Annotated in this window: 46 protein-coding genes and 1 pseudogene (1 of these 47 cut by a window edge); 23 read left to right on the top strand and 24 right to left on the bottom strand. The window is 60.0% G+C overall.

What is annotated here, in order from left to right:
- Positions 1 to 16: 16 nt before the first annotated feature.
- Entirely contained in the window at positions 17 to 904 is an 888-nt protein-coding gene (locus BLU63_RS13145) for an acyltransferase (protein ID WP_083375611.1), read from the top strand.
- Position 905: 1 nt separating this feature from the next.
- Here BLU63_RS13145 and BLU63_RS13140 read toward each other — a convergent pair whose 3' ends face one another.
- Entirely contained in the window at positions 906 to 1460 is a 555-nt protein-coding gene (locus BLU63_RS13140) for a DUF2780 domain-containing protein (protein WP_077747279.1), read from the bottom strand.
- 321 nt (positions 1461 to 1781) lie between these two features.
- Between BLU63_RS13140 and BLU63_RS13135 the strand changes: the two genes are divergently transcribed.
- The 3 genes from BLU63_RS13135 (at position 1782) to BLU63_RS13125 (ending at position 4279) form a co-directional block, all read left to right on the top strand.
- Positions 1782 to 1994, top strand: a complete 213-nt coding sequence (locus BLU63_RS13135) for a cold-shock protein (RefSeq protein WP_083375610.1) — start codon at positions 1782 to 1784, stop codon at positions 1992 to 1994.
- A gap of 344 nt (positions 1995 to 2338) precedes the next feature.
- The gene (locus tag BLU63_RS13130) at positions 2339 to 3640 is read left to right on the top strand and encodes an ISL3-like element IS1411 family transposase (RefSeq protein WP_011920678.1); all 1302 of its coding nucleotides are present in this window, start codon (positions 2339 to 2341) and stop codon (positions 3638 to 3640) included.
- 54 nt (positions 3641 to 3694) lie between these two features.
- Positions 3695 to 4279, top strand: coding sequence for a DUF3757 domain-containing protein (locus BLU63_RS13125; protein ID WP_144443446.1), 585 nt, complete (start codon positions 3695 to 3697; stop codon positions 4277 to 4279).
- A gap of 65 nt (positions 4280 to 4344) precedes the next feature.
- Here the strand turns inward: BLU63_RS13125 and fdhA are convergent, their stop codons facing one another.
- The 8 genes from fdhA to BLU63_RS13085 form a co-directional block, all read right to left on the bottom strand.
- Positions 4345 to 5544 carry a formaldehyde dehydrogenase, glutathione-independent gene (fdhA, locus tag BLU63_RS13120; RefSeq protein WP_077747277.1) on the bottom strand — a complete coding sequence of 400 codons (1200 nt, stop codon included), beginning with the start codon at positions 5542 to 5544 and terminating at the stop codon, positions 4345 to 4347.
- Between the two features lie 203 nt (positions 5545 to 5747).
- Positions 5748 to 6605 (bottom strand): formyltetrahydrofolate deformylase, encoded by an 858-nt coding sequence (purU, locus tag BLU63_RS13115; RefSeq protein ID WP_010467046.1) that lies wholly within the window; start codon positions 6603 to 6605, stop codon positions 5748 to 5750.
- A 147-nt stretch (positions 6606 to 6752) separates the two neighbouring features.
- Positions 6753 to 7385: a sarcosine oxidase subunit gamma gene (locus BLU63_RS13110; protein WP_077747276.1), complete on the bottom strand. Its 633-nt coding sequence runs from the start codon at positions 7383 to 7385 to the stop codon at positions 6753 to 6755.
- Positions 7386 to 7534: 149 nt separating this feature from the next.
- Positions 7535 to 10552 (bottom strand): sarcosine oxidase subunit alpha, encoded by a 3018-nt coding sequence (locus BLU63_RS13105; RefSeq protein WP_077747275.1) that lies wholly within the window; start codon positions 10550 to 10552, stop codon positions 7535 to 7537.
- Complete coding sequence (locus tag BLU63_RS13100; protein WP_010467039.1) at positions 10549 to 10878, bottom strand: sarcosine oxidase subunit delta; 330 nt, start codon at positions 10876 to 10878, stop codon at positions 10549 to 10551. The genes BLU63_RS13105 and BLU63_RS13100 overlap by 4 nt, the downstream gene beginning before the upstream one ends.
- A gap of 14 nt (positions 10879 to 10892) precedes the next feature.
- Positions 10893 to 12143, bottom strand: coding sequence for a sarcosine oxidase subunit beta (locus BLU63_RS13095; protein WP_007947735.1), 1251 nt, complete (start codon positions 12141 to 12143; stop codon positions 10893 to 10895).
- A 23-nt stretch (positions 12144 to 12166) separates the two neighbouring features.
- The gene (gene glyA, locus BLU63_RS13090; RefSeq protein ID WP_010467035.1) at positions 12167 to 13420 is read right to left on the bottom strand and encodes a serine hydroxymethyltransferase; all 1254 of its coding nucleotides are present in this window, start codon (positions 13418 to 13420) and stop codon (positions 12167 to 12169) included.
- 284 nt (positions 13421 to 13704) lie between these two features.
- Positions 13705 to 14421 carry a TraX family protein gene (locus tag BLU63_RS13085; RefSeq protein WP_083375608.1) on the bottom strand — a complete coding sequence of 239 codons (717 nt, stop codon included), beginning with the start codon at positions 14419 to 14421 and terminating at the stop codon, positions 13705 to 13707.
- A 133-nt stretch (positions 14422 to 14554) separates the two neighbouring features.
- Between BLU63_RS13085 and BLU63_RS13080 the strand changes: the two genes are divergently transcribed.
- On the top strand, positions 14555 to 15595 hold the full coding sequence (locus BLU63_RS13080; protein ID WP_010467030.1) for a threonine aldolase family protein: 1041 nt from the start codon (positions 14555 to 14557) through the stop codon (positions 15593 to 15595).
- 264 nt (positions 15596 to 15859) lie between these two features.
- A complete protein-coding gene (locus tag BLU63_RS13070; protein ID WP_083375606.1) occupies positions 15860 to 16684 on the top strand; it encodes an SDR family oxidoreductase in 825 nt (274 codons plus the stop codon).
- 137 nt (positions 16685 to 16821) lie between these two features.
- On the opposite strand, the gene gbcB is transcribed toward BLU63_RS13070, so the two are convergent.
- Positions 16822 to 17922, bottom strand: a complete 1101-nt coding sequence (gene gbcB, locus BLU63_RS13060; RefSeq protein ID WP_010467027.1) for a glycine-betaine demethylase subunit GbcB — start codon at positions 17920 to 17922, stop codon at positions 16822 to 16824.
- Between the two features lie 283 nt (positions 17923 to 18205).
- Between gbcB and gbcA the strand changes: the two genes are divergently transcribed.
- The gene (gene gbcA, locus BLU63_RS13050; protein ID WP_010467026.1) at positions 18206 to 19501 is read left to right on the top strand and encodes a glycine-betaine demethylase subunit GbcA; all 1296 of its coding nucleotides are present in this window, start codon (positions 18206 to 18208) and stop codon (positions 19499 to 19501) included.
- Positions 19502 to 19608: 107 nt separating this feature from the next.
- Here gbcA and BLU63_RS13045 read toward each other — a convergent pair whose 3' ends face one another.
- From BLU63_RS13045 to BLU63_RS13000, 10 genes are all read right to left on the bottom strand, one after another.
- Complete coding sequence (locus tag BLU63_RS13045; protein ID WP_083375605.1) at positions 19609 to 20853, bottom strand: metallophosphoesterase family protein; 1245 nt, start codon at positions 20851 to 20853, stop codon at positions 19609 to 19611.
- 27 nt (positions 20854 to 20880) lie between these two features.
- The gene (locus tag BLU63_RS13040; protein ID WP_083375604.1) at positions 20881 to 22749 is read right to left on the bottom strand and encodes a c-type cytochrome; all 1869 of its coding nucleotides are present in this window, start codon (positions 22747 to 22749) and stop codon (positions 20881 to 20883) included.
- A 159-nt stretch (positions 22750 to 22908) separates the two neighbouring features.
- Positions 22909 to 26361, bottom strand: a complete 3453-nt coding sequence (locus BLU63_RS13035; RefSeq protein WP_083375603.1) for a GMC family oxidoreductase N-terminal domain-containing protein — start codon at positions 26359 to 26361, stop codon at positions 22909 to 22911.
- A 1025-nt stretch (positions 26362 to 27386) separates the two neighbouring features.
- Positions 27387 to 27953 (bottom strand): GNAT family N-acetyltransferase, encoded by a 567-nt coding sequence (locus BLU63_RS13030; RefSeq protein ID WP_083375602.1) that lies wholly within the window; start codon positions 27951 to 27953, stop codon positions 27387 to 27389.
- Between the two features lie 84 nt (positions 27954 to 28037).
- Positions 28038 to 28808: an electron transfer flavoprotein subunit beta gene (gene etfB, locus BLU63_RS13025; protein ID WP_010467008.1), complete on the bottom strand. Its 771-nt coding sequence runs from the start codon at positions 28806 to 28808 to the stop codon at positions 28038 to 28040.
- Between the two features lie 15 nt (positions 28809 to 28823).
- On the bottom strand, positions 28824 to 30044 hold the full coding sequence (gene etfA / locus BLU63_RS13020; RefSeq protein WP_083375601.1) for an electron transfer flavoprotein subunit alpha: 1221 nt from the start codon (positions 30042 to 30044) through the stop codon (positions 28824 to 28826).
- Positions 30044 to 31993 carry a dimethylglycine demethylation protein DgcB gene (gene dgcB, locus BLU63_RS13015; RefSeq protein WP_010467006.1) on the bottom strand — a complete coding sequence of 650 codons (1950 nt, stop codon included), beginning with the start codon at positions 31991 to 31993 and terminating at the stop codon, positions 30044 to 30046. The genes etfA and dgcB overlap by 1 nt, the downstream gene beginning before the upstream one ends.
- A gap of 111 nt (positions 31994 to 32104) precedes the next feature.
- Positions 32105 to 34165: a dimethylglycine demethylation protein DgcA gene (gene dgcA, locus BLU63_RS13010; protein ID WP_008151900.1), complete on the bottom strand. Its 2061-nt coding sequence runs from the start codon at positions 34163 to 34165 to the stop codon at positions 32105 to 32107.
- Positions 34166 to 34180: 15 nt separating this feature from the next.
- A complete protein-coding gene (locus tag BLU63_RS13005) occupies positions 34181 to 34711 on the bottom strand; it encodes a DUF5943 domain-containing protein (protein ID WP_008033249.1) in 531 nt (176 codons plus the stop codon).
- Between the two features lie 79 nt (positions 34712 to 34790).
- Positions 34791 to 35768, bottom strand: coding sequence for a dipeptidase (locus BLU63_RS13000; RefSeq protein ID WP_007907542.1), 978 nt, complete (start codon positions 35766 to 35768; stop codon positions 34791 to 34793).
- Positions 35769 to 36004: 236 nt separating this feature from the next.
- Between BLU63_RS13000 and BLU63_RS12990 the strand changes: the two genes are divergently transcribed.
- The 3 genes and pseudogenes from BLU63_RS12990 to BLU63_RS12980 all read left to right on the top strand — a co-directional run bounded on the left by BLU63_RS12990 (position 36005) and on the right by BLU63_RS12980 (position 37096).
- Entirely contained in the window at positions 36005 to 36406 is a 402-nt protein-coding gene (locus tag BLU63_RS12990) for a lysozyme inhibitor LprI family protein (protein WP_010467005.1), read from the top strand.
- Positions 36407 to 36416: 10 nt separating this feature from the next.
- Positions 36417 to 36647: pseudogene (locus tag BLU63_RS12985) on the top strand (helix-turn-helix domain-containing protein); the annotation flags it as partial.
- A gap of 32 nt (positions 36648 to 36679) precedes the next feature.
- Positions 36680 to 37096 (top strand): DUF3010 family protein, encoded by a 417-nt coding sequence (locus BLU63_RS12980; RefSeq protein WP_027926650.1) that lies wholly within the window; start codon positions 36680 to 36682, stop codon positions 37094 to 37096.
- A gap of 139 nt (positions 37097 to 37235) precedes the next feature.
- On the opposite strand, the gene BLU63_RS12975 is transcribed toward BLU63_RS12980, so the two are convergent.
- Positions 37236 to 38195 carry a GlxA family transcriptional regulator gene (locus tag BLU63_RS12975; RefSeq protein WP_010467001.1) on the bottom strand — a complete coding sequence of 320 codons (960 nt, stop codon included), beginning with the start codon at positions 38193 to 38195 and terminating at the stop codon, positions 37236 to 37238.
- A gap of 209 nt (positions 38196 to 38404) precedes the next feature.
- Here BLU63_RS12975 and BLU63_RS12970 point away from each other — a divergent pair, with 209 nt between their 5' ends.
- The 6 genes from BLU63_RS12970 to BLU63_RS12940 all read left to right on the top strand — a co-directional run bounded on the left by BLU63_RS12970 (position 38405) and on the right by BLU63_RS12940 (position 43841).
- Positions 38405 to 39349: a choline ABC transporter substrate-binding protein gene (locus BLU63_RS12970; protein WP_010467000.1), complete on the top strand. Its 945-nt coding sequence runs from the start codon at positions 38405 to 38407 to the stop codon at positions 39347 to 39349.
- 75 nt (positions 39350 to 39424) lie between these two features.
- Entirely contained in the window at positions 39425 to 40312 is an 888-nt protein-coding gene (locus BLU63_RS12965) for a BKACE family enzyme (protein WP_008151915.1), read from the top strand.
- A gap of 142 nt (positions 40313 to 40454) precedes the next feature.
- On the top strand, positions 40455 to 41420 hold the full coding sequence (locus BLU63_RS12960; protein ID WP_010466999.1) for an L-carnitine dehydrogenase: 966 nt from the start codon (positions 40455 to 40457) through the stop codon (positions 41418 to 41420).
- A gap of 134 nt (positions 41421 to 41554) precedes the next feature.
- Complete coding sequence (locus tag BLU63_RS12955) at positions 41555 to 42031, top strand: thioesterase family protein (RefSeq protein ID WP_083375599.1); 477 nt, start codon at positions 41555 to 41557, stop codon at positions 42029 to 42031.
- 14 nt (positions 42032 to 42045) lie between these two features.
- On the top strand, positions 42046 to 43206 hold the full coding sequence (locus BLU63_RS12950) for a gamma-butyrobetaine dioxygenase (protein WP_010466996.1): 1161 nt from the start codon (positions 42046 to 42048) through the stop codon (positions 43204 to 43206).
- Between the two features lie 371 nt (positions 43207 to 43577).
- Positions 43578 to 43841 carry a hypothetical protein gene (locus BLU63_RS12940; protein WP_010466994.1) on the top strand — a complete coding sequence of 88 codons (264 nt, stop codon included), beginning with the start codon at positions 43578 to 43580 and terminating at the stop codon, positions 43839 to 43841.
- A gap of 131 nt (positions 43842 to 43972) precedes the next feature.
- Here BLU63_RS12940 and gbdR read toward each other — a convergent pair whose 3' ends face one another.
- Together gbdR and BLU63_RS12925 are read right to left on the bottom strand one after the other, a co-directional pair.
- Positions 43973 to 45076 (bottom strand): choline metabolism transcriptional regulator GbdR, encoded by a 1104-nt coding sequence (gene gbdR / locus BLU63_RS12930; RefSeq protein ID WP_010466992.1) that lies wholly within the window; start codon positions 45074 to 45076, stop codon positions 43973 to 43975.
- Between the two features lie 609 nt (positions 45077 to 45685).
- Positions 45686 to 47062 (bottom strand): L-serine ammonia-lyase, encoded by a 1377-nt coding sequence (locus tag BLU63_RS12925; protein WP_010466990.1) that lies wholly within the window; start codon positions 47060 to 47062, stop codon positions 45686 to 45688.
- Positions 47063 to 47498: 436 nt separating this feature from the next.
- Between BLU63_RS12925 and BLU63_RS12920 the strand changes: the two genes are divergently transcribed.
- From BLU63_RS12920 to choV, 3 genes are all read left to right on the top strand, one after another.
- On the top strand, positions 47499 to 48449 hold the full coding sequence (locus BLU63_RS12920) for a choline ABC transporter substrate-binding protein (RefSeq protein WP_010466989.1): 951 nt from the start codon (positions 47499 to 47501) through the stop codon (positions 48447 to 48449).
- 77 nt (positions 48450 to 48526) lie between these two features.
- Positions 48527 to 49372 carry a choline ABC transporter permease subunit gene (gene choW, locus BLU63_RS12915; protein ID WP_010466987.1) on the top strand — a complete coding sequence of 282 codons (846 nt, stop codon included), beginning with the start codon at positions 48527 to 48529 and terminating at the stop codon, positions 49370 to 49372.
- Positions 49369 to 50547: a choline ABC transporter ATP-binding protein gene (gene choV, locus BLU63_RS12910; protein ID WP_010466986.1), complete on the top strand. Its 1179-nt coding sequence runs from the start codon at positions 49369 to 49371 to the stop codon at positions 50545 to 50547. Before choW ends, choV begins: the two co-directional genes overlap by 4 nt.
- A gap of 254 nt (positions 50548 to 50801) precedes the next feature.
- On the opposite strand, the gene BLU63_RS12905 is transcribed toward choV, so the two are convergent.
- Complete coding sequence (locus tag BLU63_RS12905; protein ID WP_224795543.1) at positions 50802 to 52751, bottom strand: BCCT family transporter; 1950 nt, start codon at positions 52749 to 52751, stop codon at positions 50802 to 50804.
- Positions 52752 to 53129: 378 nt separating this feature from the next.
- Between BLU63_RS12905 and betI the strand changes: the two genes are divergently transcribed.
- From betI to BLU63_RS12885, 4 genes are all read left to right on the top strand, one after another.
- Entirely contained in the window at positions 53130 to 53723 is a 594-nt protein-coding gene (betI, locus tag BLU63_RS12900; protein WP_010466984.1) for a transcriptional regulator BetI, read from the top strand.
- Between the two features lie 110 nt (positions 53724 to 53833).
- Positions 53834 to 55306, top strand: coding sequence for a betaine-aldehyde dehydrogenase (gene betB, locus BLU63_RS12895; protein ID WP_010466983.1), 1473 nt, complete (start codon positions 53834 to 53836; stop codon positions 55304 to 55306).
- A 131-nt stretch (positions 55307 to 55437) separates the two neighbouring features.
- Complete coding sequence (gene betA, locus BLU63_RS12890; RefSeq protein ID WP_077747261.1) at positions 55438 to 57141, top strand: choline dehydrogenase; 1704 nt, start codon at positions 55438 to 55440, stop codon at positions 57139 to 57141.
- A gap of 260 nt (positions 57142 to 57401) precedes the next feature.
- Positions 57402 to 57671, top strand: the beginning of a protein-coding gene (locus tag BLU63_RS12885; RefSeq protein ID WP_083375596.1) for a TldD/PmbA family protein. Its footprint extends 1173 nt past the window's final position; the window shows 270 of its 1443 coding nt (coding positions 1-270); its start codon is at positions 57402 to 57404; its stop codon lies off the right edge, out of view.

The following is a 57671-nucleotide window of genomic DNA, read 5'->3' as shown; positions in this document are numbered from 1 at the left end:
CTTTCAAGAGTTACTTATGCGCCGCCTGCTCACCGGCTGTTTAGTTACCCTGCTGCTGTTGCTCAACACCCTGGTCCTGATCGGGCCGCTGATGGTGTTTGCGCTGCTCAAACTGGTCTTGCCTGGTCGCTATCGCGACTACGCCTCATGGGCGGTGATGTGGATCGCCGAGACCTGGGCCGAGATCGACAAGCTGATCTTCAAGTGGTGCATCCCGACCCAGTGGGACATTCGTGGTGGCGAGGGTCTGCGCGTCGATACCTCATACCTGGTGATCAGCAACCATCAATCCTGGGTCGATATCCCGGCGTTGATCCAGGCCCTGAACCGCCGCACGCCGTTCTTCAAGTTCTTCCTCAAGAAGGAACTGATCTGGGTGCCATTCCTGGGCCTGGCGTGGTGGGCCCTGGATTACCCGTTCATGAAGCGCTACACCAAGTCATTCCTGGCCAAGCACCCTGAGCTGGCCGGCAAGGATCTGGAAATCACTAAAGCGGCGTGCGAGTTGTACAAGCGTCAGCCGGTGACCGTGGTCAATTACCTGGAAGGCACCCGATACACCGCAGCGAAAAGCACTCAGCAGCAGTCACCCTTCACTCACCTGCTCAAGCCCAAGGCCGGCGGCGTGGCGTTTGTCCTGGCGGCAATGGGCGAACAGCTGGATGCCGTGCTTGATGTGACGGTGGTGTATCCGCAGCAGCAGATTCCGGGGTTTTGGGACTTGCTCAGCGGCAACGTGCCGAGGGTCATCATCGACATCAAGACCCGAGAGCTCGACCCGGCATTGTGGCAAGGCGATTACGAAAACGATCCGGTGTTTCGCGAAACGGTCCAGAACTGGGTCAACCAACTCTGGATCGAGAAGGATCAACGCATCGACGCGTTGCGCGCCGAGCGCCGTTGAATCAACTGCCGGTGCCGGCGCCCCAGATCCCGCCCAGGCTTTCCAGCAACGAGCCACCAACGCCCTGCTGACCGAGGTATTGCAACAGCACCGGGGCAAACTGGCCGATCATGCCGCTGTCCATGCCCAACGCGCTGAAAGCGTTGTTCAGATCGTTGGTGTTCTTCACGGCACCCAAGGCATTGTCCAGACCGGCCGCCTTGCCGGAAGACCCAAGCAGGCCGGCCAGCGCACCCAGCTCACCGCCGCCGGACAACTTGTCGATACCCGGAACGCTTTTGGCCAGTTCCGAGTAATCGGTCGAGCTCAACTGATTCTTCGCCAGCCCCAGCATCGCCCCAGTCCCGCCGACGGCCTGTTGAGGTGTCACGTTCAATTCGCTGAGCGCGCTCAACAATCCGGCCGTTTCTGACGTTGGCGCAGCCGCTGCGGCAGCATTACCCCCCTGCATGCTCGAAGCCGCTTTGGTCACATCGTCCAGGCTGAAACCGGCGAAGACCGGGCTGGCCGCGAGGGTCATCAGCGAAGCCAGTGCTAAACCGCGTGAAATCTTCATCCAGACATCCTCTTGCGCCGTGAGAGCCACCCGTGTGTGGGCGGGAAAACTGCCGATTTGACCGGGGTTTGGGGGGTGTTGTTCCTTGCTGGCGCAGGCATTTTTTGCCTTTGGAAGTGCATAGCATGAGATAGACCAGTTAATTGACTGCTATAAGAAACAACCTGACTACATCAAACCGGTATAAAAATCTGTCATATCTGACAGTTGCGACCGTTTCGCAGCACAAACTAAGCTGAGTTTGTAACAACAGCAATCGGGAGTGAGTTATTAAATAGCAGCTCGCACCTCTTCGTTTTCGATCTGGTAGGAAGCATTAATATGGCTGACAGAGAAACAGGTATAGTTAAATGGTTTAACGATGAAAAGGGCTTTGGATTTATCACTCCAGATAGTGGAGGAGCGGAACTTTTCGTACACTTCAAAGCAATTGAATCAGACGGCTTTAAAAGTTTGAAAGAGGGACAAGCAGTATCTTACGTTTCAGAAAAAGGGCAAAAAGGTCAACAGGCTGCGCAGGTTCGCACCGAATAAATAAACAATGACCAAAGTCGTTGAAGACTCGACCAGGCCTGCTTCCACCTAGTGGTTAGGGCAGGCCATTCTTATCGGAGACACGGCGATGAGGCGAAAAACAGAAAAGTTCGATACTACAGTCATTAACGAACCTACTTCGTCGCCATCGAAAAGTTTGGAACATATAGAACTGGAGACTCAACCAATTATCTTTTGCATCAACCCGGGCGACCGTCATCCAAAGGTCGGCGATAAGGGGCTCTTCGCATTTAAGGGTGTAGAAAAAATCTGACCGGCTGGAAAAGGAGTCGAGGATCTTAGAAAATGTAAGCTCTCACACCAACAAAAACTAAGCCCCCGACGTGAACAATCTTACCTTTTCTAGCCCTGATCTTTCCAGCTTTTGCCAACTGAATAACCTCGGCCTGACTGCCACTGGACAACATCTTTGTGCAGAGCGCGCCGTCATCGAATGTCGTTTAACCAAAGCACCCGAGCCATGCCCCAAGTGCGGGGCTGCTGGTGTTTCACGCGGTACTGTCGATAGGCATCTTGCTCACACACCTTACGGACAACGACCAACCAGATTGCTGCTGCGTATCCGTCGCTGGCGTTGTGCTTGCGGCTGTTTCTGGCATGAAGATACAAACAGTGCAGCACCTCCACGTTCAAAGCTTTCATATGGGGCGATACGCTGGGCATTAGCTGCCATCGTGCTGGATCATCTGTCGGTATCTCGTGTTGCGAGCCAGCTTGATGTTGCATGGCACACCGCTAATAATGCCATTATCAACGAAGGACGGCGCCTGCTTTTTAATGACTCGACACGTTTTGACGGTGTGACCGTGCTGGGCGTGGATGAGCATGTTTGGCGACATACACGCTGTGGTGACAAGTACGTCACCATCGTGGTTGACCTTACGCCCGTGCGTAACAAAAACGGGCCGGCCCGCTTGCTCGATGTGCTGGAAGGCCGCTCCAAACAAGCCTTTAAGCAATGGCTACAGAGTCGCCCCAAATCGTGGCGTGACCAGATCGAAAGCATTGCCATGGACGGTTTTACGGGGTTTAAATCTGCAGCGCAAGAAGCCCTGCCTCAAGCCCAAACCGTGCTGGATCCTTTCCATGTCGTGCGCTGGGCAAGCAACATGCTGGATGAATGCCGCCGGCGTGTGCAACACGACATCCTGGGCCGCAGAGGGCGTAAAAATGACCCGCTCTACAAAAGCCGTCGAACGCTACTGACTCGGATCAGCTACCTGTCTGACGCCAACAAAAAGCAACTGTTCCAGCTGTTTGCAGATGAGCACCACCTCGAAGTGGATTGCACCTGGAGCATGTACCAACGGGTGGTCAGCGCCTACAACGAGCCGGATCGAAAACGTGGTAAAAAACTCATGGAAGAGGTCATAAATATCATTACAGCCAGCGACTTGCCCAAAGCGCTCATCGAGGTGAAAGGCTTGGGGGAAACGCTGAAAAAATACGCTGAGAGCATCCTTGCCTACTTCGACCGGCCAGGAACCAGCAACGGTCCAACAGAAGCTATCAACGGGCGACTTGAGCACTTACGAGGTACCGCCTTGGGCTTTAGAAATTTAACCAATTACATAGCCAGGTGCTTGCTGAAGTCAGGAGGGTTTAGAAATCAGCTACACCCTTAAATGCGAAGAGCCCGATAAGGTGACGTATGACCTAGTCCAAGGCGATAACGGACAGTGGTACGCAAAGAACATCATAGTGGTAAGCGACAAAAAGCCTCATTAAATCTATTTAGTTTTGACCGTAAGTCCAGCTTCTCTTTTGCGTACATACCAACTGAAGCTATTGTTTTTCTTCACTTACGGCAATTAGCTGGCAATAGGTATCAACGCGAGTGTTTATTACGGACAAACAAACGGGGGTTAGACACCATGCAGACAAAGATTATTGCCAGCGTTTTAGCAATCCTGACCGTGAGTAACTATACCTACGCAGATACTTGCCCTGAACCCTCATCTATTTACAAAACAAAAAGTGGCTTTGAAGCCAAGGACAAATCCGGCCATATCTGGAAAGGAGAAGATCCGGGACAACCGGTCGATGTTAAGACTCTGGTTTTTGAAGATGCGGCGTATATCACTGAAGACGAAACCGAAAACGGGCCAGTGAAAGTCAGTCAGTTGAGTTGCCGCTACCAAAATCTGGCCTTGTTTCTAGACAATGTAGTCAACTGGAAAGCCGCGGCGCCTGCGAATTGGGACGAATCGAATCGCTGTTATTCTAAACCCAACAATGACTGCTCATTCTCTTTGAGCAATTAGGTGTCACCGGACAGCCATAAAAAAGGGCGACATCTCTGTCGCCCTTCTCCCGTCTTGCGTAACGCTTACGCCGCACTGAACAACTTATGCGGATCAATCACAAACTTCTTCGGCACGCCCGCATCGAACTCGCCATAACCGCGTGGCGCGTCATCAAGGCTGATGACTTCCACGCCAACGATGTCGGCAATGTGAATGCGGTCCCACATGATCGCCTGCATCAGCTGGCGGTTGTACTTCATCACGGGCGTCTGGCCGGTGTGGAAGCTGTGGGATTTGGCCCAGCCCAGGCCGAAGCGGATGCTGAGGCTGCCCATTTTTGCGGCAGCATCGACGGCACCTGGATCTTCGGTCACGTACAGGCCCGGGATACCGATTTTGCCGGCAACCCGTACCACGCCCATCAGCGAGTTGAGCACGGTGGCCGGGGCCTCGTGTTTCACGCCGTCATGGCCGTGGCCGCGCGCTTCGAAGCCTACGGCGTCGACGGCGCAATCCACTTCTGGCTCGCCCAGCAGTGCAGCGATTTGTTCGTGCAGCGGGGTGTCCAGGGACAGGTCGGCGATTTCGAAACCCTGGGCCTTGGCGTGTGCCAGGCGGACGGTGTTGACGTCACCAACAATCACCACCGCCGCGCCCAGCAGGCGGGCGGACGCGGCAGCGGCCAGACCGACAGGGCCGGCGCCAGCGATGTACACGGTGCTGCCTGGGCCAACGCCAGCGGTGACTGCGCCGTGGTAACCGGTCGGCAGGATGTCGGAGAGGCAGGTCAGGTCGCGGATTTTTTCCATCGCGCGATCACGATCAGGCAGTTTCAACAGGTTGAAGTCGGCATACGGCACCATCGCGTACTCAGCCTGGCCGCCGGTCCAGTCGCCCATGTCGACATAACCGTAAGCACCGCCCGGACGCGCCGGGTTAACGCTCAGGCAAACACCGGTATGCATTTCCTTGCAGGAACGGCAGCGCCCGCAAGCCACGTTGAACGGCACGGAGACTAGATCGCCGATCTGCAGGTTTTCGACGTCGCTGCCCTTCTCGATCACTTCGCCAGTGATTTCATGGCCCAGCACCAGGCCAGTCTGAGCAGTGGTGCGGCCGCGCACCATGTGCTGGTCGGAACCACAGATGTTGGTGGAAACCACACGCAGGATGACGGCGTGGTTAATCTTCCTGCCGCGCGGGTCCTGCATTTTCGGATAGTCGATTTTTTGCACCTCGACCTTGCCATTGCCGAGATACACCACACCACGATTGCCAGACATGCTTTCACCTCGCTGTTGTTTTTATGTAGCGGTCGCGTCGCCATGGAGCGGCGGCGCGTTGATTGCTCGGGTTATTGCCTGTGTCTTGTGTTGCCTGATAGGGCCTCTTCGCGAGCAGGCTCGCTCCCACATTTGATCGGGGGTGTACACACGTCTGTGACCAACACAAAACCGGTGGGAGCGAGCCTGCTCGCGAAAGCGAACTAGAGAACGACCGTGCGATTGGCGTTGAGAAACACTCGTCGTTCAATGTGATACCCGACGGCCCGCGCCAGGGTCAGCCCTTCGATATCCCGACCTTTGGCGATCAAGTCTTCCGGGTAATGACTGTGGTCCACCGCCTCCACGCCCTGGGCGATGATCGGCCCTTCGTCCAGGTCGTTGTTGATGTAGTGCGCCGTGGCGCCGACCAGTTTCACGCCCTTGTTGTAGGCCTGGTGATAAGGCTTGGCGCCCTTGAAACCCGGCAGCAACGAGTGATGGATGTTGATCGCCTTGCCGTCGAGTTTGCGGCACAACTCTGGCGACAGGACTTGCATGTAGCGGGCAAGGATCACCAGTTCAGCGCCGGACTCTTCGATCACCTGCCACACCTGACGCTCTTGCGACGGCTTGTCGTTCGGGTCCAGCGGGAAGTGGTAGTACGGAATCTGATGCCAGTCGGCCAACGGTTTGAGGTCCGGGTGGTTGGACACCACGGCGGCCACGTCCATCGACAATTGGCCAATGCGTTGGCGGTAGAGTAAATCGTTGAGGCAGTGATCGGCCTTGGAGACCATGATCACCACTTTTGGCCGGTAGTTCGGTGGTGTCAGCTCGAAGACCATCCCGAAGGCTTTGCCACGCTCTTCCAGTCCGGCGCGGAAGGCTTGCTCGTCGAAGCCATCGGGCTGGCGGAATTCCACGCGAATGAAGAAACGGCCCGAGAGCCGATCATCGAAGGAATGGTGCTCGGTGACGTAGCAGCCCTGCTCGAACAGAAAGCGGGTCACCGCGTCCACGGTGCCGAGGACGCTTGGGCAGTCGGCGGTCAGAATCCATGTGTCTGGGGCGCGGCTCATAGTGCGGTGACTCCTGAGAGTTCGGGGAACAAAACATTCTCCTGTGGGAGCGAGCCTGCTCGCGAAGAGGGCGTGTCAGTCGACATCAATGTCGCTGAGATACCGCCTTCGCGAGCAGGCTCGCTCCCACAGGTGATCGCCTCCTGATCAGGCCTGGACGCTTAGGCCGTATTCCGCCGCCGCATCCTGCAACCACAACCACCAGTAATCCGAGAAGCTGCGACGGATCAGCAGTTCCCAGGTGTCTTCGGCGGTGTGGCGGATCACCAGTTGCGACTTGGCAAACACGGTGCCGACAGCCTTGCCCACCGGGAAACTGTTGGGGTGCACGTCGTAGCTGGTGGATTTCATCAGCACCTGGCGCACGTTCGGGCCGCTCAGTTCGAGGATCTGCTGGCCGCCGCTGACGTTGGTGATCGCGATGTGCAGGTCGCCCAGCGCTTCACGCAGTTTTTGCTCGGCGGCGAATTCTTCGCCGGTCGGCACGATCAGCAGCCATTCATCCGGCCCCATCCATTGCAGGCTGGTTTCGCCTTTGACGACGACGGTCAGCGCGGCCGGCAGTTCGATCCCGAGGGCCTTGTGCACGCCAGCGGCGAACGCCGCATCGTGGCCATCACCACGAATAGTCAGGTGGCCGAGGAGTTTTTTCTCACGCACGATCACGCCGGCGCTTTTACGGCCCTTGCCCACCAGGCTGGCGAGGCCGGCATGATGCAGCGACGACTCGGCCTTGGCCCCGGTGGTTGGGCGTTGTTGGTACACATTGGCTGCGGTCATAAAGCACCTTTCCTGAATTCTGTTGGTTCCTGTGGTGGCTGCACTGCCGTCATCGCCAGCAGGCTAGCTCCCACATTTGACCGCGATCTCCTGTGGGAGCGAGCCTGCTCGCGAAGGCGGTAGCAGGCACCCCACAGGACCCGAAGCCATTAGATGTTCTGGCGATCACCCTTTGGATCGAAGAACACCGAAGAAACGATTTCCGCCTCGATCACGCTGCCATCGGCCAGCGGTGCGAACACGCGCTCACCGATGCGCTTCAAACCGCCCTTCACCACGCCCATGGCAAACGAATAGCCCAGGGAGTTGTGCAGGTAGCTGGAAGTGACGTGACCGACCATCGTCATCGGGATCGTCTGCTTGGTGTTGAACACCAGTTGCGCACCTTCCGGCAGCCATTTGGTCGGGTCGATCGGTTTCAGGCCCACCAGCTGTTTGCGTTGATCACGCACGCAGTCTTCGCGGTTCATGCCACGCTGGCCAATCCACGAGAACGGTTTGGTGCGACCGACACACCAGCCCATGTTCAGGTCGTCCGGGGTCATCGAGCCGTCGGTGTCCTGACCGACGATGATGAAGCCCTTCTCGGCCCGCAGGATGTGCATGGTTTCGGTGCCATACGGGGTCAGGTTGTACTGCTTGCCAGCCTCGACGATTTTCTCGAGCACGCCCATCGCATAGTCGGCTTGCACGTTGACTTCGTACGACAGCTCACCGGTAAACGAAATCCGGAAAATCCGCGCCGGCACACCGCCGACCAAAGCTTCTTTCCAGGTCATGAACGGGAAGGCTTCGTTGCTCAGATCTGCGTCGGTCACTTCGCTGAGCAGCTTGCGGCTGTTCGGCCCGGACAGGGTCATGGTTGCCCAGTGATCCGTCACGGACGTGAAGTACACCTTCAGGTCTGGCCATTCGGTCTGGTGGTAGATTTCCAGCCATTGCAGCACGCGAGCAGCGCCGCCGGTGGTGGTGGTCATCACGAAGTGGTTATCGGCCAGGCATGCGGTCACGCCGTCGTCGAACACCATGCCGTCTTCTTTGCACATCAGGCCGTAACGGGCCTTGCCCACGTCGAGCTTGGTCCAGGCGTTGGTGTAGATGCGGTTCAGGAACTCGCGGGTGTCCGGGCCCTGGATGTCGATCTTGCCCAGGGTCGAAGCGTCCAGCAGGCCGACGCTGTCGCGCACGGCTTTGCATTCGCGTTTCACCGCAGCGTGAATGTCTTCACCGTTTTTCGGGAAGTACCAAGGACGCTTCCACTGACCGACGTCTTCAAACTCGGCGCCGTTTTTCACGTGCCAGTGATGCAGCGCGGTGTGACGGACAGGTTCGAAGATGTGCCCACAGTGACGACCGGCCACGGCGCCGAAGGTTACCGGCGTGTAGTTCGGGCGGAACATGGTGGTGCCCATCTGCGGGATGGTCACGTTCAGCGAACGGGCGGCGATGGCCAGGCCGTTGACGTTGCCGAGCTTGCCCTGGTCAGTGCCGAAGCCCAGTGCGGTGTAGCGTTTGACGTGCTCGACCGACTCGAAGCCTTCGCGGGTCGCCAGTTCGATGGCGGCGGCGGTGACGTCGTTTTGCAGGTCGACGAATTGCTTCGGTCCGCGTGAGGTGCCTTTTTCGTGCGGCACCTGGAACAGCGCCAGGGTGGGCTCTTCGAGACGGCTCAGGGCCTTCGGCAACGTGCCTTCGACCACACTGAAACCGGCTTCGCTGGCTGCGCGAGCGCCGCCTTCAAAACCATCGGCCAACGAATCGCCGAGGCCGTAGACGCCGTTGATGCCACCAACGCACACGCGTTTCTGCGGTGCTTCGCCCGGTACGAAACCGAGGATGTCTTCACGCCAGATCGGTTTGCCACCCAGGTGAGAAGCCAAGTGAACCACCGGGCTGTAACCACCGGAGCTGGCGATCAAATCGCAATCAAGCCACTCGCCAGGGCTGGTCACGGCGTGTGCTTTGACATCGATCGCGGCAACGCGAGCGGCGGTCACGTGCTTGCTGCCACGGGCCTCGATCACGGCGCTGCCGGTCAGGATGCGAATGCCTTTGGCGCGCGCTTCTTCAACCAATGCACCGCGCGGATTGCTGCGGGCGTCGGCGATGGCCACCACTTGCAGGCTGGCATCGAGCCAATCCAGCGCCACGCGGTAGGCGTGATCGTTGTTGGTCGACAGCACCAGTTTCTTGCCCGGTGCCACGCCGTAACGGCGAACGTAAGTCGAGACAGCGCCGGCCAGCATGTTGCCCGGCACGTCGTTGTTGCCGTAGACCAGTGGGCGCTCGTGAGCGCCGGTTGCCAGCACCACACGTTTGGCGCGAACCCGGTGGATGCGCTGACGCACCTGGCCAATCGGAGCGCGGTCGCCGAGGTGATCGGTCAGGCGCTCGTGAATGGTCAGGAAGTTATGGTCGTGGTAACCGTTGACCGTGGCGCGCGGCAACAGCAGCACGTCCGGGGTGTCTTTCAGTTCGGCGATGACGCTGGCGACCCACTCGGCCGCTGGCTTGCCGTCGAGGCTTTCGCGGGAGTCGAGCAGGCTGCCGCCGAACTCTTCCTGTTCATCGGCGAGGATGACACGAGCACCGCTGCGCGCAGCCGCCAGTGCAGCGGCCAGACCTGCGGGGCCACCGCCGACGATCAGCACGTCGCAGTGCTGGTTCATGTAGTCGTAGGTGTCCGGATCGTTCTCGGTCGGCGAGCGGCCAAGGCCGGCGGCCTTACGGATGTACTTCTCGTAAGTCATCCAGAACGATTGCGGGTACATGAAGGTTTTGTAGTAGAAGCCCGGCGGCATCAGCTTGCCGCCGACCTTGCCGAGAATCCCCATCATGTCGTTGTTGACGCTTGGCCAGCCGTTGGTGCTGGTGGCGACCAGGCCTTGATACAGCGCTTGTTGCGTGGCACGTACGTTCGGGATCTGCGTGGCTTCGGTCGCGCCGATCTGCAGCACGGCATTCGGCTCTTCGGCGCCGGCAGCGAAGATGCCGCGCGGACGGGAATACTTGAAGCTGCGACCGATGATGTCGACACCGTTGGCCAGCAGGGCAGCGGCCAGCGAATCGCCTTCAAAGCCTTTGTAGACCTGACCGTTGAAGGTGAAGCTCAGCACTTTGTTGCGGTCGATCCGTCCGCCGTTGGACAGGCGATTGATCTGGCTCATACCTTCTCTCCCAGAGCCGTCGTGGCCGCTTTCGGGCTATCGGTCTTGTCGGTGAACTGCGGCTTGGCGCCGATCTTGTAGGTCTCGAGAATCTCGTAGGTCACGGTGTCGCGGGTCGCGTTGAAATACTGACGGCAACCGGCGACGTGATCCCACAACTCGTGGTGCAGACCGCGAGGGTTATCGCGGAAGAACATGTAGTCGCCCCACTCCTCGTCGGTGCAGGTGTTCGGATCCAGCGGGCGCGGAATGTGCGCCTGGCCGGATGCGTGGAATTCCTCTTCGGAGCGCAACTCGCCGCAGTGAGGACAGAAGATATGCAACATGGGGATTTCTCCTGTTAGTGGGCAACCGCAGCAGCGCCGTGTTCATCGATCAACGCACCGTTGTGGAAACGGTCGATGGAGAAAGGTGCGGCCAATGGGTGCATTTCACCCTTGGCCAGACTCGCGGCAAACACGTTGCCCGAGCCAGGTGTGGCCTTGAAGCCGCCGGTACCCCAACCGCAGTTGAAGAACATGTTCGGGACCGGGGTTTTCGAGATGATCGGGCAGGCATCCGGTGTGGTGTCGACGATGCCGCCCCACTGCCGGTTCATGCGCACGCGGGACAACACCGGGAACATCTCGACGATGGCCTGGATGGTGTGTTCGATCACCGGGTACGAACCACGCTGGCCGTAGCCGTTGTAGCCGTCGATACCGGCGCCGATCACCAGGTCGCCCTTGTCGGACTGGCTGATGTAACCGTGTACGGCGTTGGACATGATCACACTGTCGATAATCGGCTTGATCGGCTCGGACACCAGCGCTTGCAGCGGATGGGATTCGATCGGCAGGCGGAAACCGGCCAGCTTGGCCATGTGCCCGGAGTTACCGGCGGTCACCACGCCGACGCGCTTGGCGCCGATGAAGCCTTTGTTGGTTTCAACGCCGATGCACACGCCGTTTTCCTTGCGGAAGCCGATCACTTCGGTCTGCTGGATCAGGTCCACGCCCAAGGCGTCGGCGGCACGGGCAAAGCCCCACGCCACGGCATCGTGACGGGCCACGCCGCCGCGACGCTGAACGGTTGCGCCCATCACCGGGTAGCGAGTGTTCTTCGAGCAGTCGAGGTACGGGATCTCGTCGGCCACTTGCTTGGCATCGAGCAGTTCACCGTCCACGCCGTTGAGGCGGTTGGCGCTGACCCGACGCTCGGAATCACGGATGTCTTGCAGGGTGTGGCACAGGTTGTAAACGCCGCGCTGGGAGAACATGACGTTGTAGTTCAGATCCTGGGACAAACCTTCCCACAATTTCATCGCGTGTTCGTACAGGTGCGCCGACTCGTCCCACAGGTAGTTGGAGCGAACGATGGTGGTGTTGCGCGCGGTGTTACCGCCGCCCAGCCAGCCTTTCTCGACCACGGCCACGTTGGTGATGCCGTGCTCTTTGGCCAGGTAGTAAGCCGTGGCGAGACCATGCCCGCCACCGCCGACGATGACCACGTCATAGACCTTTTTAGGGGTCGGCGTGCGCCACATTTTCTGCCAGTTTTCGTGATGGCTGAGGGAGTGTTTGAAGAGGCCGAAGCCCGAGTAGCGTTGCATAGTCATTTACTCCAAAACCGCGCTCAGCGATAAACCGGGAAGTCCGCGCACAGGGCCGACACTTGCTGGGCAACATTCGCTTCCACGTCGGCGTCGCCGAGGTTGTCGAGGATGTCGCAGATCCAGCCGGCCAGTTCCACGCACTGGGTCACCTTGAAGCCGCGCGTGGTCACCGCCGGGGTGCCGATGCGCAGGCCGGAGGTCACGAACGGCGACTGTGGATCGTTCGGGACAGCGTTCTTGTTGACGGTGATGTGGGCGCGACCGAGTGCTGCATCCGCCTCTTTGCCGGTGAGGCCCTGACGGATCAGGCTGACCAGGAACAGGTGGTTATCGGTGCCGCCGGACACTACATCGTAGCCGCGTTTGATAAACACGCCGGCCATGGCCTGGGCGTTGTCGATCACTTGTTGCTGGTAAACCTTGAAACCAGGCTCCAGCGCTTCCTTGAAGCACACGGCTTTACCGGCGATGACGTGCATCAGCGGGCCGCCCTGTGCGCCGGGGAATACCGCAGCGTTGAGCTTTTTCTCGATTTCTTCGTTGGACTTGCACAGGATCAGGCCGCCACGCGGACCGCGCAGGGTTTTGTGGGTGGTGGTGGTGACCACGTCGGCGTACGGCAGCGGGTTCGGATACAGGCCAGCGGCGACCAGACCGGCCACGTGGGCCATGTCGACGAACAGCAGCGCACCGACCTTGTCGGCGATCTGACGGAAACGTGGGAAGTCGAGGGTCTTGGAGTAAGCCGAGAAGCCGGCAACGATCATCTTCGGTTTGCATTCGACCGCCAGGCGCTCGACTTCGTCGTAATCGATCAACCCGGTTTTGGTGTCGATGCCGTACTGCACGGCGTTGTACAGCTTGCCCGAGGACGACACTTTGGCGCCGTGGGTCAGGTGACCACCGTGGGCCAGGCTCATGCCGAGGATGGTGTCGCCCGGCTGGATCAGGGCCAGATACACAGCACTGTTGGCCGAAGAGCCGGAGTGCGGCTGGACGTTGGCGTAGTCGGCACCGAACAGTTGCTTGGCGCGTTCGATGGCCAGCGCTTCAACTTTATCGACGTGCTCGCAGCCACCGTAGTAGCGCTTGCCCGGATAGCCTTCGGCGTATTTGTTGGTCAGGCCGCTGCCTTGCGCTTCCATGACGCGTTTGCTGGTGTAGTTCTCTGACGCGATCAGCTCGATGTGATCTTCCTGGCGTTGCTCCTCGGCATTCATCGCCGCCAGCAGTGCATCGTCGTAACCCTGGATCTGGTCTTGCTTGCTGAACATCGCGTCTCTCCCAGCGGCATCTATGCGCCATTCGTCTCGGTAAGGCACCGGTGTTTCGACAGTGCCCTTTGATGCGATGGTATGACCGGCGCAGACAGGCCAAATGCCTACGGACGCCACGCAAAGGTGCGTTTACGACATGGCGGGAAATGGCATGCCGAACACACTCCTCAAATCACCAAGGAACCCCTGTAGGAGTGAGCCTGCTCGCGATAGCGGTGGGTCAGGCAACATCAATGCTGGCTGTGACGGCCTCATCGCGAGCAGGCTCACTCCTACAGGGGTCAGGCGATTGCCTGGCGCATTGCGAGCAACAGCAAAAAATGCAGCGGATACAAGGCATACGCCCAACGCCGCATTGGCGGCGGCTGGAAATGCCGGGTATGTCGCAACAGGAACAACCCGAGCAATGGCGCAATCAGACAGGCGGCAATGCCGAGGAAGGCTGCACGGTTGCCGATCCGCGCGGAGTAAAACAGCACCTCCCATTGATTCGCCGCCAAACACACCAACCCCGGCAACAGGCTGAAATACCAGGGCCGGCGGATCACCAGCAACGTCGCCAGCGGCAGCAGCACCCCGAAGAATCCAAACATCAGCCACTGCGGGAACAGCGCCGCCAGCGCCAGCGCAACCACCGCGAGCAGTCGTGATTGCAGGCGTTGATCCTGCCAGCCGCGGGCCACCAGCAATCCCAGCGCCAGCGTAGGCAACACGTTCAAGGTGTCGGGATCGGGAATGTACATCCGGTAGGGAATTTCGCTCAGGGCGCTGAACAACAGCAACCAGCCCAGGTAACGCCACTGGCCGTCGGTCGTCGTGGCACCAGTGCGCGCAAGGTTGGCCGCCATCGCCAGGCAGAACCACGGAAACGCCAGCCGTCCCGGCACATACAGCAGATCGACGGAGTAACCGACATATCGCAGGTGATCGAGCACCATGCTCAATAGCGCCAGCCACTTGAGCAGATCCAGTGCCCCATCCCTTTGCGTCATGTGCATAATTGCCCGTCGTCTTTGTAGTGTTCTGTCAGACGCATCCCGTGTGCTCGCCGGATGATCTTCGGTAAAGTGCGCACCATCATTGACCACGAGGCGCTTCACCATAAGCGTCTCGACCACGGAAAGCAGGGCCATGACCGATAAGAGCCAACAATTCGCCAGCGACAACTATTCCGGTATCTGCCCTGAAGCCTGGGCTGCCATGGAACAGGCCAACCACGGCCACCAACGCGCTTACGGCGACGATGAATGGACCGCACGCGCGTCCGATGATTTCCGCAAACTGTTCGAAACCGACTGCGAAGTGTTTTTCGCCTTCAACGGCACCGCGGCCAACTCGCTGGCCCTGTCGTCTCTGTGCCAGAGTTACCACAGCGTGATCTGCTCGGAAACCGCCCACGTCGAAACCGACGAGTGCGGCGCGCCGGAATTCTTCTCCAACGGTTCCAAGTTGCTCATTGCCCGCACCGAAAACGGCAAGCTGACCCCGGAATCGATCCGCGAAGTCGCCCTCAAGCGCCAGGACATCCACTACCCGAAACCCCGCGTCGTGACCCTGACCCAGGCCACCGAAGTCGGCAGCGTCTACACCCCGGAAGAAATCCGCGCCATCAGCGCCACCTGCAAAGAGCTGGGCCTGAACCTGCACATGGACGGCGCGCGCTTCTCCAACGCCTGCGCATTCCTCGGCTGCTCCCCGGCCGACCTGACCTGGAAAGCCGGCGTCGATGTGTTGTGCTTCGGCGGCACGAAAAACGGCATGGCGGTGGGTGAAGCGATTCTGTTCTTCAACCACAAACTGGCCGAAGACTTCGACTACCGCTGCAAACAGGCGGGGCAACTGGCCTCGAAAATGCGTTTCCTGTCGGCACCGTGGGTCGGGATTCTGGAAAACGACGCCTGGCTCAAATACGCTCGCCACGCCAACCATTGCGCGCAGCTTCTTGCAGAACTGGTCAGCGATATTCCCGGCGTGGAACTGATGTTCCCGGTACAGGCCAACGGCGTGTTCCTGCAACTGTCGGAGCCGGCCATCGCTGCACTGACGGCCAAGGGCTGGCGTTTCTACACCTTCATCGGCAACGGCGGCGCACGCTTCATGTGCTCGTGGGATACCGAAGAAGAACGCGTACGTGAATTGGCGGCGGATATTCGCGAAGTCATGTCCCACTGATTCCTTCAAACAGCAACCCGATCCCCTGTGGCGAGGGAGCTTGCTCCCGCTCGGCGGCGCAGCCGTCGTAGAACCAGCCAATGCGGTCTGCCAGACAGACCGCATTCTCAGTATTCGGGGCCGCTTCGCAGCCCAGCGGGAGCAAGCTCCCTCGCCACAAAACCCCTTTCCCCCTCCCCTGATCACTCACCCTGAAACTCTTGGTCTACATTGATTGGCGAGCCGCTTCTATCCGCTCAGACAATAATAATCAGGAGCGTACGCATGTCCTTACAAGGCAAAACCCTGTTCATTACCGGTGCCAGCCGTGGGATTGGTCGTGAGATCGCGCTGCGAGCTGCGCGGGATGGGGCCAACATTGTGATTGCCGCCAAAAGCGCCGACCCCCACCCCAAACTGCCCGGCACGATTTTCAGCGTGGCCAAGGAAGTTGAAGACGCGGGTGGCAAGGCGCTGGCCTTGCAGGTGGATGTTCGCGATGAACTCGCGGTACGCGAGGCGCTGGCCCAGGCCCACGAGCATTTCGGCGGTATCGATGCATTGATCAACAACGCCGGGGCGATCAAGCTGACCGGCGTTCAACACATCGAGCTCAAGCGCTTCGACCTGATGCACCAAATCAACACCCGCGCCGTGTTGCTGTGCAGCCAGGCTGCCCTGCCCTATCTGAAAAAAACCAAGGGTCACATTCTTAACCTGTCGCCACCGTTGAACCTGGCGACGAAATGGTTCGCCCAATACAGCCCCTACACGGTGACCAAATACGGCATGAGCATGCTGACCCTGGGCATGAGTGAGGAATTTGCCAGTTATGGCATCAGCGTCAATTCGTTGTGGCCGCAGACGATGATTGCGACGGCGGCCATCGAGTTTCAGCTTGGCTCAAGGGAATCCTTCAAACACGCACGAACGCCGGCGATCATGGCCGATGCTGCTTACGCAATTCTGGACAGCAGCGGTCGCAGCATTACCGGGCGGTTGCTGATTGATGAAGAGATTCTGAGTGAGCACGGGGTGACGGATTTTGAACAGTATCGGTTCGCGCCCGACACCACTGACCCGCTGATGCCGGACCTGTTTGTCGACTGAAGAAAACAACCGGTCAGAAAAGATACAAAACCTGTGGGAGCGAGCCTGCTCGCGAAAGCGCCGGATCATTCAACATCGATGTTGAATGTCCGTATGCCTTCGCGAGCAGGCTCGCTCCCACAAGGGATTGGCGTTGCTTAGAACTCGATGCGCACGTCGCCCTTCGGCACGCTGCAGCACGACAGGATGTAGCCTTCGGCTTCGTCTTCCTCGGTAATCCCGCCGTTGTGGTCCATTTCGACCTCGCCGCCCAGCTTCAGCACTTTGCACGTGCCGCAAATGCCCATGCCGCAGGCCTTCGGAATCAGCAAGCCCAGCTTGGCCGCCGCCGCATGCACGGTTTCACCCGGGGCCACGCGAATGCTCTTGCCGGAGGAGATAAATTCGACTTGATGCAGGTCTGCCAGATCAACTTCCGGCGCGTCGGCAGCAATTTCGGCCTGTTCCACCGCATCGGCGCGGGCTTCCGGCGGCGTGGCACCGAAGGATTCCTCGTGGTAACGCGACATGTCGAAACCGGCGGTCTCGAGCATGCGCTTGACCGCGTTCATGTATGGCGTCGGGCCGCAGCAGAACACTTCGCGCTCCATGAAGTCCGGGGCCATCAGTTCGAGCATCTTGTGGTTCAGGTAACCGCGATAACCCGCCCACGGCTCACCCAGACCATGCTTCTCGCAGATCAGGTGAAGGCTGAAGTTATCGATCCGCGACGCCATGTGTTCCAGCTCGCGGTGATAAATGATGTCTTTGGGCGAGCGGGCGCTGTGGATAAACACCATGTCGACGTTGCCGTTGGTGTCGTAGAACCAGCGCGCCATCGACATGACCGGCGTGATGCCGACGCCGCCGCTGAGGTACAACACCTTCGGCGCGGTGAAGTCCATGGCGTTGAACAGCCCGACCGGCCCGTGCACCGCCAGCTCCTGACCTTCATGCAGCGTGTCGTGCAACCAGTTCGAGACTTTGCCGCCCGGTACGCGCTTGATCGTCACCGAAAAGCTGTACGGCACCGATGGCGAGCTGGAAATGGTGTAGGAGCGCATGATCGGCACGCCTTCGATTTCCAGCTCCAGGGTGACGAACTGCCCCGGTTTGAAGAAGAACAGGATCGGCTGGTCGGCCATAAAGCAGAAGGTGCGCACATCCCAGGTTTCCTGGATGACTTTGACGCAACGGACGATGTGTCGACCGTTGGCCCAGGTCTGGGTGGTTACCGGATTCAGGAAGCTGTTGGACATGCTGTTCTCCACCGCCGATGGTCGGCCTTATGTTGGCGATTCTGCGTATAGCGCGAGCCACCCATTTACCTATCTGCGACATTCACATACTTATCGCGACCAGCCCCCAACTACCGGGGGTTGCGCGTCGGGAACAGATTGGGCCATGTCGCCCATGGATAAGGTTCTGCCCAGCGCCGGCCCCACACTCGCTCCATACCAAGACACAATCTTTACACCTTGCGTAGCAAACCTGATTAGCCACTTTCGCCGGCCACACAGAATGGCCTTGAGGATCAAATCGATGGACGTCACCGCAAAAATCAGCCTGGGCGATCCGCTGGAACCCGCACGCAAGGCCACCGCGCAGATGCTGCAAGAGCGCGAGCGCACTTTCTCGCTGCCGCAGCCGTTTTACTCTGACGAGCGGCTGTTTGATATCGACATGCAGGAAATCTTCCAGAAAGAGTGGTTGATCGCCGGCATGGCTTGCGAAATCCCGACCAAGGGCAACTACCTGACCCTGCAAGTCGGCAAGAATCCGATCATCGTGATTCGCGGCGCCGAAGGCGTGATCCATGCGTTCCACAACGTCTGTCGTCACCGCGGCTCGCGTCTGTGCACCAGTGAAAAGGGCAAGGTTGCCAAACTGGTCTGCCATTACCACCAGTGGACTTACGAACTGGACGGTCGCCTGCTGTTCGCCGGCACCGAAATGGGCGCCGACTTCGACATGAAGCAGTACGGCCTCAAACCGGTGAACGTGAAGACCGCCGGCGGCTACATCTTCATCAGCCTGTCGGAGAACCCGCCAGCCATTGATGACTTCCTGTCGACGCTGAACCATTACATGGAACCGTATGACATGGAAAACACCAAGGTGGCGATTACCACCACCTTGATGGAAAAGGCCAACTGGAAGCTGGTGCTGGAAAACAACCGCGAGTGCTACCACTGCAACGCGTCGCACCCGGAACTGCTGAAAACCCTGCTGGAATGGGACGACGTCACCGACCCGCGTGCCGACCAGGCCTTCAAGGACCACGTCGCGGCCTCCGCCGCTGCCTGGGAAGCCGAGAAGATCCCTTACGCCCACGCCAGTTTCGGCCTGCGTAACCGCATCGTGCGCATGCCGCTGCTCAAGGGCACCGTGTCGATGACCCTGGACGGCAAACAGGGCTGCGCCAAACTCATGGGCCGCATCAAGAACCCGGACCTGGGCTCGATGCGCATCCTGCACCTGCCGCACTCGTGGAACCACTGCATGGGCGATCACATCATCGTCTTCACCGTGTGGCCGATCAGCGCTCAGGAAACCATGGTCACCACCAAGTGGATCGTCCACAAGGACGCCGTTGAAGGCGTGGACTACGACGTGGAGCGCATGCGCCAGGTCTGGGACGCCACCAACGACCAGGACCGCCGTCTGGCCGAAGAGAACCAGCGCGGGATCAACTCCACGGCGTACCAGCCAGGGCCTTACTCCAAGACCTATGAGTTTGGTGTGGTGAACTTTGTGGACTGGTACAGCGAGCGTCTGTTGAGCAACCTCGGGGCCGAGCCTGCGCCTTACCTCAAGGGCGTTCCGGTTCAGGGCTAACAGCAAAAGCATCGCGAGCAGGCTCGCTCCCACAGGGGATCTTTGGTGCGCTGAAGATCGAATGTGGGAGCGAGCCTGCTCGCGATGACGGCCTCACATTCACCCGATCAACTTGAAGACCACCGCACGCTGCCATCCTCCCCGATAAACGTCTCTTCGATGTGCTCCCCCACCAACCGCACCTTCACATACCCATTCAACACCCGATCCGGGTACGCCTCATCCCGCGCATTCTCGGTTTCCGACCACAACACCCGTGTATGCCCGTCCAGCTCGCTGGCATTACCATACGGAATCGCCCCATGCCCGGCGCAACGCGCATGCAGTCCACCCTGGGCCGCATAGCAAATGCCATTGTGCAAATGCCCCCAATACCAGTAATCAGGCTCCCGACCCAACGCATCACAGACCGGCTGATACAACGCCGTCTTGTTGTGCCCGGAAATATCGAACCCCTGATGGTGACTGAGCACCATGATCTTCTTGCGCTGGGGCAGTTCTTTCATCCAGGCGATCTGCTCCTTGTTCAGCGTGCCGTCCATGTACAGATTGATGGCGTCTGACGCATAGGCCGTGTCGAGCCCGACCACCAGCCAATCGTCGTTGTACAACGCGAAATAACTGGTGCCCTGCTGCGCCGGAAAACGCTTGGCCAGTTCCTTGAAATAACCGTGGGCGCCGCTGTACATCTCGTGATTGGAGTTGAGGGTGAATGAGCCGTGCTTGCCCAGGGGCCAGCCGACCATGTCGACGTCTTCCTGGGAATGGGTGCCGGCGTAATACACATCCCCCAGGTGAATAGTGAAATCGGCCTGAGCCAGTTGCATCTGGTTGGCCACCGCCACCGCCGGGGCGTGGCTGTCGAACGGACCGGTGCCCCAGTCGCCGGCGATCGCCAGCACCACGTCACTGTCCATCTTCATCAATGCCGGGTTAGTGGCGAACGGCGCGTGATGGCGCAGGTTTTCGATCCACTTGAGCAGCGCTTCGCTCCACAACAGATCCAGCAGTTCCCACTTGCGACAGCCCAGCAGACTGCCGTCCTTGAGCACCCGGGTCTGCAACTGGTCGACCGATTGCGGCAAAGGCGTGGCGTTGCCGATGTGCAGGATTGACAAACCGTGGGACAACTCCCACGGCACGCTTGGCTGATCGACCGGCAGATCGCCGTGTTTGAGCACGTATTGCGCCTGATCGTGGCCACGCTGCAACAGGGCGACGATGGCCTGGAACTCCTCGGGCTCAAGCTCGCTGATGAGCTTTTTCCAGGACATTTCCAATCGCGTGAACAGCCCATGCACGCGAACTTTGACCTTGTCGTATTCATGTTCCCAATGAGTAACTAATGACATGTTGGCATTCCTCCATCCGTAGTGGGATCACAGGGTTTTCATGAACTCGATGAGCGCCCGTTTATCGATGTCCGACAGTTGCGTGCCGTACAGGTGGCCGCTGTTGTGGTTACCCTCCAGGCGCGTGTCGTATTTGAAGTCCGCCGAGGCCTTGGCCTGCGCCCCGCTCGTGACGAAGCCGACCTTTTCCTGGTCGTACACATCGGAGCCGGTGTAGAACACCGACGGCCGCTGTTCCGGCGTCTGCAGCAAATCCCACAACGTGGGCACCGAACCGTTATGCAGGTAGGGCGCCCGCAGCCAGACACCATCGGTCGGCGTGTTGCTGTAGCTCTGGGTCTTGCGATAGGCGTTGAAGTCGAATGGCGGTTTCTTGAAGGTGTGGAAGGCCTCCACCAACCCCGTGGTGAACGAGTTCAGGCGATGGGGATCGGTGCCCAGTTCGTCGATGCGGGTGGTGACCTGGCCGGTGTCGGTGCGACCGAAGTCGTGACAGCCGGCGCAGTTCTGATCCCAGACCGGTTTGCCCTGGGCGACCTTGGCCTGGTCCAGCGCGAACGGCCAGACGGGCGGCTTGGTGCCGAGCAGCCAGTTGGTCACGCGGTTGAAGCTTTCCGGCAGCACCGATTCCGGCGTCGCACCCACGGCCATTGCCGCTGCGTAGTTGCGCTCGTGGATGTCGTTGTTGTTGCCGTCCCAGTGCAGGTACAGCGACTCCCGGGGTTTCTGGTTCCACACTTGCGGCAGGTCGACGGTGCCGATGGTCGAGTCATCCGGGAAGCCGAACACCACCATTTTCGTCGGGTTGAAGGTGTCGGTGCGCCCCGGTCCCTGTTGCGGGCGCAGCTTCTGCCAGGCGTAGGCCTGTTTCTGTTTGAGCAACGCGCTCTTGGCCATCGGAATGATCAGGTAGCGGTTGTACAAGCGCTCGAAAAACCCGAGTTGGAACTTGCCGTTGATCGCAGTCATCACCGCGTCGGTGGTGAATGTCGGATCGCTGGCGCAATCGTAGGCGAACCACTGAAAGGCTTGCAGTTGAAGGGTATTGGCCGGGGCGGTGGCCACCGGGGTGGCAACGTCGCTGGCATTGGCCCGGTAGGAACCGGTGTGACACAGGGCGCAGTTCGGCTCCACGGTCGGGTAGCCGATTTGCCGCTTGGCCATGCCGATGGGCAGGTCCTTGCCGTTCTCAAAGAGGAAACCGAAGACTTCATAGCCGCCGGGTCTGGGCAGTTTCTCGGGGCACATCTGCGGCAGCACGGCGAACAGGTAATACGGGATGCGCGCTTCAATGCCCAAGCCGATAGCGGCGTACTTGTAGTGGTCTTCGTCGGAGGCGTACTTCTCGGCTGGCACCACCCGCAGCATCTGGTACCAAGTCTCGTAACCGATAAATCCCAGCACCAGAACCACGATCAGCGTGCCGACCTTGAAACTGTGCCGCTGCCAGCGCAGCGCCCAGCCGGCACGCCATTCCCGCCAGCCGTCACAGAGCAACGCCAACGGACGATTGGCCGGCGTGCTGCCCAGGTACAGCAGGATGCCGAGGATCAGGAACATGCTCAGATCGCCCATCAGCATCGGCACGAACACCGATGCCTGGCTGCTGGTGTTGATCAGGTAGATCCAGAACGCCACGGCGATCAGTCGCGACAACACACATAACCAGGAATGCACCACAAACCGCGGCGCATTGAAGCCCGACGGCATGTAGAACACGCTGATACCCACCAGCAGCATGCCGGCGTTTTCAAGCCATGGATCGGAGAGTTGCGGTGGCAGGCCGAGCATCGAGGTCAGCAGCGCCGGAGCGAAAAGCGCCGGGATCGCGAAGACCATGTTCATCACGATGCCTAGCCAGATGAAGCGTTGGAACCAGCGGATGTAACTGTCCATATCATCCATTTCCTTCTAATCCTGAACACCGTCCACTGTGGGAGCGAGCCCGCTCGCGAAAGCGTTGTATCAGGCAACGTCAATGTTGACTGTGCCGCCGCTTTCGCGAGCAGGCTCGCTCCCACAGGTTGTGCGACAAATCTCCAGCCACCGGCGGTATTAGCCGAGGGCGGTTTTCTCGAGGTGTTGCAGGATGATCGGGTACACATCGACCACCGCGTCCTTGCCGAACATGCAATCGATATGGCCGTACCCCGGCACCACATGCCGGCTGTAACGCTCCGGCCCATGGACCTTGCACACGCGGTCATAAGTCTTGAGCGTGCTTTCCGGCAGGTAGCACTGGTTGTCCGCGCCGCTGATAAAGCAGATCGGCATGCTCAGCCGGTCGAAGTGCGGCATGTAGACGTCGTCACCCTTGAAGTCCACCAGATGGCCTTTGCGCACGATCAGCGCCAGGTGCTCGAAGGTGTGCATGTTCGACTCGCCAAACAATTCGTGCAGGTTGTCGTGCAAGGTTTCGTTGAGGGTGTCGTGGCGATACAACGACGCGTACATGAAGGTGATGCGATGGCACACCGGGTTGGTGCAGTAGCCTTGGGCCTCGATCCGGGCGTAGCCGTTGAGCGCCTTGTCGTAGAGCTTGTTGAACCAGTTCTCCTTGTTGTCGGCATACGCCGTGAGGGATTTGATGCCGATGGCGTCGAGCATGCCCGGCAGGTGCAAACCGGCCTTGAGCCCGGTTGCCGTGGCGACCACCGTATCCGCCGCGATCTGCGAGCAGACCACCGAGCGCACGCCCTGCAGCCCGGCCAGCAACGACATGAAGAAGGTCGTCGCGCCGTAGCAATGCACCACGCACTGCACGTCCGCCGCCTCGGTTGCCTGGCGGATCTGCGCGATGGCCGCCTTGAAGTCATACTGGGCGATCTGGTCGCCGTTCCATTCCTTCTTGCTCGCCGGCAGCAGGATGCTCACCCGCAAATCCAGGAGCCAGACGTCGTACTCGTGCTTGCACAAGTACTCCAGCAGGTTGGTCTGGATGGTGTCGGTGGAGAAAATATTCGAGCCTACGCCCAACCCGTGCACCAGCATCACCGGCCCTTTGCTGCCGCCCTGATAACGGGTCAGGCGCAATTCGACGTTGTCTTCGGTCTGGAAGAAATGCACCACCGGCGACGGCGCATCCAGGGGTCGTTTGAGCCGTGGCGGTGCGTCGGGGTTGAAGTAGATGTCGCCGGCGAACACGCCGCCATAGCTCTCCCAGAGAATCCCGGCGAAGAACTTGCCGAACCGCGCCAGGCCTTCGATGCGTTCGCGTTCGTTGCGGGCGTTGAGCACCTTCATGGTGGTCATTTGCTTGGCAAAGTCGGTCGGATGGATGTGCATCACCCCGCTGCCGATCACCTCGCCGGTCTTGTCCGGCCCGCGATACAGCGTCACATAGAGGGTGCTGGTGTCGTGCCAGATGTTCAGCACGCCGTTGTCCTCGGGCACGGTTTTGAAGGCGCTGAAGTAAAAGTCGCTGCCGTCCTCGGCGGTCAGTTTCATGTCGTACTTCATGTGGCGCACGCCGACTTGCTGCTGATACTGCTCGAACAGGTTGAACACGCCGTTGCTGGCGGTCAGCGGCTGCGGCGACAGGCTCGGGGCGTTGACCGTACCGACCAGCGTCGCGGCGTGCTCCGGCTCCTTGATCATGCGATTGAGGTCGTTGGCGGTGATGGTCAGGGTGAAATCGATGGGCGAGTTATCTGCCTCGCCGCGTTTGGCCGCCGCTTCGTAGACCTTCAGGTCAGTACTTTGGGCTGCGGTGAAGGCCCGGGAAAAGTAGCCTTTCATGGTTTCGGTGAATTGCACGCCGAGCGTTGGCGGCGCCACTTGTTTGCGTGGGGCCGAAGGCAGCGTGTAGTCGATCTGCCAGCCGCGATCGGCAGCCAGCAGGCCCATGTTGCGCTCGCTCACCGCGGAAATCGTCAGCAACGGATTGACCGCCAGGGACGTCGGAATTACCGCGCCGTCGGTCACGTACAAACCGGCATACACGTCAGTCCCGCTGGCGCCGCTGAACACCTGGCCCTTGTGGTTGACCACGCCCTGCCCCGCGTCCTCGCCCATGACGCAACCGCCCAGGGGGTGAACCGAGACGATGCTGTGCTTGAGCAATTTGGTCCAGATCGGGTTCTCGACCCAGATGCCGCCCAGTGCCTTGGTGCTCAGGTGCAGCCGTTCATTACCGATCTTGACGTTTTCCTGCTCGCCAACTCCCGGCCAGTCGATGCGCAGCTGATCCTTGCTGTCCAGCACCATCCGGCCCTTGCCGTCGTCGTGGCTCATGATCAGGTACGTCTGCATGTTGTGCAGCGCGCCGTAATACGGGCCACGGAGGAAGCTTTCGGCTTCGCGTTCCTTGTACTTCAACTTGCCGGTAAAACTGTCGTCGGTGGGCTGACCGATCAGCTCGGCGAACCCGGCCATGCTCGGCACCATCGGCCGACCGAGGGCACCGGGGATCGATCCTTCTTCGATGACCATGCGGCTACGCCAGTCGCCTTCGGTGCGCATGTCGATGACCGAGGTGATGCACGGGCCGACCGGCTGCAATTCCTTCGCCGGATGCGCGCCGAAACCGATGCCATTGATCGGTTGTGCGCAATTGTGACCGAAGCCGAGGATGTCGCCGTTGCCGCTCATGTTCTCGCCGAGCTGGCCGGACATCGACAGGCCTTTGTCCCGGGAGCGCAGGAGGATTTCGGTGGAGCCGAGGGTGCCGGCAGACACCACGACGATGTCGGCTTTGACGAACAGCGTCGGCGCCGAGAACTTCTCGCGGCCACTGTCCAGGTACTGGAAGTGCACGATCCAGCCATCGCCGTCGCGTTCCAGATGCCGCACTTGCGCCTGGCAGAAAATCTCCGCGCCGTGGTTCCAGGCGTCCGGCAGATAATTCATCAGCGTGGTGTTCTTGGCCTTGTTGTTACAGCCCGAGACGCAGTCGCCGCAATGGTTGCAAGGCAGTTGTTCAACACCGACATGGTTGAGGTTGTTCGGCAGTTTGTCGAAGGTCACGTTGATCGGCGGCCGGTAAAAATGCGCGCCTTGCTTGAGGTAGTCCGCCGACTTCTTGTTGGCTTCGAGTTTCGGCAACACCGGTGAAGTGCTGGGATACGGATTGGGCTTGAGCATTTCCCGCGCCCGGGCGTAACCGTCCTTGAGCAAGGTGTCGCGATGTTCGCGCACCGCCAATGGCCAGCGCGGATCGTCGAAGACACCGGGCTCCGGTTCGAGTGCGACGTTGGCGTTGATCAGCGACGTACCGCCCAGGCCGCAACCGACCACCACGTTCTGCTGGGCGTTGACGTGCAGATCGAACAACCCGGTGCGCGAACCGATGTGGCCGTCCGGGTCGTGCACCTGCAATTCCTCGGTGGCTGCCAGCATCGTGTTCGGGTATTCGCCGGGTTGTATCTCCCGGCCCCGTTCCAGCAGGCAGACCCGCTTGCCGGCGCGGGACAGGCGCGACGCCGCGATCCCGCCGCCGTAACCCGAGCCGATGACGATCACGTCGTAATGTTCCTTGATGTCGCTGATGGGCGTTGCGATCCGTGTCATGGGACTTTCCTCTATCAGGCAGATAGGGCAACTCTGCGGTTGCCTGCAATCGATGGGCGAACGAGTACCTGGCCACTGAGTGAACTCAACGGCAGCACGCGGGTGTCACTACGAAAGGTCGGGCGCTATAGGCGAGCGCGCTGATTGGCGGCGCGGCGGTGAATGCGTTTGCGCAACAAGACCGCCGGGAGGGGCACGCACGTTGCGAAGAAAATGGGGGCGGGCTGGCTATCCATCACGCGTTCTCCCTGAACCAGATGTGGATAAATGACGGCGGTCCTTGTGACCTGTGAGTGAAGACAGGCGACCGATCGAAGTCAAGCCAGCGGCTTAGAACTGTATGAAATCTGATCTATTCCATTCAAGCCTATGCGGGACGTGGCTTTCAGGGTTTGGCGAACAAGTTATCCACACCTCCACCCACAGCTAATGGGGACAAGTGTGGATAGGCGGGAATCTTTCTCCACAGAAACCGAAGAAAAACCGTGACTTATCCAGAAGGCCGGTTTTCCACAGCGATTGGTTGTTTTTTGATCTAAAGCTTGCAGAGCACGTTATACGTGGCTTACAGCGGATGGCGAACACCTTATCCACAGAAGCGCCAACAGACTTTGGGGGCAACTTCGGCCGATCTGTGGAAAACCTCTGAAAACCGCAATATATCGGGCTTTGCGGGTGATTAGTCGCGCAAAACCGCTGATTTGATCGTTTTTTAACCATCTACCTGACAAGCCCGTTTTATAAGGCCTGTAGCGGACAGCGAACATCTTATCCACAGATGCGCTAACAGAGATTGGGGGCAAGTATTGGCTAGCGGACAAACTTATCCTCTGGAAAAAGCCTGTAAAAACCGCAAGTTAGCCTGGTTGTTTTTTGTACGAAGGTTTGCAGGGCTTGTTTTGTATGGTGTGTAGCGAAGGGCGAACATGTTATCCACAGAAGCGCTAACAGGGATTGTGGGTAACCATGGGTTTCCTATGGGATGGAAACGCCAGCCTGAATCTGGCGCAACATCGGGTGAGTGTTCATGGCCGATACATCAGGTAGGCCTCCCCCGTAACCCGAATCATCGGATGGGGCGTGATCTGGCAGGTGTCGACGATGCGGAAGCCATGACGCTCATAGAACCGACGCGCGCCAGTGTTGGCGGCGTAGTCGATCAGGCTCAAGCCGTTGAGCCCGAGCCGGTTGGCACGGTCGTAGGCGTAGGCAAGGAATTGCTTGCCCAGGCCCAGGTTGCGCCAGCCTTCATGCAACGCCAGGCTGGAGATGTACAGGGTGTCGGGGATTTCCATCTTCGCGTAGGGCGCCAGGACCGGATCGGTCGTCGGCTCTGCCAGCGGATCGTGACGCATCACGTAACTGTGCAGCATGCCGATGACCCGGCCCTCCGACTCTGCGATAAGGCAGTTCTGCCAGGAGAAATCAACATCGTCGCGGGCGTAACGAATGGCGCCGACGTCCAGCAGATCCTGACCGGGCCGGGCGAGTTGGCTCCAGATGTAATCGGCAGCCCCCTCCGATGTGATTTGAAACAGACGCGCAATCTCACGCGCATCGGCGCGCACTGCCGAACGAAATTCTACTGCCATTGTTTCCCCATAAATGTCGGTGACACGGACACCCTGTGGGAGTGAGCCTGCTCGCTCCCACATGGGTTCTGTGCTGATTTTCGGTTAGCGGACGACGCCTTCTTCGATCAGCAACTTGAGAATCGCCTCAGCCCCGGCCTGCGCGGTCACGCCTTTGAGCACTTGCCCACCGCCGCCACTGGCCTTGGCCGTCGCAGCTTTCATCCGGTCCGCGCCGCTCTTGGCCTTGATCACCTTCAGACGTTTTGGACGTGGCTTGGCCGGTTGCAGCGTGGCGACGGCCAACAATTCATCGTCGATCACTTCGACTTCATCGGCCTGCAACACCCCGCGTCGGGCCGGGCCGTAGGCGCTCTGCCGAGGTTTCGGTGCAGCGTTATCCACAGTTGCGAGAAACGGCAGCCGCACTTTCAATCGACGGCGTTGACCGCGAGGCAAGGCTTGCAGCACCAGCGCTGAATTACCGTCGATGGACTCCACTTGAGCCAGCCCCACCACCAGCGGCCAGCCGAGGCTTTCCGCCAGCAGGAACGGGAGCATGCCCGAGCCTTCGCCGGTTTCCGCCTGACTGCCAGTCAGCACCACTTGCGCCCCGGCGTCGCGCAGGTACGCGGTCAATGCAGGCAGTGCATCGGCGCCTTGCGGTTGTTCGAGCACATGCAGTTGTTCCAGGCCCATGCCCAGATAAGCGCGCAACGCCGGCTCTGCGACATCGCCGGCATGCAGCACGTGCAAGTTATCCCCAGCCAGTTGCAGACCCAGTTCCACCGCCCGCGCATCCTGCTCCGCGCGACGTGGCCGGCCGGAGGTCGGGTGGGCGCCGATGGACACCAGGCTGATGATTTTCGTGCTCATAACCCTTTCCTTTCCTTAAGCCGCATCGCGCTTGGCTTCGTTGCGGTAAGCCTCTACCGCCGCGATCAAGGCTTGAAGAATTTCGGCGCTCTCACCGATCACCGACAAGTCGGCTCGTTTGATCATGTCGCAGCCAGGGTCGAGGTTGATTGCCACCACCTTGTCGCAGGCACCAATGCCTTGCAGGTGCTGGATCGCCCCGGAAATCCCCACCGCCACGTAAACCCGCGCGGTGACCCAGGTACCGGACGCGCCGACTTGGCGATCGCGCGCCATGAAGCCATCGTCCACCGCCACCCGCGACGCGCCTTCGGTGGCGCCAAGGGCTTCAGCGGTCCTGTGGAAAAGTCCCCAGTCCTTGACTCCGTTGCCGCCGGAGAAGATGAATTCGGCTTCGGCCATCGGAATCGCCGCCGGATCCACCGCCACCGCGCCCAAATCTTCAATGCGCGACAAGCTGCGTGCGACGGCTGTGGATAACTCCACGGGCAACGCTTCGTGACGGGTTTCGCTGACCGGTTCTGCGCACTCGACAGCGGCCAGAATCAAGCGTGCGACCGGACGCGCAAGGTCCTGTAAACCGGCACCGGCGCGGCCGATGCATTCCTGATCCTTGACCTGCCAGACCCGCGTGGCCGGGCGTTCGCCCAGTGCGGCGGCAAAGCGCCGACCGAGTTCACCGCCACCGCTGCGGCTGTCCGGCAGCAGCCAGTGACGCGGACTGAACTGGTTATCCACAGCCCGCAGGCCCTGGACCCGTTGCTCCGGTGCATAACCGCTGAATTCATCGCCATCCAATACCAGCAAGCGATCGACGCCTGCGGTAGTGAAGGCGTTTTCTTTGTGTTCGCCGAAAACCACAGCCAACACCGCGCCTTCCTTGCCGGCCAGTTGATGAGCCAGACCGAGCAAGTCGCGGTCGTGGCTGCTCAAGCGGCCGCCGACCATGTCCGGCACCACGCTGATGTAAAACGCAGGTGCAGGCACTTGATGCAGTGGCAATTGCACTTCCACGGCCGCCGAGCGTTTGGTCGCGCCGCCGTGCTGAGCGCCGCTGCGGTCAATGCGCTTGATGCCGTTGGGACCGATAAAACCGATGCCGTGCAGGTTCTTGCGGAGGACGCCGTTAGGGCCCATCCAGCTGTGTTGCGCCGGTTGCATGGCCGCGTGCAGCGGGTGCAGGCGGTTACGGGCAATCCATTCGGCGCGGGGGTCGCGGCGGATAATGTCGCTCATCAGTGGGCCTCCGCAGGTTCACGTTGGGCCGGTTTGGTCGGCTTGCTCGGCGCCGCATCTTCGAGCAACGCGTCCGCCACCAATTCGGCGATGTCCTTGATCAGCGGACGCGGTTCGACCACGCCTTCGAGCATCGCGGTGCATTGCGGGCAACCCACGGCCACCAGTTCGGCGCCGGTTTCGCGGATGTCGTCCATGCGCATGTCAGGGATCCGTTGCTTGCCCGGAATGTCAGTGATCGGCGCCCCGCCACCGCCGCCGCAGCAGCGCGAGCGGAAACCGGAGCGTTGCATCTCTTTGACTTCAATGCCGAGGGCGCGCAGCACTTCACGCGGCGCCTCGTATTCGCCGTTGTAGCGGCCGAGGTAGCACGGGTCGTGATACGTCACGCTGCTGCCTTTGTGCTGGCCAAGGTTCAGGGCGCCAGCGCCGATGATTTCGGCCATGTAGGTGCTGTGGTGCTGCACCAGGTAGTTGCCGTCGAAGGCGCCGTACTCGTTTTTCAGCACGTGGAAGCTGTGTGGGTCGCAGGTGACGATGCGGTTGAAGCTGTACTTGGCCAGGGTCTGGATGTTGCGTTTGGCCAACAACTGGAACGTCGCTTCGTCGCCCAGACGCCGGGCCACGTCACCGCTGTCGCGCTCTTCGAGCCCCAGCACTGCGAAGTCGACCTTGGCCGCTTTCAATACCTTGACGAAGGCGCGCAGGGTGCGCTGGTTGCGCATGTCGAAGGCGCCGTCGCCAACCCAGAACAGCACGTCGACGGACTTCTTCTCGCTCATCAGGTTGAGGTTCAAATCCGCCGCCCAGTTCATCCGCCCGCCCGGCGCGAAACCGCCCGGGTTATCGGTGGCGATCAGGTTTTCCAGGACTTCGGCGCCCTTGTTCGGAGTGGCGCCTTTTTCCAGGGTCAGATGGCGGCGCATGTCGACGATGGCGTCGACGTGCTCGATCATCATCGGGCATTCCTCGACACAAGCCCGGCACGTGGTGCAGGACCACAGGGTCTCGGCGTCCACCAAACCGTTGACGATCGGTTGATGCGGGTTGCCGGCGTGCTCGCCGATGGCCTTGCCCGGATACGGGCTGCCAGCGAACTTGGCGTCGGTGCCACCGGCCAGGCCGACGACCATGTCCTGAATCAGTTTTTTCGGGTTCAGCGGCTGGCCGGCGGCGAATGCGGGGCACGCGGCTTCGCATTTACCGCACTGCACGCAGGCGTCGAAACCGAGCAGTTGGTTCCAGGTGAAATCCTTGGGTTTTTCCACGCCCAACGGTGCGCTCGGGTCGTTCAGGTCCAGCGGTTTCAAACCGGTGGAACGACCGCCGCCAAAGCGTTCGGCGCGACGGTGCCAAGCCAGGTGCAGGGCCCCGGCAAAGGCGTGCTTCATCGGCCCGCCCCAGGTCATGCCGAAGAACAGTTCACTCACACCCCACAAAACACCGAGGCCGAGGATCGCTGCCACCACCCAACCGCCGAAGTTTTCCGGGAGGATGCCGGCCACCGGCAGGGTCAACAGGAAGAAGCTCGCCGAGAACGCCAACAGGCTTTTCGGCAGGCGCATCCACGGCCCTTTGGACAGGCGCGCCGGTGGGTTGCGACGACGCAGGTAGACAAAGATCGCACCGACGAACATCACCACCGTCATCAACAGCAGCGCGTAACCGAGGATGCGGTTATGCAGGCCGAAACCGTGCACCAGAATCGCCAGCACGATGGACGCCACCGCACCACCGGCCGTGGCCACGTGGGTGTTGGCGATGTATTTGTCCCGCGCCACGACGTGGTGCAAATCGACCATGTAGCGCTTGGGCATGGCAAACAGGCCGCCGATCAGGTCGACCTTGGAGGCACGGCCCCGACGCCACATAGCCACCCGCCGCAACGCGCCGAGGACGGCAAGGCCCAGGGCAGCGAACAACAGGATTGGAAGAAGGGTGTTCAACATCAGAGTCACCTCTGGCGAGGTGCAAGTTACAAGCTACAAGCTGCAAGAAAAAGCGGCGGTGAGGATGAGCTTTTACTTGTAGCTTGCAGCTTAAGGCTTGCAGCTAAGCCGTCAAAAATCCTTACAGAGCCGGAGTGCGTCATAAATGGCGGCGTGTGTGTTGCGCTGCGCCACGCAGTCGCCGATGCGGAACAGCAAGTAGCCGTCGCCCGCCTGGCTCAGCGAAGGTTGCGGCTTGATCGCGAACAGGGCTTCGATGTCCATCTGGCCTTTGTTGCGCGAGCCTTCCTTCATGGCGTAGTAGATCTCTTCGTCCGGACGCACGCCGTTTTCAACGACGACCTGGTCCACCACTCGCTCCTCTTTGGCGCCGGTGTATTCGTTTTCCAGCACCGCCACCAGCTTGTCGCCTTCGCGGTAGACCTTTTCCAGCATCATGTCGCCGGTCATGATCACTTCTTTGGGGTACATGCTGCGGTAGTACGTCGGGAACGACGTACCGCCAATCGCCACGCCCGGCTTGATGTCGTCAGTAACGATCTCGACCTGGCTGCCTTTGTCAGCGAGGAAGTCGGCGGTCGACATGCCGGTGAATTCGCAAATGGTGTCGTAGACCAACACGTTCTTGCCCGGCGCGACCTTGCCGTCGAGGATGTCCCAGCTGCTGACCACCAGGCCTTCAGCCGCGCCCCAGTGTTCGTTTTGTTCCAGGAACGGATGACCGCCAACGGCGAGCACCACCACGTCCGGACGCAGGTCGAGAATGGTTGCCGCATCGGCCGCCACGCCCAGGCGCAGGTCGACTTTCAGACGCGCCAATTCCAGCTGGAACCAGCGAGTGATACCGGCGATCTGGTCCCGTTGCGGGGCTTTCGAAGCGGTAGTGATCTGCCCGCCAATGAATTCTTTCTTCTCGAACAGGGTCACGTCGTGGCCACGTTCGGCCGACACACGCGCCGCTTCCATCCCGGCAGGACCGGCACCGACCACCACAACCTTGCGCTTCACACCGGTCGATTTCTCGATGATGTGCGGCACGCCCATGTATTCACGGGAAGTCGCGGCGTTCTGGATGCACAAGACGTCCAGGCCCTGATACTGACGGTCGATGCAGTAGTTGGCGCCGACGCATTGCTTGATCTGGTCAACCTGACCCATTTTGATCTTGGCGATCAGGTGCGGGTCGGCGATGTGGGCGCGGGTCATGCCGACCATGTCCACGTAGCCGCCTTCCAGAATACGGGTCGCCTGGTTCGGGTCCTTGATGTTCTGCGCGTGCAGGACCGGGGCCTTGACCACTTCCTTGATACCGGCCGCCAAATGCAGGAACGGCTCCGGTGGATAACTCATGTTCGGGATAACGTTGGCCAGGGTGTTGTGGGTGTCGCAACCCGAACCCACCACGCCGATGAAGTCGATCATGCCGGTGTCGTCGTAGTACTTGGCGATCTGCTTCATGTCCTCGTGGGACAAGCCGTCCGGGTGGAACTCATCACCGCACAAACGGATGCCGACGCAGAAATCCGGGCCGACTTCAGCCCGCACAGCCTTGATCACTTCCAGGCCGAAACGCATGCGGTTCTCGAAGCTGCCGCCCCATTCGTCGGTACGTTTGTTGACCCGCGGGCTCCAGAACTGGTCGATCATGTGCTGGTGCACGGCGGACAGCTCGACGCCATCCAGGCCACCGGCCTTGGCCCGTGCCGCAGCGCTGGCGTAGTTGCCGATCACCCGCCAGATTTCTTCCGGCTCGATGGTTTTGCAAGTCGCACGGTGCACCGGCTCGCGGATGCCCGACGGCGACAGCAGAGTTGGCCAATGCTCGCCATCCCAGCGGGAACGACGGCCCATGTGGGTAATCTGGATCATGATCTTGGCGCCATGCTTGTGCATGGCATCGGCCAGGTTCTGGAAGTGCGGAATGATCCGGTCGTCGGCCAGGTTGACCGACTTCCACCAGCCTTGCGGGCTGTCGATGGCCACGCTGGAGGAACCGCCGCAAATCGCCAGGCCGATCCCGCCCTTGGCTTTCTCTTCGTAATACTTGACGTACCGGTCGGTGGTCATGCCGCCGTCGGTCGCGTAGACCTCGGCGTGCGCGGTACTGAGCACGCGGTTGCGGATGGTCAGTTTGCCGATCTGGATCGGCTGGAACATTGCTTCGAAAGCCATGGCGGGTTCCTCGACTTACAACGGCTTGACGGTGAACAAACCGTCGTCGTGGCCTTCTTCGGAGCCACCGTAAACCTGTTCGGCAACAGTGCGGATCTTGCTGCCACGGGCTTGCAGAATCTGGTCCATGGCTCCGGCAAACCAACCGGTGAACATGTAGTCGACCTTGCGCCCGACCTTGCCGTACACGTAGACGAACGCCGAGTGTTCGAGCTTGACGCTGGCGGTGCCCTTGTCGAGGTCGATGTCCTGGATCTTGAACAGGCCCCAGCCGCGCTGCGACAGGCGCTTCATGTAGTGCTCGAACACCGCGACGCCTTCCAGGCCGTGGCATTCGGCTTCTTTTTCACACCAGTGCCAGGCGGATTTGTAGCCGGCCTTGTAGAGGATTTCGGCGTAGGCGTCGGCGCCCAGCACTTCCTCGATGCCCATGTGGTTGTTGACGAAGAAGTGACGCGGCACATACAGCATCGGCAGGGCGTCGGAAGTCCAGACACCGGTTTCGCTGTCGACTTCGATTGGCAATTGCGGGGCGATCTTGGCCATGGAAACTTAACTCCAGAAAATTTTGGGTGTTGCCCCCGGCGCGGACGGCCGGAGGAAAGAATTCTTCAGATGCGGCGGCTTATTCGCCCCAAACGTCTTTCAAGACGTTGACCCAGTTCTCGCCCATGATCTTGCGCACCACACGCTCGGAGTGGCCGCGCTTGAGCAGGGTTTCGGTCAGGTTCGGGAATTCGCCGACGGTGCGGATGCCCAGCGGGTTGATGATCTTGCCGAAGCTGGTCAGGCGGCGGGCGTAGCCCTTGTCATGGGTCAGGTACTCGAAGAAGTCCTGGCCATGGCCCTGGGTGAAGTCGGTGCCGATACCGATGGCGTCTTCACCAACGATGTTCATGGTGTATTCGATGGCCTCGGCGTAGTCGTCGATGGTCGAATCGATGCCCTTGGCCAGGAACGGCGCGAACATGGTCACGCCGACAAAACCGCCGTGATCGGCGATGAACTTCAGTTCTTCATCGGACTTGTTGCGCGGATGGACTTTCAGGCCCGACGGCAGGCAGTGGGAGTAGCACACCGGTTTCTTCGATTCGAGAATGACTTCTTCAGACGTCTTGGAGCCGACGTGGGACAGGTCGCACATGACCCCGACGCGGTTCATCTCGGCAACGATTTCACGACCGAATCCCGACAGGCCGCCATCGCGCTCGTAGCAGCCAGTCCCTACCAGGTTCTGGGTGTTGTAGCACATCTGCACGATACCGACGCCGAGCTGCTTGAAGACCTCGACGTAGCCGATCTGGTCTTCAAACGCGTGAGCATTCTGGAAGCCGAACAGGATGCCGGTCTTGCCCTGCTCCTTCGCTTTACGGATGTCGGCGGTAGTGCGAACCGGAATCACCAGGTCGCTGTTCTCGCGGATCAGCTTCTGGCTGGCGGCGATGTTGTTGACGGTGGCCTGGAAGCCCTCCCACACCGACACGGTGCAGTTGGCCGCGGTCAGACCGCCCTTGCGCATGTCTTCGAACAGCTCACGGTTCCACTTGGCAATAATCAGCCCGTCGATAACGATGCTGTCGGCGTGCAATTCGGCTGGGCTCATCAGGCTGTCCCCTATTAGCGATTCATGCGCCGAATCGTGTGCCGGCGCTTTGGGGCCAGCATATGCCTGAGGACCGGGGCAGCCGGGTGCAAAAACGACAGGGGGTTTGCCGAAAGCGTCAATCCGCGACAAAGGGTCGTTGATCGACGCAATCGCCCACCTGTTCAAGGGCCGCTGCTTGGGCCAGAATCCGCTGCATTACTGAATAGGCACTGAAAAATAGGGGCTGCGTCGCAATGAGAACGATCTTCCTGGCTTTGGCACTGATAGCGACCGGCGTACACGCAGCTGAAGAGGCCGACGACAACCCCTGCGACAAGGTCGAAAACGACGTCCAGACCCTGGAATGCTCCGCCTTCAGCAGAACCACCGCCGAAGACCTGCTCAAGGACAACTACCAAAGCCTGACCGAGCGCATGCAAACGGCCTACGGCAAGAACCCGGCGCAACTGAGCGACATCACCGCCAAGCTCAAGGCCGCGCAGCAGCAGTGGCTGAAAACCCGGGATGCGGATTGCGCGGTTGAAGCGTTTCCGGCGACCAGTGGCAGCAAGGCGTTCACCATTGCGCAGAACGATTGCGTGGCGCGGATGAGTGATGAGCGGTCGGAGTTTTTGGAGTCGATTGGGCAGGAGTGAAAACATAAATATGGAGAATGATTTGATCCCTCACGAAGTAGTCAGCCTTATCGTTGATGGCGCGTTACCGGTCAGGGCCTGGCGCGAACACCTGAACCTTACACAGGATGAGGTGGCCAAACGCATGGGCATTTCTCAACCTGCTTTTGCCCAGCAAGAGACTGTAGCGAAGCCTCGCAAGGCCACCCGCGAGAAAATTGCCGCGGCGTTTGGCATTACGGCTAATCAACTTGAGCTGTAGGCTGCACACAACCATTTGTGAAAGGGATCGAAATGAAAATCTGCGGCATCGAAATCAAAGGCAGCGAAGCGATCATTGCCGTCGCGTCCCTGGACGGTCAGACGCTGAGTCACGTAGCCCTGCCCACCAAGAAAATTGCCCTCGACGATGACGACGAAGCCGCGAACGTCAAAGTCTTCGCCGCTCAGGTGGCGTCGTTTGTACGCGAGAACTCCATCGACCGGATCGCGATCAAGAAGCGCAGCAAGAAAGGCGAGTTCGCCGGTGGACCGACCACGTTCAAGATCGAGGGTGTGTTTCAGCTGCTGGAAAATTGCGAGGTGACGCTGCTGTCGCCGCAAACGATCAATGCGCAGAGCAAGAAGCACAACGTGGAACTGCCAGCGACGCTGAACAAATATCAGCATGAAGCCTACAAAGCAGCCTGCTCGGCCTTAATGAAGAAATAAGATCCACAACAAATCATAACTGTGGGAGCGAGCCTGCTCGCGAAAGCGGTGGGTCAGTCGACATCAATGGCGGCTGACAGATTGCATTCGCGAGCAGCCTCGCTCCCACAGGTTTTTTTGGTGTTGTAGGAATCTGTGCTCAGACCAGCTCTCGCCCATCCCCAAGCCGTCGGCGATCCTCGCGCGGGCACCGCGCAAACTTCGCCCGATAGCTGCGGGTGAAATACGACGGCGATTCAAAACCGCACGCAATGCTCACCTCCAGCACACTCATGTCCGTCTGTCGCAGCAACTGCCGGGCCTTCTCCAGCCGCAAGCGCAGGTAGAAATTGCTCGGCGTGTCGTTCAGGTGCAACCGAAACAGGCGCTCCAACTGGCGCCGCGTCACCTTGATCGATTCGGCTAACTCAAGCGTACTCAGCGGTGGTTCGCTGTGCTGCTCCATCTCACCAATAACGTGAACGAGCTTCTTGTTGCTGATGCCATAGCGCGTGGCGACTTCCATGCGCTGGTGGTCTTTGCGCGGGCGGATGCGCCCGAGCACGAATTGTTCGCTGACCTGGATCGCCAGTTCCGGGCCGTGGGCCTGGGCGATCAGGTCGAGCATCAGGTCGATGGAGGCTGTACCGCCGGCTGAGGTGATACGGCGGCGATCGATCTCGAACAGCTCCTGGGTGACGCTGAGCTGTGGATAAGACTCCTTGAACGCGTCGATGGCTTCCCAGTGCAGGGTCAGGCGATGGCCGTCGAGCAGGCCGGCTTCGGCGAGGACGAAGCTGCCGGTGTCGATGGCGCCGAGGGTCACGCCCTCGTTGTCCAGACGGCGCAGCCAGTGCTCCAGCGCGGGCGTGGCGAATTTCAGCGGTTCGAAGCCGGCGACCACCAACAGGGTTGCACCTTTCTTCAGCGGCTCCAGCGCCGCATCGGCGTTGACCGACATGCCATTGCTGGCCAATACCGCCCCGCCATCGGCACTCAGCACGTGCCAGCGATACAACTCGCCGCGAAAGCGATTGGCGACCCGCAGCGGCTCGATGGCCGAGATAAAACCGATGGCCGAGAAACCCGGCATCAACATGAAGTAGAAGTCCTGGGACATGGAGCGCACTCGACTGGCAGGTAACGAGAGGGCGGGTAGCGTGTGGACGTTGATACGCCACTTGCAACAGGCTTTCAAGAGCGCAGGTCGCTGCAGTGCAAGAGCTGGTCGCCGCAGTGCGCTTTCACGGGGCCTTAGCTGCGTAACTTGGCATCACCGGCGCACAAAGATGCCGGAACCCACAATAACGTCTGCCGAGGAACCCCGACATGAAACGACTGATCAGCAGCTGTGTTCTTGCACTCAGCGGTACCGCCTTCTTGAGCGCCAGCGTCATGGCGGCCGAACCTGCTTCATGCCAGAACGTGCGCATGGGCGTCGTGAACTGGACCGACGTGATCGCCACCAGTGCCATGACCCAGGTCCTGCTCGATGGCCTCGGCTACAACACCAAACAAACCAGCGCCTCCCAGCAAATCATCTTCGCCGGGATCCGCGACCAGCGCCTGGACCTGTTCCTGGGTTACTGGAACCCGCTGATGACCCAGACCATCACACCGTTCGTCGACGCCAATCAGGTCAAGGTGCTTGAAGCGCCTAGCCTGAAAGACGCCCGCGCCACGCTCGCCGTTCCGACTTACCTCGCCGACAAGGGTCTGAAAACCTTCGCCGACATCGCCAAGTTCGAAAAAGAACTGGGCGGCAAGATCTACGGCATCGAGCCTGGCTCGGGCGCTAACACCCAGATCAAGGCAATGATCGCCAAGAACCAGTTTGGCCTCGGCAAATTCCAGCTCGTCGAGTCCAGCGAAGCCGGCATGCTCGCGGCGGTGGATCGCGCCGTGCGCCGCAAAGAAGCCGTGGTGTTCTTCGGCTGGGCGCCGCACCCGATGAACGTCAACGTGCAGATGACTTACCTCACCGGCAGCGAAGACGCTCTCGGCCCGAACGAAGGCATGGCCACGGTCTGGACCGTCACTTCGCCGAACTATGCGCAACAGTGCCCGAACATCGGCAAATTGCTGAGCAACCTGACCTACACCGCCGAAGACGAGAGCCGGATGATGCAGCCGCTGCTGGATCACAAAGACGCTTTCGAATCGGCCAAACAATGGCTGAAAGATCACCCGCAAGACAAGCAACGCTGGCTCGAAGGCGTCACCACCTTCGATGGCAAACCGGCCGCTGACAATTTGAAACTGACCAGCAAATAAACCCCGATTGAACCACCGACTCGCAGCCCTACGGGGCTGCGAACGGAATCATCACGCCTGCAAGGAACCCGCCTCATGAACCACGACGTCATCATCACCTGCGCACTCACCGGTGCTGGCGACACGACCAGCAAGAGCCCACACGTGCCGGTCACCCCGAAACAAATCGCCGCTGCCGCCGTGGAAGCCGCCAAGGCAGGTGCCACGGTCGTTCACTGCCACGTGCGCAACCCCGAAACCGGCAAATTCAGCCGTGACGTGGCCTTGTACCGCGAAGTGATGGAGCGCATCCGCGAGGCGGACGTCGACATCATCGTCAACCTCACCGCCGGCATGGGCGGCGACCTGGAAATCGGCGCGGGCGAGAACCCGATGGAGTTCGGTCCGAACACCGACCTGGTGGGGCCGTTGACCCGTCTGGCCCACGTTGAAGCACTGTTGCCGGAAATCTGCACCCTCGACTGCGGCACCCTGAACTTCGGCGACGGTGACACCATTTACGTTTCCACCCCGGCGCAACTGCGCGCAGGCGCCAAACGCATTCAAGAGCTGGGCGTGAAGGCCGAGCTGGAAATTTTCGACACCGGTCACCTGTGGTTCGCCAAGCAGTTGATCAAGGAAGGCCTGCTCGACGATCCGCTGTTCCAGCTGTGCCTGGGCATTCCGTGGGGCGCGCCGGCCGACACCACCACTATGAAAGCCATGGTCGACAACCTGCCCGCGAACGCGGTCTGGGCCGGCTTCGGCATCGGTCGCATGCAAATGCCGATGGCGGCGCAAGCGGTGCTGCTCGGCGGCAACGTGCGGGTTGGCCTGGAAGACAACATCTGGCTGGACAAGGGTGTGCTGGCGACCAACGGCCAACTGGTCGAACGCGCCTCGGAAATCCTCAGCCGCCTCGGTGCCCGCGTCCTGACTCCGGCGGAAGGCCGGGCAAAAATGGGCCTGACCAAGCGCGGCTAATCCCCCACGCACATAACCTGTAGGAGCGAGGCTTGCCCGCGAAGGTGGCATTCCTGCCGGAAGAGATCCGTCGGATGTACCGGCCTCTTCGCGGGCAAGCCTCTCTCCTACAGAGAGCACCGAATTCTTTTAGGACGACGCCATGAGCTTTATCACCGAAATCAAAACCTTCGCAGCCCTGGGCAGCGGTGTCATCGGCAGCGGTTGGGTATCCCGCGCCCTCGCCCACGGCCTCGACGTTGTCGCCTGGGACCCGGCGCCTGGCGCTGAAGCCGCGTTGCGCAAACGCGTCGCCAATGCCTGGGGTGCGCTGGAGAAACAAGGCTTGGCACCGGGTGCTTCACAGGATCGGCTGCGCTTTGTCGCAACCATTGAGGAATGCGTTCGCGACGCCGACTTCATTCAGGAAAGTGCCCCTGAGCGCCTCGATCTGAAACTGGAACTGCACAGTAAAATCAGCGCGGCGGCCAAGCCCAATGCCTTGATCGGTTCCAGTACTTCCGGCCTGTTGCCGAGCGAGTTCTACGAGAGTTCGACGCACCCGGAACGCTGCGTGGTCGGGCACCCCTTCAACCCGGTTTACCTGCTGCCGCTGGTGGAAGTGGTCGGCGGCAAAAACACCGCACCGCAAGCCGTTCAAGCGGCGATGAAAGTCTACGAATCCCTGGGCATGCGTCCGCTGCACGTGCGCAAGGAAGTGCCCGGGTTCATCGCCGACCGTTTGCTCGAAGCGCTGTGGCGGGAGGCGCTGCACCTGGTCAACGACGGTGTGGCGACCACCGGAGAAATCGATGATGCGATTCGCTTTGGCGCGGGTCTGCGCTGGTCATTCATGGGCACGTTCTTGACGTACACCCTGGCGGGTGGCGATGCGGGTATGAGGCACTTCATGGCGCAATTTGGGCCGGCGTTGCAGTTACCGTGGACGTATCTGCCGGCACCGGAGCTGACCGACAAGTTGATTGATGATGTGGTGGATGGCACCAGCGATCAGTTAGGCACGCACAGCATTTCCGCGCTGGAGCGCTATCGTGATGATTGCTTGCTGGCGGTGCTGGAAGCGGTGAAGACCACCAAAGAGAAGCATGGGATGGCGTTCGCTGACTAAACAACCCACCCCCTGTAGGAGCGAGACTTGCCCGCGAAGGCAATTTCCCTGCCGCAAGAGATCCGTCGAATGTACCGGCCTCTTCGCGGGCAAGCCTCGCTCCTACAGGCCTCAACCATTTCGGATGTGACGACATGCCCACCCTCACCACCTACCAAACCAAAATCATCCCCGACTGGGTCGACTACAACGGCCACCTGCGCGATGCCTTCTACCTGCTGATTTTCAGCTACGCCACCGACGCCCTGATGGATCGCCTGGGCATGGACAGCAACAACCGCGAAGCCAGCGGCAATTCGCTGTTCACCCTCGAACTGCACCTCAATTATCTGCATGAAGTGAAGCTCGACGCTGACGTCGAAGTGCGTACCCAAATCATCGGCTACGACAGCAAACGCCTGCACCTCTATCACAGCCTGCATCTGGTCGGCGACGACAAGGAACTGGCGGGCAACGAACAAATGCTGCTGCACGTGGACCTCGCCGGACCTCGCTCCGCACCGTTCAGCGAAGACACCCTGAGCAAGCTGCAAGCCATCGTCGCCGAGCAAACCGACCTGCCAACCCCCGCCTACATTGGCCGAGTGATCGCATTACCCCCTAAAAAATAACAAGGAGATCGCCATTGAACACCGCCGCTTTTGCCGACTTCCGTACCTACCCGTTGATCAGCGCGTTGTCCGCCGTGCAAACCCTGGCGGATCGAATTCAAGTGCAGTGGGCTGACGGCCGGGTCAGCCCCTTTCATCATCAATGGCTTCGAGATAACTGCCCGTGCCCGCAGTGCGTCTACACCGTGACCCGCGAGCAAGTGCTGGAAATCGTCGACGTCGCAGAGGACCTGGTGCCGACAGCGGCAAACGTCGACGCCGAAGGTTGCCTCAGCGTCGAATGGCAGGACGGCCACCTAAGCCGCTTCGACCCGGGCTGGCTGCGGGCTCACGCCTATGACGACGAGTCCCGAACCGAACGCCGTGTCGGCAAACCAAAATCCAGGCTGTGGAAAAGCGACTTGCAGCTGCCGGCGTTCGAATACCAGGCGCTGATGAACGATAACGACGCCTTGCTGCAATGGCTGCTGGCGGTGCGCGATATCGGCCTGACCCAAGTGCGCGGCGTACCCACCGAACCCGGCTCACTTAAACTGATCGCCCAGCGGATTTCCTTCATCCGCGAGAGCAATTTCGGCGTGCTGTTCAACGTGCAATCCAAGGCCGATGCCGATAGCAACGCCTACACCGCCTTCAACCTGCCGCTGCACAGCGATTTGCCGACCCGCGAGTTGCAACCGGGGCTGCAATTTCTGCATTGCCTGGTCAATGACGCGGACGGTGGCGAGAGTATTTTTGTCGACGGCTTTGCCATAGCCCAAGCGTTGCGCGAGGAAGATCCCGAGTCGTTTAAAAGCCTCTGCGAAATCCCGGTGGAGTTCCGCAACAAAGATCGCCACAGCGACTACCGCCGTCTCGCGCCGATCATCGCGCTGGATGCCTTTGGGCAGGTGTCGGAAATCCGCATGGCGAACTTTCTACGCGGACCGTTTGATGCCTCGATCGAGGACATGCCCAAGCTGTACCGCGCTTATCGGCGGTTTATTGCGATGACCCGCGAAGCGCGATTCCGGGTGATGACGCGGCTCAATCCCGGTGAGCTGTGGTGCTTCGACAACCGCCGCACCCTTCATGCCCGCAATGCGTTTGATCCCGCCAGTGGCGCCCGTCATTTTCAAGGCTGCTATGTTGATCGGGATGAATTGTTGTCGCGGATCCTTGTGTTGCAACGCTAGACCGCGTCATCGTTCTTCGCGGGCAAGCCTCGCTCCTACAGGGGATCGCATATCCCCGTGGGAGTGAGCCTGCTCGCGATGGGGTCAGCCCAGACACCCCATCCCGCCCTGATTCACAGGCAAAAAAAACCCCGATCAAGCCGTGACAGGATCGGAGCTGAGGAGGGTACTGTTGAGGAGCCTTCGCGCGAGGGTGACCAAACCTTCGTGTTGCCAGCTGAATCCAGTGTGCCCACTCTCCCCTTTCGCAAGTTAGCCGAAAACGACCTGTTCATAGGTATCGCGGCCATTGCGACAAAACGTCCTTGCCGCCACCTCTGGCCCCGATGAGAATCGAATCACGACACCGTTCCCTGAAGAAGGATTGCGTCATGATGTACGCCGATTTGATTGACCAGGAAGACCTGTTGGGCCAGCTCAAGGCGTTAGGATTTGCAGTGCCCCCTGGCGCTAACGCCGAGCAGGCCTGCGAGTGCGCGGTACGGGGTTTGAACAACGAACGGGCAACGGATCTGCGAACTATGGTCAAGCAGATGTACACCAGCAGTGCGACCATCCTGCCGGCCGTGCGCCAGGCGATCGACAAGCAATTGCTGCCGGCGCTGGCGGAGTATCAACAAAGCCGTAGCGCCTGAGTAGCGCCTCACCATGATCGTTCCCACGCTCCGCGTGGGAATGCAGCCCGGGACGCTCCGCGTCCCTGCCGAAGCGGACGCAGAGCGTCCATTGAGGCATTCCCACGCAGCACATGGGAACGATCAGAGCATTAGAGCCTTACGCTGGCAAACGTCGACTCATTACGCGCCTGACTCAGCGCCGACAACGGCCCGGACAGCGGTGACAGCACCAGTGCTTGCGGCAACGGCATCATCGCCACCTGTTGCGTGGTATTGGAACCTACGCGTTCGTCACGCGGCGGAATGCCGAAGTATTCGCGGTAGCACTTGGAGAAGTGCGGCGTGGACACGAAGCCGCAGACCGACGCCACTTCGATGATCGACATCGGCGTTTGCTTGAGCAGCTGCCGGGCACGGATCAGGCGCAGTTTGAGGTAGTAACGCGACGGCGAGCAGTGCAGGTATTTCTGGAACAGGCGCTCCAGCTGACGACGGGAAACAGCGACATACACCGCCAGTTCGTCGAGGTCGATCGGCTCTTCCAGGTTGGCTTCCATCAGCGCGACGATTTCCTGCAACTTCGGCTGGTTGGTGCCGAGCATGTGCTTGAGCGGCACGCGCTGGTGATCCTGCTCGTTGCGGATGCGTTCGTAGACGAACATTTCCGAGATCGCGGCCGACAGTTCACGACCGTGATCGCGGCTGATCAGGTGCAGCATCATGTCCAGCGGCGCGGTGCCGCCGGAGCTGGTGAAACGGTTACGGTCGAGGGTGAACAGGCGTGTGCTCATGGCTACACGGGGGAACGCTTCCTGCATCGCGGCCAGGCATTCCCAGTGCACGCTGCAATCAAAACCGTCCAGCAGGCCGGCGCACGCCAGGGCCCAGCTGCCGGTGCAGACCGCACCGAGACGGCGGGACTGACGCGCCTGGCTTTGCAGCCACGACACGTGCTCGCGGGTAACGGTGCGCTGGATGCCGATGCCGCCGCAGACAATGATGGTGTCCAGAGGGGGCGCTTTGTGCATGGAGCAGTCGGGGGTGATCTGCAGACCGTCACTGGCCCAGACCTGACCACCGTCGACGGTGAGCGTGGTCCAGCGATACAGCTCGCGGCCGGACAATTGGTTGGCCATGCGCAGGGGTTCTACTGCGGAGGCCAGAGAAATAAGCGTGAAATTGTCCAGCAGCAGAAAGCCGATGGATTGAGGCGCACGGTTCTGGGGTTGAGCCCCGGAGTTGAACGTCGTCATCGCGGTATCTCCTCACACAAAGCGGGTGATGGCCTCAGGCGGAGGCTCTTGTTATTGCCATCGTTCTCGCGTGGGAGACGGGCTTTGTAATGACAGAGCAATTGCCATGCCTAAAGTTGAATGGTCATTCAATAACTCCTGAAAACGACGTCGCGGTGTGTCTAAATAAGCCTTGCCGCGAGTGGGGGTTATAAGTGCCATTATCGGCGGGAGGCGCTCTGCCGTTGGGCTTGAGCAAATCGGTAGCACTTGTGGGAACAGGGCTACGGCGACTTATTGGAGAGTGTCACCACAAGCACAGGTGACAGGCGGTAATGGCCAGGTTGGATCCCTGTCCTGGGTGAAGCCGCTTATCTGTAAGCGACGCGCCAAAACGTGGCGCGTTTTAATTCCGGTGGTCACTTAGCGCGCAGTTTTGACTGGTCTTCTCTCGCAGATGACTTTTCTGTGGCGAGGGCGCTTGCTCCCGCTGGGGCGCGAAGCGGCCCTGAAAACTGCAAACGCGAACTTTCAGATATACCCGGTCGCGGGCTATTCGGCTGCTGCGCAGCCGAGCGGGAGCACGCTCCCTCGCCACAGATACTCATTTCACCAGAGAGTTAAGCGTTATCAGCACTCAACCGCGCTCACCGCCAACCCTCCACGCGAAGTCTCTTTGTATTTGTCATGCATATCGGCGCCGGTATCACGCATGGTGCGGATCACCCGATCCAGCGAGATAAAGTGCTGACCATCCCCGCGCAGCGCCATCTGCGCCGCGTTGATGGCTTTCACCGCGGCAATCGCATTGCGCTCGATGCACGGCACTTGAACCAGCCCGCCCACCGGGTCGCAGGTCAGGCCGAGGTTGTGTTCCAGGCCGATTTCCGCCGCGTTGCACAACTGCTCCGGGGTCGCGCCAAGGATCTCTGCCAACCCGGCCGCAGCCATCGCGCAGGCTGAACCGACTTCGCCCTGACAACCGACCTCGGCCCCGGATATCGAAGCGTTCTTCTTGCACAGAATTCCCACCGCCGCAGCACTGAGGAAATAGTCGACCACGTTGGCGTCCGTCACCGCCTCGCTGAACTTCATAAAGTAGTGCAACACCGCCGGAATGATTCCCGCCGCACCGTTAGTCGGTGCCGTCACCATGCGCCCACCGGCAGCGTTCTCTTCGTTGACCGCCAGGGCGAACAGGTTGACCCATTCCATGGCGCTCAAGGTCGAGCCGATGACGTTGGGTTTGCCCAGCTCTTGCAGGCTGCGATGCAACTTGGCCGCACGACGGCGCACATTCAGGCCGCCAGGCAAGATGCCTTCGTGCTTGAGGCCCTGATCGACGCAATCCTGCATGGCGCGCCAGAGCTTCATCAGACCGCTGCGAATCTCTTCCTCGCTGCGCCAGACCTTCTCGTTAGCCATCATCAATTCGGCGACGCGCAGGTTGTGCTTCTGGCACAGGCTGAGCAGTTCGACAGCGCTGGAGAAATCGTAGGGCAACACGGTGCGATCCAGATCGACCACGCCGCTGGAAGCCTGCGCTTCATCCACGACAAAACCACCGCCGATGGAATAGTAGGTGTCGCGATGCAACTCACCGTGTTCGCCTTCGACGATCAGGGTCATGGCGTTAGGGTGGAACGGCAGGTTTTCGTCGATCAGGCGCATGTCGCGGGCCCAGATAAACGGCACCGACAAGCGACCGTCGAGCAGCAGGGTGTGGGTCTCGCGCAAGGTTTCGATACGGATGCCGATTTGCGACGGATCAATCGCGTCCGGCCACTCGCCCATCAGGCCCATGATCACAGCGTTGTCGCTGCCGTGACCGATTCCGGTGGCCGATAACGAACCATAAAGCTGAACTTCAACGCGCCGCACTTGTTCCAAAAGACCCTGCTCACGCAAACCTTGCACGAACAGCGCGGCGGCCCGCATAGGTCCCACGGTGTGCGAACTGGAAGGGCCGATGCCGATTTTGAACAGGTCGAAAACACTGATAGCCATTACTGCCGAACTCCTGGATGTGCCAACTCCAGACGCAAAAGCGCCCAGTGACGGAGCTGCTACGCTCAAGCTGCAATCCGCCGAGATTGGCCGCATCATCAGGCTTTTTCCGTGTCGTTCGACGTCTCACACCGACGCACTCATGCTCACTAACGCCGCAGGCGTTTTACGCTTCGTTTTCGCCGTTTTTTTGCGGATCAGGGAGGCAAAGGGGGCTGAAAAAAGCTGTAAACGACGTCACCGACACTGGATGCGACCATCCCTGTACTGGTTACGACGCACCCTGTAGGCGTCAGATTTTCACTGGTACATGATCGTATCGACTCGATTGCAAGGCGCCGTGGTAGAGCTGTCTCCAAAACGCCATCCAACCGCAACCTATAAGTGCGGTGGTCCAGTCGGAACACTGCCAAAAAAAACACCAAGGAGTCCATCCATGAAAGGTTCCCCGTCGTTGTTGTTGGCCGCCATGCTGAGTCTGCCGTTACTGGCTCAAGCTGCAGAACCCGCTCAGTGCAGCACCGTAAACTTCTCCGATGTCGGCTGGACTGACATTACCGTCACCACCGCCACCACCAGCGTCGTTCTCGATGCCCTGGGCTACAAGACCAAAACCACGATGATTTCCGTTCCGGTGACCTACAAGTCCCTGGCCGACGGCAAGAACATGGACGTGTTCCTGGGCAACTGGATGCCGACCATGGAAAACGACATCAAGGCTTACCGTGATGCCGGTACCGTGGAGACCCTGCGCGCCAACCTCGAGAACGCAAAATACACCCTCGCCGTGCCCGAAGAGTTGTATAACAAGGGTCTGAAAGATTTTGCCGACATCGCCAAGTTCAAGAAAGAACTCGACGGCAAGATCTACGGCATCGAACCGGGCAACGACGGCAACCGCCTGATTCAGAGCATGATCGACAAGAACGCCTTCGGCCTGAAAGACGCCGGCTTCAAGGTGGTCGAGTCCAGCGAGGCAGGCATGCTCTCGCAAGTCGATCGCGCCCAGCGCCGCAACACCGCCGTGGTGTTCCTGGGCTGGGAACCACACCCGATGAACACACGTTTCAAGATGAAGTACCTGACCGGCGGCGACGACTTCTTCGGCCCGAACTTCGGTCAGGCGACCATCTTCACCAACACCCGCAAGGGCTACGCGCAGGAATGCAGCAACGTCGGTCAGTTGCTGAAAAACCTGGTGTTCACCCTCGACATGGAAAGCACGCTGATGGGCAACGTCCTGGACGACAAAATGAAGCCTGACGCGGCCGCCAAGGCCTGGCTGAAAAAGAATCCACAGGTGCTCGATACCTGGCTCGCTGGCGTAACCACCATTGACGGTAAACCTGGCCTGGAAGCCGTGAAAGCCAAGCTCGCGCAGCCTTGATTTAGGAAGCATCGCTTACGCCGGGCGGGTTCGCTCGCCCGGGCTGTTTATTTCCTTGCATGCGGACGTTCACTACCATGCTGATTGATCAGAAAATACCTCTAGGCCAGTACATCGCGGGCTTCGTTGAATGGTTGACGCAACACGGCGCCAACACCTTCGACGCCATCGCCGTGTCACTGGAAACGATGATCCACGGCGTGACTTTCGCGCTGACCTGGTTCAACCCGCTGGCATTGATCGGCCTCATCGCACTACTGGCTCATTTCATTCAACGAAAGTGGGGGCTGACCGTTTTCGTCATTGCCTCCTTTCTGCTGATCCTCAACCTGGGGTACTGGCAGGAAACCATGGAAACCCTCGCCCAGGTGCTCTTCGCGACCCTGGTCTGCGTGGTCATCGGCGTACCGTTGGGTATCGTCGCCGCGCACAAACCGATGTTCTACACACTGATGCGGCCGGTGCTCGATCTGATGCAGACCGTACCGACGTTTGTGTACCTCATTCCTACCCTGACCCTCTTCGGGCTGGGCGTGGTCCCGGGTCTGATCTCCACGGTAGTGTTCGCGATTGCCGCGCCTATCCGCCTGACCTACCTGGGCATCCGTGATGTTCCCGCAGAACTGATGGACGCCGGCAAAGCCTTCGGCTGCTCGCGCCGCCAGTTACTCGCACGCATCGAACTGCCTTACGCCATGCCAAGCATCGCGGCCGGTATCACCCAGTGCATCATGCTGTCATTGTCGATGGTGGTGATTGCGGCTCTGGTGGGCGCCGACGGCTTGGGCAAACCTGTGGTCAACGCACTGAACACTGCTGATATCGCCCTGGGCTTCGAAGCCGGCCTGGCGATCGTACTGCTGGCGATCATGCTCGACCGTATCTGCAAACAACCCGACGCTAAAGCAGGGGGTGACGCATGAGCATTATTCGCTTCGAAGACGTCGACGTAATCTTCTCCAAAGATCCACGCGAGGCGCTCAAGCTCCTCGACCAAGGCATGACCCGCGACCAGATCCTGAAAAAAACCGGGCAGATCGTCGGCGTTGAAAAAGCCAGCCTGGACGTGGAAAAAGGCGAAATCTGCGTGCTGATGGGCCTGTCGGGCTCCGGCAAATCCAGCCTGCTGCGTTGCATCAACGGCCTCAACACCGTGAGCCGTGGCAAGTTGTTCGTCGAGCACGAAGGCAAGCAGATCGATATCGCTTCCTGTACCCCGGCAGAACTGAAAATGATGCGCACCAAGCGCATCGCGATGGTGTTCCAGAAATTCGCCCTGATGCCGTGGCTGACGGTGCGCGAGAACATCAGTTTCGGTCTGGAAATGCAGGGTCGCCCGGAGAAAGAACGCCGCAAACTGGTGGACGACAAGCTTGAGCTGGTGGGCCTGACCCAGTGGCGCAACAAGAAGCCTGACGAACTCTCCGGCGGTATGCAGCAACGCGTGGGCCTGGCCCGTGCGCTGGCGATGGATGCGGACATTCTGCTGATGGACGAACCGTTCTCGGCGCTCGACCCGCTGATCCGCCAAGGTCTGCAGGACGAATTGCTGGAACTGCAAAGCAAGCTGAGCAAAACCATTGTGTTCGTGAGCCACGACCTCGATGAAGCCCTGAAGCTCGGCAGCCGTATCGCAATCATGAAAGACGGCCGAATCATCCAGTACAGCGTGCCGGAAGAGATCGTGCTCAACCCGGCGGACGACTACGTGCGGACCTTCGTCGCGCACACCAACCCGCTGAACGTGCTGTGCGGTCGCAGCCTGATGCGCACCCTGGACAACTGCAAACGCATCAACGGTTCGGTGTGCCTCGATCCGGGCGGCGATTCATGGCTGGACCTGGCCGAAGGCAACACCATCAAAGGCGCCCGCCAGAACGGCGCGAGCCTGGATCTGCAGAACTGGATTCCAGGGCAAGCGGTTGAAGGCCTGGGTCGACGGCCAACGCTGGTGGACTCGAACATCGGCATGCGCGATGCGCTGCAGATTCGTTATCAGACCGGCAACAAACTGGTGCTGCACGACAACAACAAAGTGGTCGGGATTCTGGGCGACAGCGAGCTGTATCACGCACTGCTCGGCAAGAACCTGGGTTAAGGCAACAGACACAAAAACGCCGCGAGAGGATCGCGGCGTTTTTGTTAGTGCAGATATTTGGCTTGGAATGCTGATAACTGTGGCGAGGGAGCTTGCTCCCGCTGGGTTGCGCAGCAACCCCAAAACCAGACACCACGGTCATTCAGAAAGACCGCGTTATCGTTAAATGCGACTGCTACGCAGTCGAGCGGGAGCAAGCTCCCTCGCCACAATGGATCTGCGGTGCAGCAACTTGCACCGCATGACCTCAAGTTTCAGCTATAGACACGGCCAAGGAGCTGCCGATGGCTTTCGAACTGATCGAGCACGTCACGGGTGATCTGATCCTGAGTGAAGCCCATCAAGTCGTAATCCTGGCTGCCGTTGTGCAGGTAAACCTCGGCGCGGTAATAGCGCGCACGCGGTTCGTCAGCGCTTTCGGCCGACACCGTTTCACTCGCCGCCGCCAGATAGCCATCCAGGCTCACTTCGTAGACAAAAGGGTTGCCCTCTTCCATCTCGATGCGCACACCCATGCAGCGCTTGGACTTGCCCAGCAACGTTTGCACGTCCAGACCCTGGGCACGCAATTGCACGGCCGCATCTTCCAGCGCCGGGCTGACTTGCTTGTCCATGAAACGCTGAACGATCGACTGATTCGGTTGCAGGTCCAGCTGCGTCAAACGCTCGCTGAAACCACGGCGACCGCGTGCTGCGAGCTCCGCTTGCTCCTGTTCGATCTGCACGTCCTGGCGCATCGCCTTGTGCAGGCCAAACATGAAGAACACCAACACCACCGAGAACGGCAGACCGGCCAACACCACCATGGTTTGCATCGCTTCGAAGTTACCGGCGAACAGCAGGCCGATGGTCACCAGGGTGATCACCGCCGACCAGAAGATCCGCAACCAGTGCGGCGCATCTTCATCGACGTTACCGCCCTTGCAGGAAAGGTTGGCCATCATCACCGCGCCGGAATCCGCCGGGGTCAGGAACAGCACGAAACCGACGAAGATCGACACGCCGATCACAATCTTCGATGCCGGGTAATGCTCAAGCAATTGGTAGATCGCCATCGACGGCTGTTCGAGCGCCGTCTTTCCGAGCTCCACCGCCCCATGGTTCATCACCAGGTCCAGGGCCGAGTTACCGAAGATCGACAGCCACGCCAGGGTGAACCCCAGCGGGATCAGCAGCACGCCGGCCACCAGTTCACGCACCGTGCGACCACGGGAAATACGCGCGATGAACATGCCGACGAATGGGGCCCAGGAAATCCACCAGGCCCAGTAGAACAGGGTCCACAAGCCCAGCCAGCGGTCGGACTTCTCACTGTCGCCTTCGTAGACGTAGAGGTCGAAAGTCTTCAGGACCACGCCGTTCAGGTAGTCGCCGACGTTCTGCACGAAGCCGTTCAACAGGTGCAAGGTCGGGCCGAACAGCAGCACGAAAATCAGCAGACCGCTGAACAGTACGATGTTCAGGTTCGACAGACGGCGAATGCCGTTTTCCACACCCGACACAGCCGCGATGGTCGCCACGGTGCTCATCACGATGATCACGATCAGCAGGTTGGTGTTGCTGTGTTCCATGCCGAACAGGTTTTCAAGGCCCGACGACACTTGCAGCGAACCAATCCCCAGGTTCGTCACCAGCCCCAGCAGGGTCACGAACATGCCGAAACCATCCACCGCATGGCCGGCCGCGCCTTTGACCCAACGCTCGCCCACCAACGGATACAACGCCGAACGCAACGCCAGCGGCTGGTTATGACGGTAGGCAAAGTACGCCACGGCCAGGCCGACCAAGGCGTAGATCGCCCAGCCATGCAGGCCCCAATGCAGGAATGTCAGCTGCACAGCCTGACGGGCGGCCATGTTGCTGGCAGCCACGCCTTCCGGCGGGTTGAAGTAATGGTCCAGCGGCTCGGAAGCACCGAAGTACAGCAGCGAAATGCCGATACCCGACGAGAACAGCATCCCCGCCCACGCGCCGTAGCTGAAGTCCGGGGTGTCGTCCTTGCTGCCCAGCTTGAGCTTGCCGTAGGACGAAAACGCCAGGCCGACGACAAATACCAGGTAGGCGGCGATCACCACCATGTAGTACCAGCCGAAGCTGCGGGACAACCAGGCCTGGGCGATGCCGAGCAATCTGCCGGCCTCTTGCGGGGCGATGATCAGAATGGCGGTCAACAACAGAATCAGCGCGGTAGAGGTGTAGAACACCCAACCGTTGACCGTCACCTTCTCGGGCGGGGTCTTTATTAGAGAGGCAGAACTCATGGCACAGATGCTCCAGGCAGTGCGAGAGAAGAACACAAGGCAACGCGGTACCCGACCAATCGGTTAGTTGGCAGCCGACCGACGGGTGATATAAAGACACCCCGAAAAAAGCCCGAAGCCCGGAACGCCAGTGCGTAGGGGTTTCGAGCCGTTTTGGATGTCGGTTTATCGTCATTTACACGTAGGAAAAATCTGTAAGCAGCGACGAATTGTCGCAGATCTTATTCTTTGTTGATTGAACGTTCAATCAAAACAAAATAGACTGGCCCTCAATCCGATAGACGTTTTACGTCCGCCGGAAGGCCTAAGGAGATGTGCAAGATGCCCAAGGTCGGTATGCAACCCATCCGCCGCCAGCAATTGATCGAAGCCACATTGCAGGCGGTTGATCAGGTCGGAATGGGGGACGCCAGCATTGCGCTGATCGCCCGTTTGGCCGGTGTCTCGAATGGCATCATCAGTCACTATTTTCAGGACAAGAACGGCCTGATTGCTGCCACGGCGCAGTATCTGATGAGTGTCCTGAGCGAGAACGTCACCGCGCGCCGTCAGGCGCTGGAGGACAGCAGCCCGCGGGCGCACCTCCAGGTGATCATCGAAGGCAACTTCGACGCCAGCCAGGTCAATGGCCCGGCAATGAAAACCTGGCTGGCCTTCTGGGCCACCAGCATGCACCACCCGTCTTTGCACAGGTTGCAGCGGATCAACGATCACCGCCTGTATTCCAACCTGTGCTGCCAGTTCCGCCGCGTATTGCCGCTCGATGACGCGCGCAGTGCAGCCCGGGGCCTGGCAGCCCTCATTGACGGTTTGTGGTTGCGCGGCGCGCTGTCGGGAGATGCTTTCGACACCGAGCAGGCGCACCGGATCGCTTACGAATACATGGACTTTCAACTGGCCAAGCAGGTGAGTTAGAGCACACATAAATCGCTCAACCCCTGAACTGCTGCTGATCGGTGTTGCCACAACCCTATGGCTTCACTCCAGTGGCCTACGCCAACCACTTATGCACTTGCGAGGACACTATGGCCCGTTTCGAACTGCAAAAACTTTACATCGATGGCGGTTACTCCGACGCCAGCAGCGACGCCACCTTCGAAGCCATCAACCCGGCTAACGGTGAAGTCCTCGCAACCGTACAGCGTGCGACCAAGGAAGACGTTGAGCGCGCGGTAGTCAGCGCCGAAAAGGGCCAGAAAATCTGGGCCGCAATGACCGCCATGGAGCGTTCGCGCATCCTGCGTCGTGCCGTTGACATCCTGCGCGAGCGCAACGATGAGCTGGCCGCCCTGGAAACCCTGGACACCGGCAAGTCGTTCTCCGAAACCAAGTATGTCGACATCGTCACCGGTGCCGACGTGCTGGAGTACTACGCAGGCCTGGTGCCCGCCATCGAAGGCGAGCAGATCCCGCTGCGTACCACGTCGTTCGTCTACACCCGTCGCGAGCCACTGGGTGTCGTGGCCGGTATCGGCGCGTGGAACTACCCGATCCAGATCGCCCTGTGGAAATCCGCGCCAGCCCTGGCGGCCGGTAACGCGATGATCTTCAAGCCAAGCGAAGTCACTTCCCTGACCACGCTGAAACTGGCCGAGATCTACACCGAGGCAGGCCTGCCAGCCGGCGTGTTCAACGTGTTGACCGGCAGCGGCCGTGAAGTCGGCACTTGGTTGACCGAGCACCCACGCATCGAAAAAATCTCCTTCACCGGCGGCACCGACACCGGCAAGAAGGTCATGGCCAGCGCTTCCGCTTCGTCGCTGAAAGACGTGACCATGGAACTGGGCGGCAAATCCCCGCTGATCATCTTCGACGACGCCGACCTCGATCGCGCCGCCGACACCGCGATGATGGCCAACTTCTACAGCTCCGGCCAGGTCTGCACCAACGGCACTCGCGTGTTCGTGCCGACTCACCTGAAAGCCGCTTTCGAAGCCAAGATCGCTGAGCGCGTTGCGCGCATCCGCATCGGCAACCCGGAAGACGAGAACACCAACTTCGGCCCGCTGGTCAGCTTCGCCCACATGGAAAGCGTGCTGGGTTACATCGCCAAAGGTAAGGAAGAAGGTGCTCGCGTGCTGTGCGGCGGCAATCGTCTGACCGAAGGCGAATTCGCCAAAGGCGCGTTCGTGGCCCCGACCGTGTTCACCGACTGCACCGACGAGATGACCATCGTTCGCGAAGAAATCTTCGGCCCGGTGATGGCGATCCTGACCTACGACACCGAAGAAGAAGTGATCCGTCGTGCCAACGACACCGACTTCGGCCTGGCCGCCGGCATCGTCACCAAGGACCTGAACCGCGCTCACCGCGTGATTCATCAACTGGAAGCCGGTATCTGCTGGATCAACGCCTGGGGCGAGTCCGACGCGAAGATGCCGGTCGGCGGCTACAAGCAGTCCGGTGTTGGTCGTGAAAACGGGATCAGCTCTCTCAATAACTTCACGCGCATCAAGTCCGTGCAAGTCGAACTGGGTGAGTACGTTTCGGTATTTTGATTAGCTGATCCAGCGACAAGCGGCAAGCTTCAAGCTGCAAGTAAAAGCAGTTTGGTTTGCCGCTCCATCTCAACACCGCTCGCTGCTCTCTTGCAGCTTGAAGCTTGAAGCTTGAAACTCCCGGAGGGCCTATGTCCCAAGAATTCGATTACATCATCATCGGTGCCGGCTCGGCCGGTAACACCCTGGCGACCCGTCTGACTGAAGACGAAGGCGTCACCGTCCTGCTGCTCGAAGCAGGTGGCCCGGACTACCGTCTGGACTTCCGCACGCAAATGCCGGCCGCCCTGGCGTTCCCGCTGCAAGGCCGTCGCTACAACTGGGCCTACGAAACCGATCCAGAGCCACACATGGACGGTCGCAAGATGGAATGCGGTCGCGGCAAGGGCCTCGGCGGTTCCTCGCTGATCAACGGCATGTGCTACATCCGCGGCAACGCGATGGACTACGACAACTGGGCCAAGCTTCCAGGTCTTGAAGACTGGGACTACCTGAACTGCCTGCCGTACTTCCGCAAGGCTGAAACCCGCGACATCGGCCCGAACGACTACCACGGTGGCGACGGTCCGGTCAGCGTGACCACGCCGAAAGCCGGCAACAACCCGCTGTTCCACGCGATGGTTGAAGCAGGCGTACAGGCCGGTTACCCGCGCACCGAAGATCTCAACGGTTACCAGCAAGAAGGCTTCGGCCCGATGGACCGCACCGTGACGCCGAACGGCCGCCGCGCCAGCACCGCTCGCGGTTACCTGGACATCGCCAAGAAGCGTTCGACCCTGACCATCGTCACCCACGCCCTGACCGACAAGATCCTGTTCGAAGGCAAGCGTGCCGTTGGCGTGCGTTACCTGATCGGTGCCGCTGAAGAGCGCGTTGAAGCCCGTGCCCGCAAAGAAGTGCTGCTGTGCTCCGGCGCCATCGCTTCGCCGCAGATTCTGCAACGCTCCGGCGTCGGCCCGGCTGAACTGCTGAACAAGCTCGACATCCCGGTGGTCCATGACCTGCCCGGCGTCGGCGAAAACCTGCAGGATCACCTCGAGTTGTACCTGCAATACGCCTGCACCCAACCGGTCTCGCTGTACCCGTCGCTGCTCTGGTACAACCAGCCGGCCATCGGTGCCGAATGGCTGTTCAACGGCACCGGCATCGGCGCCAGCAACCAGTTCGAAGCGGGCGGTTTCATTCGTACCCGCGAAGAATTCGATTGGCCGAACATCCAGTACCACTTCCTGCCGGTCGCGATTAACTACAACGGCAGCAACGGTGTGAAAGAGCACGGTTTCCAGGCGCACATGGGTTCCATGCGTTCGCCGAGTCGTGGTCGCATCCAGGCCAAGTCCAAGGATCCGCGCGAGTACCCGAGCATCCTGTTCAACTACATGGCCACCGAGCAGGACTGGCAGGAATTCCGCGACGGCATTCGCCTGACCCGTGAAATCATGCAACAGCCCGCACTGGACGCTTTCCGTGGTCGCGAAATCAGCCCGGGCATCGACGTGCAAACCGATGAGCAGCTCGACAAGTTCATCCGCGAACACGCCGAAACCGCGTTCCATCCTTCCTGCTCGTGCAAGATGGGCACCGACGAGATGGCCGTGGTCGATGGCGAAGGTCGAGTGCATGGTCTGCAAGCCCTGCGTGTGGTCGATGCCTCGATCATGCCGATCATCACCACCGGCAACCTGAACGCACCAACGATCATGATCGCCGAGAAAATCGCCGACAAGATCCGTGGTCGCCAGCCGTTACCGCGCAGCAAGGCCGATTACTACGTGGCCGGCGATGCGCCGGTGCGTGGCAAGCCGTTGCGGGAAGTGAGCCTTACCGCTCAGTAAGACTTAATACCGAGGTGCGCCCTTCGCGGGCAAACCTCGCGTCTACAAGGGAACGCAATTACTTGTAGGAGCGAGGCTTGCCCGCGAAGGGGCCCGACCAAGCAACACATCTCTAACTGACACATACCGGTAATCCCTTCCTACACCGCTCCACCCTTGATCCTACCCCCCGCCCAGGCCTAATCTAGCGCCACGCAAACGTTTCACCCCCCCCTTCGCAACACCGCTGCACCGCCACTCCAGACCAAGGAGGTTCCCGAATGTTCGATTTCCACCCCCAGCTCAAGCAGCGCTTCGCTGCCTTGCGCACGGGCGCTGAATTCTTTTCGCTGCGTTATGTACGCGAGTCCGGCCAGTACCTGTCGGTGCGCAAGAATGTCGCCGAACCTCCGAGCCTGAGCCGTGACGAAGGCGCGATGCTGACCGTGCGTGTCAACGGCGTCGAAGCCTACGCCGCGACCAACGACCTGTCGCAACAAGGCCTGCAAGCCGCACTGGAGAAGGCCGAGCAACAAGCCCGCCGACTCAAG

Source organism: Pseudomonas mandelii, assembly GCF_900106065.1.
Lineage (GTDB): Bacteria > Pseudomonadota > Gammaproteobacteria > Pseudomonadales > Pseudomonadaceae > Aquipseudomonas > Aquipseudomonas mandelii.
This window is presented reverse-complemented; position numbering and strand designations above follow the sequence as displayed.

What these genes read in the sequence shown, in the direction of transcription:
- BLU63_RS13145 (WP_083375611.1), top strand. Translation starts at nt 17, where the DNA reads ATGCGCCGCCTGCTCACCGGCTGTTTAGTTACCCTGCTGCTGTTGCTC.
- BLU63_RS13140 (WP_077747279.1), bottom strand. Translation starts at nt 1,460, where the DNA reads ATGAAGATTTCACGCGGTTTAGCACTGGCTTCGCTGATGACCCTCGCG.
- BLU63_RS13135 (WP_083375610.1), top strand. Translation starts at nt 1,782, where the DNA reads ATGGCTGACAGAGAAACAGGTATAGTTAAATGGTTTAACGATGAAAAG.
- fdhA (WP_077747277.1), bottom strand. Translation starts at nt 5,544, where the DNA reads ATGTCTGGCAATCGTGGTGTGGTGTATCTCGGCAATGGCAAGGTCGAG.
- purU (WP_010467046.1), bottom strand. Translation starts at nt 6,605, where the DNA reads ATGAGCCGCGCCCCAGACACATGGATTCTGACCGCCGACTGCCCAAGC.
- BLU63_RS13110 (WP_077747276.1), bottom strand. Translation starts at nt 7,385, where the DNA reads ATGACCGCAGCCAATGTGTACCAACAACGCCCAACCACCGGGGCCAAG.
- BLU63_RS13105 (WP_077747275.1), bottom strand. Translation starts at nt 10,552, where the DNA reads ATGAGCCAGATCAATCGCCTGTCCAACGGCGGACGGATCGACCGCAAC.
- BLU63_RS13100 (WP_010467039.1), bottom strand. Translation starts at nt 10,878, where the DNA reads ATGTTGCATATCTTCTGTCCTCACTGCGGCGAGTTGCGCTCCGAAGAG.
- BLU63_RS13095 (WP_007947735.1), bottom strand. Translation starts at nt 12,143, where the DNA reads ATGCAACGCTACTCGGGCTTCGGCCTCTTCAAACACTCCCTCAGCCAT.
- glyA (WP_010467035.1), bottom strand. Translation starts at nt 13,420, where the DNA reads ATGTTCAGCAAGCAAGACCAGATCCAGGGTTACGACGATGCACTGCTG.
- BLU63_RS13085 (WP_083375608.1), bottom strand. Translation starts at nt 14,421, where the DNA reads ATGCACATGACGCAAAGGGATGGGGCACTGGATCTGCTCAAGTGGCTG.
- BLU63_RS13080 (WP_010467030.1), top strand. Translation starts at nt 14,555, where the DNA reads ATGACCGATAAGAGCCAACAATTCGCCAGCGACAACTATTCCGGTATC.
- BLU63_RS13070 (WP_083375606.1), top strand. Translation starts at nt 15,860, where the DNA reads ATGTCCTTACAAGGCAAAACCCTGTTCATTACCGGTGCCAGCCGTGGG.
- gbcB (WP_010467027.1), bottom strand. Translation starts at nt 17,922, where the DNA reads ATGTCCAACAGCTTCCTGAATCCGGTAACCACCCAGACCTGGGCCAAC.
- gbcA (WP_010467026.1), top strand. Translation starts at nt 18,206, where the DNA reads ATGGACGTCACCGCAAAAATCAGCCTGGGCGATCCGCTGGAACCCGCA.
- BLU63_RS13045 (WP_083375605.1), bottom strand. Translation starts at nt 20,853, where the DNA reads ATGTCATTAGTTACTCATTGGGAACATGAATACGACAAGGTCAAAGTT.
- BLU63_RS13040 (WP_083375604.1), bottom strand. Translation starts at nt 22,749, where the DNA reads ATGGACAGTTACATCCGCTGGTTCCAACGCTTCATCTGGCTAGGCATC.
- BLU63_RS13035 (WP_083375603.1), bottom strand. Translation starts at nt 26,361, where the DNA reads ATGACACGGATCGCAACGCCCATCAGCGACATCAAGGAACATTACGAC.
- BLU63_RS13030 (WP_083375602.1), bottom strand. Translation starts at nt 27,953, where the DNA reads ATGGCAGTAGAATTTCGTTCGGCAGTGCGCGCCGATGCGCGTGAGATT.
- etfB (WP_010467008.1), bottom strand. Translation starts at nt 28,808, where the DNA reads ATGAGCACGAAAATCATCAGCCTGGTGTCCATCGGCGCCCACCCGACC.
- etfA (WP_083375601.1), bottom strand. Translation starts at nt 30,044, where the DNA reads ATGAGCGACATTATCCGCCGCGACCCCCGCGCCGAATGGATTGCCCGT.
- dgcB (WP_010467006.1), bottom strand. Translation starts at nt 31,993, where the DNA reads ATGTTGAACACCCTTCTTCCAATCCTGTTGTTCGCTGCCCTGGGCCTT.
- dgcA (WP_008151900.1), bottom strand. Translation starts at nt 34,165, where the DNA reads ATGGCTTTCGAAGCAATGTTCCAGCCGATCCAGATCGGCAAACTGACC.
- BLU63_RS13005 (WP_008033249.1), bottom strand. Translation starts at nt 34,711, where the DNA reads ATGGCCAAGATCGCCCCGCAATTGCCAATCGAAGTCGACAGCGAAACC.
- BLU63_RS13000 (WP_007907542.1), bottom strand. Translation starts at nt 35,768, where the DNA reads ATGAGCCCAGCCGAATTGCACGCCGACAGCATCGTTATCGACGGGCTG.
- BLU63_RS12990 (WP_010467005.1), top strand. Translation starts at nt 36,005, where the DNA reads ATGAGAACGATCTTCCTGGCTTTGGCACTGATAGCGACCGGCGTACAC.
- BLU63_RS12980 (WP_027926650.1), top strand. Translation starts at nt 36,680, where the DNA reads ATGAAAATCTGCGGCATCGAAATCAAAGGCAGCGAAGCGATCATTGCC.
- BLU63_RS12975 (WP_010467001.1), bottom strand. Translation starts at nt 38,195, where the DNA reads ATGTCCCAGGACTTCTACTTCATGTTGATGCCGGGTTTCTCGGCCATC.
- BLU63_RS12970 (WP_010467000.1), top strand. Translation starts at nt 38,405, where the DNA reads ATGAAACGACTGATCAGCAGCTGTGTTCTTGCACTCAGCGGTACCGCC.
- BLU63_RS12965 (WP_008151915.1), top strand. Translation starts at nt 39,425, where the DNA reads ATGAACCACGACGTCATCATCACCTGCGCACTCACCGGTGCTGGCGAC.
- BLU63_RS12960 (WP_010466999.1), top strand. Translation starts at nt 40,455, where the DNA reads ATGAGCTTTATCACCGAAATCAAAACCTTCGCAGCCCTGGGCAGCGGT.
- BLU63_RS12955 (WP_083375599.1), top strand. Translation starts at nt 41,555, where the DNA reads ATGCCCACCCTCACCACCTACCAAACCAAAATCATCCCCGACTGGGTC.
- BLU63_RS12940 (WP_010466994.1), top strand. Translation starts at nt 43,578, where the DNA reads ATGATGTACGCCGATTTGATTGACCAGGAAGACCTGTTGGGCCAGCTC.
- gbdR (WP_010466992.1), bottom strand. Translation starts at nt 45,076, where the DNA reads ATGACGACGTTCAACTCCGGGGCTCAACCCCAGAACCGTGCGCCTCAA.
- BLU63_RS12925 (WP_010466990.1), bottom strand. Translation starts at nt 47,062, where the DNA reads ATGGCTATCAGTGTTTTCGACCTGTTCAAAATCGGCATCGGCCCTTCC.
- BLU63_RS12920 (WP_010466989.1), top strand. Translation starts at nt 47,499, where the DNA reads ATGAAAGGTTCCCCGTCGTTGTTGTTGGCCGCCATGCTGAGTCTGCCG.
- choW (WP_010466987.1), top strand. Translation starts at nt 48,527, where the DNA reads ATGCTGATTGATCAGAAAATACCTCTAGGCCAGTACATCGCGGGCTTC.
- choV (WP_010466986.1), top strand. Translation starts at nt 49,369, where the DNA reads ATGAGCATTATTCGCTTCGAAGACGTCGACGTAATCTTCTCCAAAGAT.
- betI (WP_010466984.1), top strand. Translation starts at nt 53,130, where the DNA reads ATGCCCAAGGTCGGTATGCAACCCATCCGCCGCCAGCAATTGATCGAA.
- betB (WP_010466983.1), top strand. Translation starts at nt 53,834, where the DNA reads ATGGCCCGTTTCGAACTGCAAAAACTTTACATCGATGGCGGTTACTCC.
- betA (WP_077747261.1), top strand. Translation starts at nt 55,438, where the DNA reads ATGTCCCAAGAATTCGATTACATCATCATCGGTGCCGGCTCGGCCGGT.